General features: G+C 66.1%; 51 protein-coding genes (2 of these 51 cut by a window edge). 34 read left to right on the top strand and 17 right to left on the bottom strand.

The window, feature by feature from the left end:
* On the top strand, positions 1–753 hold the 3' portion of the coding sequence (gene lpdA / locus ACIPY8_RS14725) for a dihydrolipoyl dehydrogenase (RefSeq protein WP_400819597.1). The gene continues 645 nt to the left of window position 1, outside the view; only the last 753 of its 1,398 coding nucleotides appear in the window; its start codon lies off the left edge, out of view; it ends in the stop codon at positions 751–753.
* An 88-nt stretch (positions 754–841) separates the two neighbouring features.
* Here lpdA and ACIPY8_RS14720 read toward each other — a convergent pair whose 3' ends face one another.
* Positions 842–1,198, bottom strand: coding sequence for an ArsR/SmtB family transcription factor (locus ACIPY8_RS14720; RefSeq protein WP_400819594.1), 357 nt, complete (start codon positions 1,196–1,198; stop codon positions 842–844).
* Between the two features lie 122 nt (positions 1,199–1,320).
* Between ACIPY8_RS14720 and ACIPY8_RS14715 the strand changes: the two genes are divergently transcribed.
* A complete protein-coding gene (locus ACIPY8_RS14715) occupies positions 1,321–2,427 on the top strand; it encodes an alkene reductase (RefSeq protein WP_400819593.1) in 1,107 nt (368 codons plus the stop codon).
* A gap of 108 nt (positions 2,428–2,535) precedes the next feature.
* Here ACIPY8_RS14715 and ACIPY8_RS14710 read toward each other — a convergent pair whose 3' ends face one another.
* From ACIPY8_RS14710 to ACIPY8_RS14700, 3 genes are read right to left on the bottom strand one after another with little or no spacing between them, the layout of a single operon-like run.
* Positions 2,536–3,912 carry an NADP-dependent succinic semialdehyde dehydrogenase gene (locus tag ACIPY8_RS14710; protein WP_400819590.1) on the bottom strand — a complete coding sequence of 459 codons (1,377 nt, stop codon included), beginning with the start codon at positions 3,910–3,912 and terminating at the stop codon, positions 2,536–2,538.
* Positions 3,913–3,960: 48 nt separating this feature from the next.
* Positions 3,961–4,644 carry a GntR family transcriptional regulator gene (locus ACIPY8_RS14705; protein ID WP_400819587.1) on the bottom strand — a complete coding sequence of 228 codons (684 nt, stop codon included), beginning with the start codon at positions 4,642–4,644 and terminating at the stop codon, positions 3,961–3,963.
* Between the two features lie 5 nt (positions 4,645–4,649).
* Positions 4,650–5,210, bottom strand: coding sequence for a VOC family protein (locus ACIPY8_RS14700; protein ID WP_400819585.1), 561 nt, complete (start codon positions 5,208–5,210; stop codon positions 4,650–4,652).
* A 172-nt stretch (positions 5,211–5,382) separates the two neighbouring features.
* Between ACIPY8_RS14700 and ACIPY8_RS14695 the strand changes: the two genes are divergently transcribed.
* From ACIPY8_RS14695 to ACIPY8_RS14670, 6 genes are all read left to right on the top strand, one after another.
* A complete protein-coding gene (locus ACIPY8_RS14695; RefSeq protein WP_400819582.1) occupies positions 5,383–7,578 on the top strand; it encodes a thiamine pyrophosphate-dependent enzyme in 2,196 nt (731 codons plus the stop codon).
* A complete protein-coding gene (locus ACIPY8_RS14690; RefSeq protein ID WP_400819579.1) occupies positions 7,578–8,876 on the top strand; it encodes a dihydrolipoamide acetyltransferase family protein in 1,299 nt (432 codons plus the stop codon). Before ACIPY8_RS14695 ends, ACIPY8_RS14690 begins: the two co-directional genes overlap by 1 nt.
* A 355-nt stretch (positions 8,877–9,231) precedes the next feature.
* Positions 9,232–10,404 carry a nitrate/nitrite transporter gene (locus ACIPY8_RS14685; protein WP_400819577.1) on the top strand — a complete coding sequence of 391 codons (1,173 nt, stop codon included), beginning with the start codon at positions 9,232–9,234 and terminating at the stop codon, positions 10,402–10,404.
* 70 nt (positions 10,405–10,474) lie between these two features.
* The gene (locus ACIPY8_RS14680; RefSeq protein WP_400819574.1) at positions 10,475–11,734 is read left to right on the top strand and encodes a multidrug effflux MFS transporter; all 1,260 of its coding nucleotides are present in this window, start codon (positions 10,475–10,477) and stop codon (positions 11,732–11,734) included.
* A 309-nt stretch (positions 11,735–12,043) separates the two neighbouring features.
* Positions 12,044–13,279: an acyl-CoA dehydrogenase family protein gene (locus ACIPY8_RS14675; RefSeq protein ID WP_400819571.1), complete on the top strand. Its 1,236-nt coding sequence runs from the start codon at positions 12,044–12,046 to the stop codon at positions 13,277–13,279.
* A gap of 37 nt (positions 13,280–13,316) precedes the next feature.
* Positions 13,317–14,357: a helix-turn-helix transcriptional regulator gene (locus tag ACIPY8_RS14670; protein WP_400819569.1), complete on the top strand. Its 1,041-nt coding sequence runs from the start codon at positions 13,317–13,319 to the stop codon at positions 14,355–14,357.
* A 266-nt stretch (positions 14,358–14,623) separates the two neighbouring features.
* Here the strand turns inward: ACIPY8_RS14670 and ACIPY8_RS14665 are convergent, their stop codons facing one another.
* Positions 14,624–14,944, bottom strand: coding sequence for a hypothetical protein (locus ACIPY8_RS14665; protein ID WP_400819566.1), 321 nt, complete (start codon positions 14,942–14,944; stop codon positions 14,624–14,626).
* Between the two features lie 423 nt (positions 14,945–15,367).
* On the opposite strand from ACIPY8_RS14665, the gene ACIPY8_RS14660 reads away from it, so the two are divergent.
* The 7 genes from ACIPY8_RS14660 (at position 15,368) to ACIPY8_RS14630 (ending at position 24,621) form a co-directional block, all read left to right on the top strand.
* Entirely contained in the window at positions 15,368–16,753 is a 1,386-nt protein-coding gene (locus tag ACIPY8_RS14660; RefSeq protein ID WP_400819564.1) for a hypothetical protein, read from the top strand.
* Between the two features lie 17 nt (positions 16,754–16,770).
* The gene (purU, locus tag ACIPY8_RS14655; RefSeq protein WP_400819561.1) at positions 16,771–17,688 is read left to right on the top strand and encodes a formyltetrahydrofolate deformylase; all 918 of its coding nucleotides are present in this window, start codon (positions 16,771–16,773) and stop codon (positions 17,686–17,688) included.
* On the top strand, positions 17,685–18,572 hold the full coding sequence (locus ACIPY8_RS14650) for a bifunctional 5,10-methylenetetrahydrofolate dehydrogenase/5,10-methenyltetrahydrofolate cyclohydrolase (RefSeq protein ID WP_400819559.1): 888 nt from the start codon (positions 17,685–17,687) through the stop codon (positions 18,570–18,572). Before purU ends, ACIPY8_RS14650 begins: the two co-directional genes overlap by 4 nt.
* A 54-nt stretch (positions 18,573–18,626) precedes the next feature.
* Entirely contained in the window at positions 18,627–19,940 is a 1,314-nt protein-coding gene (locus ACIPY8_RS14645; RefSeq protein WP_400819558.1) for a PucR family transcriptional regulator, read from the top strand.
* Between the two features lie 261 nt (positions 19,941–20,201).
* Positions 20,202–20,981, top strand: coding sequence for an NAD(P)-dependent oxidoreductase (locus tag ACIPY8_RS14640; RefSeq protein WP_400819556.1), 780 nt, complete (start codon positions 20,202–20,204; stop codon positions 20,979–20,981).
* A 146-nt stretch (positions 20,982–21,127) separates the two neighbouring features.
* Positions 21,128–22,099: an AAA family ATPase gene (locus tag ACIPY8_RS14635; protein WP_400819554.1), complete on the top strand. Its 972-nt coding sequence runs from the start codon at positions 21,128–21,130 to the stop codon at positions 22,097–22,099.
* Between the two features lie 170 nt (positions 22,100–22,269).
* Positions 22,270–24,621: a S8 family peptidase gene (locus ACIPY8_RS14630; RefSeq protein ID WP_400819551.1), complete on the top strand. Its 2,352-nt coding sequence runs from the start codon at positions 22,270–22,272 to the stop codon at positions 24,619–24,621.
* Between the two features lie 451 nt (positions 24,622–25,072).
* Here the strand turns inward: ACIPY8_RS14630 and ACIPY8_RS14625 are convergent, their stop codons facing one another.
* Complete coding sequence (locus tag ACIPY8_RS14625) at positions 25,073–25,834, bottom strand: GntR family transcriptional regulator (RefSeq protein ID WP_400819548.1); 762 nt, start codon at positions 25,832–25,834, stop codon at positions 25,073–25,075.
* A 131-nt stretch (positions 25,835–25,965) separates the two neighbouring features.
* Between ACIPY8_RS14625 and ACIPY8_RS14620 the strand changes: the two genes are divergently transcribed.
* Together ACIPY8_RS14620 and ACIPY8_RS14615 are read left to right on the top strand one after the other, a co-directional pair.
* Positions 25,966–27,057: a transaldolase family protein gene (locus tag ACIPY8_RS14620; protein ID WP_400819545.1), complete on the top strand. Its 1,092-nt coding sequence runs from the start codon at positions 25,966–25,968 to the stop codon at positions 27,055–27,057.
* A gap of 8 nt (positions 27,058–27,065) precedes the next feature.
* Positions 27,066–27,500 (top strand): acyl-CoA thioesterase, encoded by a 435-nt coding sequence (locus ACIPY8_RS14615; RefSeq protein ID WP_400819543.1) that lies wholly within the window; start codon positions 27,066–27,068, stop codon positions 27,498–27,500.
* A gap of 93 nt (positions 27,501–27,593) precedes the next feature.
* Here the strand turns inward: ACIPY8_RS14615 and ACIPY8_RS14610 are convergent, their stop codons facing one another.
* Both ACIPY8_RS14610 and ACIPY8_RS14605 read right to left on the bottom strand, forming a co-directional pair.
* The gene (locus ACIPY8_RS14610) at positions 27,594–28,610 is read right to left on the bottom strand and encodes a sugar phosphate isomerase/epimerase family protein (protein WP_400819541.1); all 1,017 of its coding nucleotides are present in this window, start codon (positions 28,608–28,610) and stop codon (positions 27,594–27,596) included.
* Between the two features lie 2 nt (positions 28,611–28,612).
* Positions 28,613–29,803, bottom strand: a complete 1,191-nt coding sequence (locus tag ACIPY8_RS14605; RefSeq protein WP_400819539.1) for a Gfo/Idh/MocA family protein — start codon at positions 29,801–29,803, stop codon at positions 28,613–28,615.
* Positions 29,804–29,958: 155 nt separating this feature from the next.
* Between ACIPY8_RS14605 and ACIPY8_RS14600 the strand changes: the two genes are divergently transcribed.
* Positions 29,959–30,951 (top strand): LacI family DNA-binding transcriptional regulator, encoded by a 993-nt coding sequence (locus ACIPY8_RS14600; protein ID WP_400819537.1) that lies wholly within the window; start codon positions 29,959–29,961, stop codon positions 30,949–30,951.
* Between the two features lie 7 nt (positions 30,952–30,958).
* On the opposite strand, the gene ACIPY8_RS14595 is transcribed toward ACIPY8_RS14600, so the two are convergent.
* Positions 30,959–31,984 carry a Gfo/Idh/MocA family protein gene (locus tag ACIPY8_RS14595; RefSeq protein WP_400819534.1) on the bottom strand — a complete coding sequence of 342 codons (1,026 nt, stop codon included), beginning with the start codon at positions 31,982–31,984 and terminating at the stop codon, positions 30,959–30,961.
* Positions 31,985–32,167: 183 nt separating this feature from the next.
* Here ACIPY8_RS14595 and ACIPY8_RS14590 point away from each other — a divergent pair, with 183 nt between their 5' ends.
* From ACIPY8_RS14590 to ACIPY8_RS14545, 10 genes are all read left to right on the top strand, one after another.
* Positions 32,168–33,229 carry a substrate-binding domain-containing protein gene (locus tag ACIPY8_RS14590; protein ID WP_400819532.1) on the top strand — a complete coding sequence of 354 codons (1,062 nt, stop codon included), beginning with the start codon at positions 32,168–32,170 and terminating at the stop codon, positions 33,227–33,229.
* Between the two features lie 67 nt (positions 33,230–33,296).
* Positions 33,297–34,391, top strand: a complete 1,095-nt coding sequence (locus tag ACIPY8_RS14585; protein ID WP_400819531.1) for an ABC transporter permease — start codon at positions 33,297–33,299, stop codon at positions 34,389–34,391.
* A gap of 1 nt (position 34,392) precedes the next feature.
* The gene (locus tag ACIPY8_RS14580; RefSeq protein ID WP_400819528.1) at positions 34,393–35,193 is read left to right on the top strand and encodes an ATP-binding cassette domain-containing protein; all 801 of its coding nucleotides are present in this window, start codon (positions 34,393–34,395) and stop codon (positions 35,191–35,193) included.
* A 129-nt stretch (positions 35,194–35,322) separates the two neighbouring features.
* Complete coding sequence (iolC, locus tag ACIPY8_RS14575; protein ID WP_400819526.1) at positions 35,323–36,294, top strand: 5-dehydro-2-deoxygluconokinase; 972 nt, start codon at positions 35,323–35,325, stop codon at positions 36,292–36,294.
* On the top strand, positions 36,281–37,201 hold the full coding sequence (locus tag ACIPY8_RS14570) for a class I fructose-bisphosphate aldolase (RefSeq protein WP_400819524.1): 921 nt from the start codon (positions 36,281–36,283) through the stop codon (positions 37,199–37,201). Before iolC ends, ACIPY8_RS14570 begins: the two co-directional genes overlap by 14 nt.
* A gap of 23 nt (positions 37,202–37,224) precedes the next feature.
* On the top strand, positions 37,225–38,739 hold the full coding sequence (locus tag ACIPY8_RS14565) for a CoA-acylating methylmalonate-semialdehyde dehydrogenase (RefSeq protein WP_400819522.1): 1,515 nt from the start codon (positions 37,225–37,227) through the stop codon (positions 38,737–38,739).
* Between the two features lie 81 nt (positions 38,740–38,820).
* Positions 38,821–39,759 (top strand): 5-deoxy-glucuronate isomerase, encoded by a 939-nt coding sequence (gene iolB / locus ACIPY8_RS14560; RefSeq protein WP_400819519.1) that lies wholly within the window; start codon positions 38,821–38,823, stop codon positions 39,757–39,759.
* Positions 39,759–41,672 (top strand): 3D-(3,5/4)-trihydroxycyclohexane-1,2-dione acylhydrolase (decyclizing), encoded by a 1,914-nt coding sequence (gene iolD / locus ACIPY8_RS14555; protein ID WP_400819517.1) that lies wholly within the window; start codon positions 39,759–39,761, stop codon positions 41,670–41,672. Before iolB ends, iolD begins: the two co-directional genes overlap by 1 nt.
* Before the next feature lie 31 nt (positions 41,673–41,703).
* The gene (locus tag ACIPY8_RS14550) at positions 41,704–42,717 is read left to right on the top strand and encodes a Gfo/Idh/MocA family protein (protein ID WP_400819515.1); all 1,014 of its coding nucleotides are present in this window, start codon (positions 41,704–41,706) and stop codon (positions 42,715–42,717) included.
* Positions 42,718–42,733: 16 nt separating this feature from the next.
* A complete protein-coding gene (locus ACIPY8_RS14545) occupies positions 42,734–43,600 on the top strand; it encodes a sugar phosphate isomerase/epimerase family protein (RefSeq protein ID WP_400819512.1) in 867 nt (288 codons plus the stop codon).
* A gap of 73 nt (positions 43,601–43,673) precedes the next feature.
* Here ACIPY8_RS14545 and ACIPY8_RS14540 read toward each other — a convergent pair whose 3' ends face one another.
* From ACIPY8_RS14540 to ACIPY8_RS14505, 8 genes are all read right to left on the bottom strand, one after another.
* Positions 43,674–45,122 carry a sugar porter family MFS transporter gene (locus ACIPY8_RS14540; RefSeq protein WP_400819510.1) on the bottom strand — a complete coding sequence of 483 codons (1,449 nt, stop codon included), beginning with the start codon at positions 45,120–45,122 and terminating at the stop codon, positions 43,674–43,676.
* A gap of 133 nt (positions 45,123–45,255) precedes the next feature.
* Complete coding sequence (locus ACIPY8_RS14535) at positions 45,256–46,470, bottom strand: MFS transporter (RefSeq protein WP_400819508.1); 1,215 nt, start codon at positions 46,468–46,470, stop codon at positions 45,256–45,258.
* An 80-nt stretch (positions 46,471–46,550) separates the two neighbouring features.
* Complete coding sequence (locus ACIPY8_RS14530; RefSeq protein WP_400819505.1) at positions 46,551–47,528, bottom strand: DUF4862 family protein; 978 nt, start codon at positions 47,526–47,528, stop codon at positions 46,551–46,553.
* Positions 47,525–48,556 carry a 2-hydroxyacid dehydrogenase gene (locus tag ACIPY8_RS14525; RefSeq protein ID WP_400819502.1) on the bottom strand — a complete coding sequence of 344 codons (1,032 nt, stop codon included), beginning with the start codon at positions 48,554–48,556 and terminating at the stop codon, positions 47,525–47,527. The genes ACIPY8_RS14530 and ACIPY8_RS14525 overlap by 4 nt, the downstream gene beginning before the upstream one ends.
* 22 nt (positions 48,557–48,578) lie before the next feature.
* Positions 48,579–49,886 (bottom strand): TRAP transporter large permease, encoded by a 1,308-nt coding sequence (locus ACIPY8_RS14520; protein WP_400819500.1) that lies wholly within the window; start codon positions 49,884–49,886, stop codon positions 48,579–48,581.
* Positions 49,883–50,395: a TRAP transporter small permease gene (locus tag ACIPY8_RS14515; RefSeq protein ID WP_400819498.1), complete on the bottom strand. Its 513-nt coding sequence runs from the start codon at positions 50,393–50,395 to the stop codon at positions 49,883–49,885. The genes ACIPY8_RS14520 and ACIPY8_RS14515 overlap by 4 nt, the downstream gene beginning before the upstream one ends.
* A gap of 22 nt (positions 50,396–50,417) precedes the next feature.
* On the bottom strand, positions 50,418–51,431 hold the full coding sequence (dctP, locus tag ACIPY8_RS14510) for a TRAP transporter substrate-binding protein DctP (protein ID WP_400819496.1): 1,014 nt from the start codon (positions 51,429–51,431) through the stop codon (positions 50,418–50,420).
* A gap of 233 nt (positions 51,432–51,664) precedes the next feature.
* The gene (locus ACIPY8_RS14505) at positions 51,665–52,324 is read right to left on the bottom strand and encodes a GntR family transcriptional regulator (RefSeq protein ID WP_400819494.1); all 660 of its coding nucleotides are present in this window, start codon (positions 52,322–52,324) and stop codon (positions 51,665–51,667) included.
* 92 nt (positions 52,325–52,416) lie between these two features.
* Here ACIPY8_RS14505 and ACIPY8_RS14500 point away from each other — a divergent pair, with 92 nt between their 5' ends.
* The 6 genes in view from ACIPY8_RS14500 to ACIPY8_RS14475 are tightly spaced (at most 60 nt apart) and all read left to right on the top strand, a layout consistent with a single transcriptional unit that may run on beyond the window.
* The gene (locus ACIPY8_RS14500) at positions 52,417–53,448 is read left to right on the top strand and encodes a zinc-binding dehydrogenase (RefSeq protein WP_400819492.1); all 1,032 of its coding nucleotides are present in this window, start codon (positions 52,417–52,419) and stop codon (positions 53,446–53,448) included.
* A gap of 60 nt (positions 53,449–53,508) precedes the next feature.
* The gene (locus tag ACIPY8_RS14495; RefSeq protein ID WP_400819489.1) at positions 53,509–54,852 is read left to right on the top strand and encodes an MFS transporter; all 1,344 of its coding nucleotides are present in this window, start codon (positions 53,509–53,511) and stop codon (positions 54,850–54,852) included.
* A gap of 12 nt (positions 54,853–54,864) precedes the next feature.
* Positions 54,865–55,647, top strand: coding sequence for an SDR family oxidoreductase (locus ACIPY8_RS14490; RefSeq protein WP_400819487.1), 783 nt, complete (start codon positions 54,865–54,867; stop codon positions 55,645–55,647).
* Between the two features lie 26 nt (positions 55,648–55,673).
* Positions 55,674–56,318, top strand: a complete 645-nt coding sequence (gene eda / locus ACIPY8_RS14485) for a bifunctional 4-hydroxy-2-oxoglutarate aldolase/2-dehydro-3-deoxy-phosphogluconate aldolase (protein WP_400819485.1) — start codon at positions 55,674–55,676, stop codon at positions 56,316–56,318.
* Positions 56,315–57,391, top strand: a complete 1,077-nt coding sequence (locus ACIPY8_RS14480; protein WP_400819482.1) for a sugar kinase — start codon at positions 56,315–56,317, stop codon at positions 57,389–57,391. Before eda ends, ACIPY8_RS14480 begins: the two co-directional genes overlap by 4 nt.
* A 43-nt stretch (positions 57,392–57,434) precedes the next feature.
* Positions 57,435–57,671, top strand: the beginning of a protein-coding gene (locus ACIPY8_RS14475) for a mandelate racemase/muconate lactonizing enzyme family protein (protein WP_400819480.1). It continues 897 nt past the right edge of the window; only the first 237 of its 1,134 coding nucleotides appear in the window; its start codon is at positions 57,435–57,437; its stop codon lies beyond the right edge, outside the window.

The following is a 57,671-nucleotide window of genomic DNA, read 5'->3' as shown; positions in this document are numbered from 1 at the left end:
AAGGAGATCCAGAAGCAGTACGAGAAGTACGGCATCGACATCCTCACGTCGACCGCCGTCAAGACCGTCACCGACAACGGATCGTCCGTGCACGTCACGTACGAGTCGCACGACGGCGTGCCCGGCGAGCTCACCGCGGGCAAGGTGCTCATGTCGGTCGGCTTCGCGCCGAACATCTCGGGCTTCGGCCTCGAGAACACGGGCGTGCAGCTCACGGAGCGCGGCGCCATCGCGATCGACGACTTCATGCGCACGAACGTCGAGGGCATCTACGCCATCGGCGACGTCACGGCGAAGCTGCAGCTCGCGCACGTGGCGGAGGCGCAGGCCGTCGTCGCGGCCGAGACGGTTGGCAAGGCCGAGACGATGCCGCTCGGCGACTACCGGATGATGCCGCGCGCGACGTTCTGCTCGCCGCAGGTCGCGAGCTTCGGCCTCACCGAGGAGCAGGCGCGCGCCGAGGGCCGCGAGATGAAGGTCGCGAAGTTCCCGTTCAGCGCCAACGGCAAGGCCAACGGCCTCGGCGAGCCCGTCGGCTTCGTCAAGCTCATCGCCGACGCCGAGCACCTCGAGCTCCTCGGCGCCCACCTCATCGGCCCCGACGTATCGGAGCTCCTGCCCGAGCTGACGCTCGCGCAGAAGTGGGACATCACGGCCCTCGAGGCGGCCCGCAACGTGCACACGCACCCGACGCTCTCGGAGACGCTGCAGGACGGCTTCCACGGCCTCCAGGGTTACTTCATCAACACGTAGATGCCGCGAAGCTCACAGAGATCGGGCGCTCGTTCTCACAGCCCGCGGAGTGGCGCGCTGATCCGAAGCGTGTGACGGGCTCAATCGTTCATGCCCGCGCCTTCTTGGCGTCGACGGGCTGCGCGTACTCGGCGCTCTCGCGGATGACGAGATCCATGAGGCCCGGGAATCGTGCGTCAAGGTCGTCTTTCCGCAGCACGTTGTAGCGGGTCACCCCGACATCCCGTTGGCGGATCAGGCCCACCTCCCGCAGAAGGCGGAAGTGACGTGTGAGGACAGAAGGTGTCACGTCTCGATAGATGCCGCCGCAGGACAGGTCGGGGCTCGAGGCGAGGGTCGCGACGATGCCACGACGCACAGGGTCCGCTAGTGCCCCCATGATGCGAAACAGATCGAAGTCCTCGAGCAGGGGATGCGCCAGGGGCATGGACGTGCGGCTTGCCATCTCACCATGCTACTCGAGTATTGTACGCGTCGACGCGTAGATCATGTACGCTTGAACACGTACAAACGCGCGGGTCGACATGGCCCTCATCGCGTACTCGGGAAACCATTGAAAGGACGCTGATGTCATCCACCGCCACCCATGCCACGACGTCTGAGCTGTTCGAGCCGCTCCGTCTCGGAGCGATCACGCTCCCCAACCGTGTCGTGATGGCACCGTTGACCCGCACGCGCGCTGAACAGGGCGGTGTACCCGGAGCGCTGATGGCGGAGTATTACACGCAGCGGGCGGGATTCGGACTGGTCGTCACGGAAGGCACATACCCGAGCCACGAATCGCAGGCGTATGTCGGTCAACCCGGCATCGCGAACAACGCGCAGGCTCAGGGATGGCAGAAAGTCGCGGAGTCTGTGCACCGCAACGGCGGCCGCATCGTGATGCAGCTCATGCACGGCGGTCGCACCGCGCACCCGAACATCAACGGTGGGCGACGGGTGCTGGGCCCCAGTCCGCTCGCCGCCGAAGGTGAGGCCTTCACTGAGAAGGGCAGGGAGGGTTACCTCATCCCCCAGGAGATGAGTCTCGAGGACATCGACGCCGTCATTGCCGAGTTCGCTGCATCCGCACGGCGAGCAATCGACGTGGGCCTGGACGGCGTCGAGGTACACGCCGCCAACGGCTATCTCCTGCATCAGTTCCTCGCCCCCGGGTCCAACCAACGAGCGGACGAGTACGGTGGCGGGCCTGAAAATCGTGCCCGGTTCGTGGTCGAGGTCGTCGAGGCGGTCGCCGCGGCTGTTGGCGCCGAACGGGTGGGCGTGCGGGTTTCTCCAGAGCACAACATTCAGGGCGCGACGGAGACCGATCACGCGGACGTCCTGGCGACCTACAGCAGCGTTCTGGATCACATTCGCCCGCTCGGTCTCGCCTACCTCTCCGTCGTGCATGCTGACCCCCTCGGGGACACCGTCCAGACGCTGCGGGAGCAGTTCGGGAAGCCGCTGCTCGTGAACACGGGGTTCGCCTCGCAAACCACGTATCACGATGCCACACGGCTCATTCAGTCGCCCCTCGTGGATGCCGTCGTTGTGGGACGCGCCGCTATCGCGAACCCTGATCTCGTCGAGAGATGGAGCGCAGGGCACGCGGAGAATACCCCTCGCCCCGAGTTGTTCTACGCCTTCACACCTGAGGGATACACCGACTACCCCGTCATCGAGCGAGGCTAAGTGATCCGGCTGGCGGTCCGGGCTCCGACGCCTCGGGCCGCCAGGTGCACCCATCGACGGCTGACGTGATTCCGGGGAGCCGACACGTTGACTGTCTCCGGGTACGGTTCATGCCTTCCAAATTGTCTTGAGGTTGGTGAACTCGCGGATACCCACTGCGGCGAGCTCTCGGCCGAACCCGGAATCTTTGATGCCGCCGAACGGCAGCTCGGGATACGAGACGGTCATACCGTTGATAAACACGGCGCCTGCGTCGAGAGCGTTCACGAACCACGCTTCCTCTTGGCTGTCGTTCGTCCAGACAGCACTGGAGAGCCCGAACGTAGTCTGATTTGCGATGCGTGCCGCGTCCTCCCGGTCAGCGGCGCGGTAAACCGACGCAACGGGACCGAACGCCTCCTCGAGCACGAGGCGGGCGTCGTCGGGCAGGTCGGCGATGACGGTGGGCTCGTAGTACCAGCCGGGAAGGTCGGGGGCCTTGCCGCCGGTGAGCACGGTCGCGCCACGGGCGACCGCGTCGTCGACGAGCTCGGCGAGTTCATCTCGCCCGCTCTGTGTGGCGAGCGGCCCGACGTCGGTTCTTTCGTCGAACGGGTCGCCCACCGCCAGCGTGGCCATCTTTTCGGCGAACAGGCGTGCGAACTCCTCGTAGATGTCGGTGTGCGCGATGAAGCGCTTGCCGGCGATGCAGGACTGGCCGTTGTTCGAGATCCGCGCTGTGACGGCCACGGTTGCCGCCGCTTCGAGGTCGGCGCTGGGCATGACGATGAAGGGGTCGGATCCGCCGAGCTCGAGCACGGCCTTCTTGATTTCGCGTCCCGCGGTCGCAGCGACGGCGCGCCCTGCCGGTTCTGATCCGGTGAGCGTGACGGCCTTGACACGCTTGTCGACGATGACGGCGTCGACCTCGCGCGCTCCGATCAGCAGCGTGCGGAAGGATCCGGCCGGGAAGCCGCCTTTCTCGAATAGTGTGTCGAGGTACAGAGCCGACTGTGGCACGTTCGACGCGTGCTTGAGCAGCCCGGCGTTGCCGGCCATGAGCGCGGGGGCGGCGAAGCGGATGACCTGCCAGAACGGGTAGTTCCACGGCATCACGGCCAGGACGATGCCCAGCGGCTGGTAGCGGGTGTATGCGTGCGAGGCGCCGACCACGGAGGCGTCGGGCAACGGGTCGTCGGCGAGGAACTGTTCGGCGTGGTCGGCGTAGTAGCGCATGCCCTTGACGCTCTTGAGCACCTCCGCGCGCGCTTGCGCGAGCGGCTTGCCCATTTCGAGTGTGAGGATGCGGGCGCCGTTCTCGACGTCGGCCTCGAGCGCGTCGGCCGCGGCGTGCATCCACGCGGCGCGTTGTCCGTACGTCGTGGAGCGCAGGTCCCGCGCCGCGGTGTCGGCCTCGGCAATGCGCCGTTCGACCTCGGCCGCGTCGTGCGGCTCGAACTCTCGCACGGTTTCGCCGGTGCTCGGATTGATGGTCGCGATCGCCATCGATGCCTCCTGGTGTCTCAGTGGGTCCCGGCTACGCCGGGGTGGTGGTCAGTCGTCGAAGATCTCCGGGTGGCGCTCCAGCTCGACTCTGGTGCGTCGGACATGCCGGTGTACCACGTCCTCGGCCTCGTCGGCATCGCCGCGGCGGATCGCGTCGACGAGTAGACGATGGTCTAGGTGCACGGCGGCGTCCTCGCCCTGGGCGCGCGCCACACGGGTGAATGCTCGGCGATAGTGATGTGTGCGGTTCCACAGTCGGACGACGGTCTCGCGCAGCATCGTTGTGTCCGCCGCGGCGTAGGTGGCCAGGTGGAATGCCCGGTCGAGCGCGAGGAAGTCCTCGGCGGTCGCGGCCGACTCCATCCGTTCGGCGAGTTCGGCGAGGGTATCGATATCTGTGGGGGAGAGCAAGGGCACGTTCATTGCGATCAGCAGCGGCTCGAGCCGCTCACGCACGCGGTACAGCTCGGCGCACTCGGCGAGGTTGAGCTGGGTGACCCATGCGCCGGCGTTCGCGACGCGCGTGATGAGTCCTTCGGCCTCAAGGATGCGCAGGGCCTCCCGCACCGGTACGCGGCTCGCCGAGAACTGTTCTGCGAGGTCCTCCTGTCGGATGCGGGTGCCGGGTGGGTGGGCGCCGCTCATGATGGCGTCTCGGAGGCCGTCAGCGATACGCGCTCCGGCTGCGCCGTGGCCCGAGGTGCTTGTGGCCTCAGTGGTGTCGATTGTCATGTCGCTCACTGTGCAAGAAGGTCCGGTTGCGGGGATGGTGCGGGGTTCCAGAGCAGCGTGCCGGGTGTGTCTTGCAGCGCCGTGTCAGTCTCGTAGGCTTTGCCAGCCGGAAAGCTCACCAGTTCGAACTGCATTCCCCACGGCGCGCGGAAGTACAGCCAGCGCTGTCCCGCTGACGCACCGGCCGACCGCACGGGTTCGCCCATCACGTCCACGCCGTGCGTGCGCAGGTACGCGGCCGCGGCGTCCATGTCATCGACATAGAATGCGAGGTGGTGGCCGCCGATGTCGCTGTTGCGTGGCTGCGGGGCCTGACCGTCGGCCGCGTCGTACTGGAAGACCTCGAAGTTCGAGCCGTTCGCTAACCGGTAGAAGCGGATCTCCCGGATGACGGTGCGCGGATGTACGCCGATCTGGCGGCTCATCCAGTCGTCGTCTGCACGTTTGGCCCCCAACGTGTACACACGGACGGCGCCGAGGACGCCAACAAGGAAACTCTCGGCCTCATCGAGATCCGGGACGGTGAAGCCGATGTGATCGGTGCCGTGGACTCCAGGGATGGGCACTCCGACCTCCTCATCGCGGTGAGCCCCTCGATCGGGGCGAATTGGATCCAGTCTGCCGCAATTTATCGGCAAAGTCCAGATAGATCGGGTTTTGAGCCTTGCTTTGGATCCAATAGCGGTCTACGGTGATGCCTGGCGCTAGCGACGGCGCGGATCACGAAGGGTGGCGATGATGCCGAGACGGAAGCGACTGCAGACCGGGGTGGATTGGGTCCAGCTCGAGACCACTGCAGCTGACTGGAAGGCAGCCGACCCGACACTGCTTCGCACGATGCTCGGCCAACTACACCTCATCCGTGCGTTCGAGGAGAGCGTGCTCGAGCTCGCCGGCGAAGGTCTCCTGCACGGTCCCGCACATTCGAGTATCGGCCAGGAAGGCGGCGCTGTCGGCTCGATCGTCGCGCTACGATCCAGCGACGCCGTCAACGGTTCACACCGCGGCCATCACCAGTTCCTCGCGAAGGTCATCGGCCATGTCTCGGCCGGAACGCTCGACCTCGACGCGCTCGTCTCGCCCGACCTACAGGCCGTCCTGCAGCGCACACTCGCCGAAATCCTCGGGCTCGCCCAGGGCTTCTCGGGAGGGCGCGGGGGCTCGATGCACCTGCAGTGGCTCGAAGCCGGTGCGCTCGGCACCAACGCCATCGTCGGCGGTGGCGCGCCCTTCGCAGCGGGCAACGCGTGGGCGCAGAAATTCGGCGGCACCGACGACCTCACGATCAACTATTTCGGCGATGGATCCGCGCAGATCGGCTCCGTGCTCGAGTCCTTCAACCTCGCCGCAGCGTGGAAACTGCCGGTGGCCTACTTCATCGAGAACAACCTGTACGCCGTCTCGACCCACGCGGACGAGGTCACGGCCGACCCGCGCTTCTCGGTGCGCGGCCAGGGATTCGGGATCCCGTCGTGGCGCGTTGACGGCATGGACCCGCTCGCCGTGCACCTTGCCACCCAGGAGGCAGCAGAACGAATGCGCGCCGGGGAGGGGCCTGCCATCATCGAGGCGGAGGTGTACCGGTTCTTCCACCAGAACGGCCCGTTCCCGGGCAGCGCGTTCGGTTACCGCTCCAAGAACGAGGAGGGCGAATGGCGCGCGCGCGACCCGCTCGACCGGCTCGCGGCCGAACTCGGGAAGCTGGGGCTCATCGCCGCTGACACCGTGCAGTCGGTGCGCGCGCAAGCGCAAGCCGCGCTCGCAGACGCCGTGACGCAGCTCCTCGAGTCGAACCCAGACGACCCGGGGAAGCGCCGCATCAGGCCAGAGCTGTGGCCCGACCCAGCCGTCGTCGACCGCGGCATCCGCTCGGACGGACACGAGCTCGACGGATGGAAGCGTCTGGAACCCGTGGACCTTGCCGGGCCCTGGGAGGACACCAAGTTCGTCGACGCGATCGCCGCGACGCTCGACCGCCGCATGGGCGAGGACGACCGCATCGTCGTGCTCGGTGAAGACGTGCACCATCTCAACGGGGGCACCAACGGAGCAACCAAAGGCCTCGTGAAAAAGTACGGCGAGACCAGAGTGGTCGGCACGCCGATCAGCGAGAACGCATTCTTCGGCTTCGCCGGAGGCGCGGCTTTGGACGGGCGCATCCGGCCCGTTGTCGAGTTCATGTACCCGGACTTCATGTGGGTCGCTGCCGACCAGGTATTCAACCAAGTGGCGAAAGTGCGCCACATGTTCGGCGACAACAACACGGTGCCGCTCGTGCTGCGCACCAAGGTCGCGATGGGATCGGGTTACGGCTCGCAGCACCTGATGGACCCGGCAGGGATCTTCGCCACGTCGGCAGGATGGCGCATCGTCGCCGCGTCGAACGCCGCCGACTACCGCGGTCTCCTTAACGCGGCGCTCGCACTCGATGACCCCGTCCTGGTCATCGAGCACGTCGACCTGTACGGGCAGCCCGATCGTGTGCCCGACGGCGACCCGGACTACATCATCGCGCCGGGGGCCGGGGCGGCGGCGATCCGTCGACCCGGATCGGACGTCACGGTGCTCACCTACCTGTCGATGGTGCAGCACTCGCTCGAAGCCATCGAGCAGACCGGGATCGACGCCGAGCTGATCGACCTGCGCTGGCTGGACCGTGCCTCACTGGACTGGGACACCATCGGTGCGTCGATCCGCAAGACCAACCGTGTCCTCATCGTCGAGCAGGGTGCCCGCGGAACTTCCTATGGTGGCTGGCTTGCCGACGAGCTCCACCGGCGATTCTTCGACTGGTTGGACCAGCCGATCGAGCGCGTGACCGGCGGCGAGGCGTCACCGTCGATCTCGAAAGTGCTGGAGCGCGCTGCAATCGCGAAGACCGACGAAGTCGCCGCCGGCCTGGAGCGCGTACGCGCGGGATGGGGAGCAGCCTGATGGCCACCGTGATCCGGATGCCGCAGCTCGCGGCAGGCGGCGCCGAAGCCGCCGTACAGGCATGGCTCGTCGAGCCGGGCCAGGCCGTCGCGGCCGGCCAATCGATCGCCGAGATCGAGACCGAGAAGGCCGTCGTCGAGTACGAGACCGAAGTCGCCGGGATCTTCGCGGGCTTCCTCGTCGCCGCCGGCGAGCAGATCGCCGTGGGGTCCCCCATCGCCGTCATCGCCGCAGAGGGGGAGCCCCTCGACACCGCCCTCGCGGCGCCTGAGGCGGTGCCCACGCTCGAAAAGCCGGCCTCGCCCGAACACTCCGGGGTGCCACGCCCTACAGATGTCCCCGCCGCGCCCGAGCCCGGGGCCGCGCCGCAGCCCGCCGCGGCCCCGGCCGCGGACGCCTCGTCGATGGCTGGGGGACGGGTCTTTGCCACACCGCTCGTGCGCCGCCTCGCGGCCGAACAGGGCATCGATATCCGCGCCATCCCGGGCACCGGCCCAAACGACCGCGTCACGCGCCGTGACTTCGACGCCTACACCGCCGCGCCCCCTGCGCCAGCGGCCGCCGCGCAAGCGGATCCGGTGGCCAGAACCGAACCGCGCACCTCCGCGCCAGAGGGTGATTTCAAGGACATCCCGCACACCGGGATGCGCCGCGCGATTGCGCGCCGGCTCGCCGAGAGCAAGGCAACAGTGCCGCATTTCTACTTGAAGGCGGACACCCGAGTTGACGAGCTGCTCGCGTTGCGCGCCCGGGTCAACGAGCAGGCTGAGACGAAGATTTCGGTAAACGACTTCGTGCTCAAGGCCGTTGCGGGCGCTTTGCGAGAGGTACCCGACGCAAACGCGATCTGGACCGACACCGCCATTCGTCGCTTCGACACTGTCGACCTTGCCGTTGCCGTGTCCGTGCCCAACGGTCTGCTCACACCGGTCGTGCGCGGTGCACACAGCCTTTCGCTCGGTGCGCTCAGTGCGACGGTGAGGGATCTCGCCGGCCGTGCCCGTGAGGGGCGGCTCAAGCAGCGAGAACTGGAGGGCGGGTCGTTCTCGGTGTCGAACCTCGGCATGTACGGCACGACCGAGTTTGCGGCGATCATCAACCCTCCACACGCGGGGATCCTCGCTGTCGGCGCCGCGTCAAAGCGGGTCGTTGTCACCGACGACGGAGAGCTGGAGGCCGCGACCGTGATGACGGTGACACTCTCCGCAGACCACCGCGTGCTCGACGGTGCGCTTGCCGCCGAGTGGCTCGCGGCGTTCGTCAGGCGGATCGAGAACCCATTCCAGATCCTGCTGTGATCGGAGCGTCTGGGTTGACTGCTCGAACCGGGCTTGGGGTTGGCTACTGCCACCACCGCAGTTCTTGCGCGGACGGGACCTAGCGCAACCAGAACCGGATAGAGCGTGCACGGAGACACTGCTAGTTTCTCCCCGCGGTCCCCGCAGCCGGGAGTGGAATCGCTCCAGGATCGCCGGGCATCGATGTCGATGCTGCGTCGCGGTCAGAGAAGACCGCCCTCCGATGAGTTGAGGAGGTCGATTCGGCTGCTCTTTCGAAAGGCAACCCATGGCTATCCATGCTCCAACTCCGAACGCCGAGGACGGCCTGCGCACGCCGAGGCGTCTGTCGCTCATCGCGAGCGTCCTGCTGTTCATGAACATGTCCGTCACCGTCGCGTTCGGCTTCCTTGTCGTGCCCGGCAGCGCGAAGTTCCAGATGAGTGCCGCACAGTTCCTGGTCTTCTTCACCATCTTCGGGGTGGTGCTGTTCGTCGCCTCACCTCTCGCGGGTCGCCTGATGGTGGCCTATGGAGTCCGGAGGGTCGTACTGATCTCCGGAGTGATCATGACGGCTAGCCTCGTCCTCGCCGCCTTTGCACCGAATGGCATCGTCCTCCTGATCTCCGCCGTGCCGTTCGGCATCGGGATGGCCGGTTCGACGCTCCTCGCAGGCAGCACGACCGTAACTGGTTGGTTCCCGGGCCGCCGCCGCGGCACCATGCTCGGCGTCGCCGCCATGGGCACCTCGCTCGGCTCGATCTTCTGGGGCTTGCTCTACCCGCCCGTCATCACCGTCGGGGGGTTCACCGGCGGCATGCTCCTGAGCGCGGTGATCGTGTTCGCATGCGCGGTCATCGGCGCCGGACTGCTCCTGCGCAATCCGCCGGCGGTCGTCAACGAACCCGGCGTCGACGCACCCGACCGGCGCCGACTCATGACCGGGTACTGGGGTGTGCTCATTCTGATGGTCATCGCCGCGCTGTTCTTCGCGTTCGAAGCCGCATACTCGAATGTTCAAGCGGCCATCTACGCATCGTTCGGTTTCGACCCCGCACTCGCGGGCCTCCTGCTCTCCTATTACGCTATTTGGGCGCTCATCGCCAAGCCGGTGCTCGGATTCATCCATGACAAGCTCGGCGTGGTTCCCCTCTTCGTCGTCTTCGGCGTGCTCTATCTCGCTGGCCTGCCACTGCTGGCCATCGTAGGGGGGACGGGCCCCGTGGCCTTCTTTCTGGTGCTACCCATCGCCGCGCTGTCCCTCTCGGCGCCCACGGTTCTCCTTCCGCTGATCATCGTTCGCAGCGTCGGACAGGAGCGCTTCCCTGTCATCTACGGCGCCGTCTATGGCGCATTCTCTCTCGGGATCGGACTGATGCTCCCGCTGTGGGGTCTCTTCTTCGACCGAACCGGCTCCTACACGGGCGCGATGGTCCTTGCCGGCGGACTCGGGCTCGTCGGGCTCCTCGTGGTGATCGCGGGATTCCTCGTCGGGCGCCGCAAACTTCAGGCCGTGGCGTCAGACGCTGTGCCGTCACCGGCGGCATAAGCGCACCAACTCGCGCGTCACCCGCAACAGCGGCACGACCGATCTCGTCACCGTCACCAAGACAGGAAGCATGACTTCATCCTCGGCCTATCCCGGTGACAGGCTCTCCCGGGGATCACGCGTACTCTACGTGATGATCCTCGGGGGGCTCGTCGCGCTGGGGCCGCTCACCATCGATCTCTACCTTCCCGCCCTCCCCGCGGTCGCCGCCGCGCTCGATGCGGACGATGCCGCCATCCAGCTGACACTGACCGCGACGATGGCAGGGTTCGCGCTGGGTCAGCTGCTCGTCGGACCATGGAGTGACGCCGTCGGTCGCCGCCTTCCGCTCCTTATCGCAACAAGCATCCACGTCTCCGCGAGTGTGGGGATCGCCTTGGCGCCGGACCTCACGTGGGTGCTCTGCCTCCGCATCCTGCAAGGCGTCGGCGCGGCCGGCGGCAGCGTCGTCGCGATGGCCACGGTGCGGGACCTGTTTGCAGGCCAGCGGCTCGTACGCGTGCTTTCGAGGCTCGCCCTGGTGACCGGCCTCGCTCCGATTCTCGCTCCCGTCGTGGGCTCGCAACTTCTGCGCTTGTTGGACTGGCAAGGCCTTTTCATCGCTCTCGCCGTCTACGGCGTCGTGATCGTTCTGCTTGCGGCGGTACTCATCGCCGAGACGCTCCCGGAGCCGCGTCGACGCGTCAAGGGGGGCAACAAGGTGATTCGAAGGTATCGTGCACTCTTCTCGGACCGTCAGTTCGTGGGCGTCGCACTGATCGGCGGCTTGGTATTCTCGGGCATGTTTGTCTATCTGTCGTCATCACCGTTCCTCTTCCAGGACGTCTACGGGCTTGACGCGCAGCAGTATGGACTGCTCTTCGCCGGGACCTCTCTCGGGTTCGTCGTCGGATCGCAGGTGGCCTCACGGCTGATGCGGACCTCCGCTGCACCCAGGGTTCTGACCGTGTCGCTTCCCACCATGGCCCTGGCAGGTGTGGCACTTGCCGTGTGCGCGTCCGCGCGCCTGGGCATGATCCCGGTCGCGGTCGCAGCCGGTGTCTACATGCTGGGGGCAGGCCTCAGCCTGCCGTGCATTCAAGTGACCGCGCTGGCCCCTCATGGCACCGAAGCAGGGACGGCCGCGGCGCTCCTTGGTGCGATCAACTTCGGTTCGGCAAGCCTCATCGTGCCGGTACTTGCGCTCTTTGGCACGTCAACGGCCGTTCCGGTCGGCGCCGCGATGGGCGGCGCGCTCACTATCGCTGTGATATTGCTCTGGCTCGTCGTGCGACCGTTGCGGGCCACAGTCATCGGAGATGAAGACGGGCTCGCCCTTCCCAGAAAATGAGACTCGCCTCTCTCTCCCCCGCGGGGGCATCCCGACAAGTCCGCACACCAGCCTCCGAAACACTTTTGCCGTTCGCGGACGACTCGCACGGGGCTCGACGTGCTCCGCAAGCGAACGATGCCCGGGAAAATCTCGCAGTTCACGAGGTGATGTTCTCAGCCGCTCGCGTTGGACCAATGGTCCAAACCCACCGCGCGGGATTAGACGCAGGGAGCGAGCGGTTCCACAGGCCCCGAACTTGACTGGTACCCGGCATTGGCGACAGGCCCCGAGAGTCCGACGTCGAACGAAGTCTGAAGGGATACGACGATGGCGTCACAACAGACCACTGAGTTGCGCAAGGGAGCGCAGGTTCCCGAGCCTGGCCTGACGGAGGAAGAGGTCGTCGTGCGCGCCGTGGCGCTTCGCCCCCTCCTCAGGGCCAACCGGATCAAGGCCGCAGAGGACGGCTCTTACTCCACCGAGATCCACGAGACCTTCGATAAGGCGGGCTTCTACCGGCTGGTACAGCCGCGGAAGTACGGCGGATACGAGTTCAGTCTCGAGACTCAGTATCGCGTCATGGTGGAGATCTCGCGCGGCGACCCGGGGATCGGGTGGTGCCTCACCCTCGGAACCGCGCACACCATCCCATTAGTCTCCTATTTCCCCGAGGCCGTCGTCAGTGATGCTTTTGGTGACGATGGCCTGTTCATCGCCTCCCATTCCGCCAGCTCGCGAGGTGTGGCGGTTCCCACCGAAGGCGGCTACCTGCTCTCCGGAAGTTGGGGATATTCATCCGGAGTAGCCCACTCCACGCACGCCATGGTCACCGCCGCCGTACAGAGCCAAGGCGAGGTCCCTGAACTGATCGTCGCCCTTCTCCCGCGGGAGGACTACACCGTCCTCGATGACTGGAACTCCTCGCTCACCATGGCCCTGGGCGCCAGCGGCTCCCAGACCGTGAAGATCGAAGGGGCATTCGTGCCGGCCGACCGCACGGTGCCGTTTGACTGGCAGGCCACAACTTTCCCCGAGGAGACGATCGGGGTGCGTTCCACTGGAAATCCCCTTTACCTTGCACACATCGGACCGCTCTACGCGGGCACGCTTGCCTGCATCCAGGTGGGAGCGGCGAAGGCCGCGCTCGACGAGTACACCCAGATCATCACCACGAAAAAGCGGACCTTCGCGCCGCAGGTCGAGCGTTACAAGCATCCGGACGCACAGCTGGTGTACGCGGAGGCACGGGCCATGATCGAAGCGGCCGAAGCCGTTGTCTACGCCGGTGCCCGCGACTTCCGGTCACTGGGGGAGCGGTGGCTCAACGACGACCACCCCGCGCTCGAAGAATGGCTCGCGGTCGGCAACATGCTGTACACGGCGATTCAGCTCGCTCACGAGGCCACCGAGCTTCTGTTCCGCTCCGTCGGTTCCTCGGTCGCTCGTAAGGGGGTGCCGCTGCAAGATTACTTCCTCGCCACCCAGATGCAGAAGACACAGCTTGAGGAGAACAAGCCCCACTTCTACACCTCGCTTGCGAAAGCGCATTTCGGTCTCGAGTGACGGCGGACTTCGCAGCAGGCCAGAAAGGCGGTGCCACATGTCTGATGAAATGCATACCGAACGCGAGCTCCTCAATCGGAGCCTGCTGGCCTCACGGGAGCTCTATCGCGGCCCGGACGTGGAGGTCGCTGGAAAAGCACTCGCGCAGATTCTGGGAGTGACAGCGACAGCCCGAGCGACGGGGGACCGCAGAGTCATCGGCAACTCCGGTATCCGAGGCGCGCGCATGAGTCACCTCACTTTCGGGATCGTTGAGTTCGGCGCCGACTGCGAGGTGTCCATCGTTCCGCAGAACGCCTATCACCTCATTCTCGCGTGCAACGCCGAAACGACCTCCTTCTGCGGCGCCCGACGTGTGAGCGTGACGACCGACAAGGTCATCCTCATTCACCCGCGCGAGTCGATCCTGATCCCACGGTGGCCCGCGGGTATGCGCGCCCTCTGTGTCCAGGTACATCCAGGATCGTTGGAGAGCGAACTGTCCACGCAACTCGGTAGACCGATCGGGCTGCCCAGCCTCGAATTGGTCCTGGAGCTTGCCACTGCTGGCGGCCAGAGTTTCGCGTCCACGCTGGACCTTCTCATCCGGGAGCTCGACGAGGAGGACAGTCTTGCCAATCGTTCTCGTTCCTATTCTGCACAGTTAGAGCGTCTCGTGCTGTCCTCGATCCTCCGCGCGGTGCAGCACGAATATTCTGACGAACTGGTCGGGGACACCGCACCTGCCCGATGGAGCGCGGTAAAGAGAGCCATCGAGGCGCTCGAGGAGGCACCCGAACATCAGTGGACGCTTGCCGAGATAGCGCAGGTCGCCGGGGTGGGCAGCCGACGGTTGCAACAAGGCTTCAGGCAGCAAGTGGGGGTGTCGCCCATGACGTTTCTGCGTGCAGTGCGTCTGTATCGCGTACACCGGGAGTTGCTCGACGGGGTGGAGAGCATCGGGGAAACCGCTGCCCGGTGGGGCTTCACGCATGCCGGACGCTTCGCCGCCGCCTACCGGAGGCGTTATGGAGAGACACCCCGGCAAACACAGCGCCGCAGCGCCCCCTTCACCTTCTCTCTGGGACGTACCGCCTGAACGAGTGGCTGTTCAGTTCGCGCGTAAGCCGTTCAAGCGGTGGGGCTCCTCACGTGTGGTCAGCGAGGAGCCCCGAACCTCAGGTTGTGGTGCCGATACTCGCACTCAGGGACGATGGGGTTGCCGTGTCACTTCTCGGTTCTCGGCGTTTGCCGAGCGTGAAGGCGCCGTTCACTGCAGCGAGGCTGACTAGCCCAATCGCTCGTCCAGGATCATCGCGCCGACGGAAGAGGCGGTTTCATCGAAGAACAGTCCCTACACCGGGATCATCGCGCCGATGGCCAACGCGTAGCACCCGAACATGATGCCGTAGATCGCCGAGCACCGCCAATGTGGCCGATGATGAGTGGCAGGACCACGGTGGGTGTGCTGAGCGACAAGGCGGCCACCGGCAGCACCACGAAGTACAGCACGGGGCCCGCGCCGCCGAAAACTGCGAGCATCGGCAGTCCGAGCACGTAGAGGATCACTGGCGAAGCCAAGAACATGCCCACACCGAAGACGGTGAAGAACGTCAGGAATTGTCCCGCCCTGGCACCGAACCGTTCGGTGCCAGGGGCAACCAGAAAGCCGGAGCCGACAGTCACTTACACGGACGCGAAAATATAGCCGGCGGCGATCGTGGAGGAGTCGGAGGGGTTTCTGAGGCTCGTTCGTACCCATGTGTGGCCTTTCGGTTGGGCTGGCGGAGGCTCACGAGGTGAGGTGTCATCACCGCCGCATCCACGATGATGCGGACCCCTCGGTTTCATGGCGGTTGCCGGCATCGTTGCTGAAACGCTCGAAACTATGCCCGGAGCTCCGTCGCATATCCCCTGAGCGCAGCCTCCATGACCGAAAAGCGATCCAAACACCGACGATGGGGCCGACGCCGGAGTCGACGAACAGCCCGCGAATCAACCGTGTTGCGCAAACCGGAGCCTGCGGTTCTGAAGTCGGATAGGCCCAGGAGGCCCCCGACCTTAGCTTGAGTTTCGTCTGACAAAGAAGACAGATCAGGAGACACGAACATGAGCGCCAATGATGGAGCCCTGAAGCTCACCGTGCGAGACGTTCCCGTATACCCGGACATCCACACCTACGCGGAGGTTCTGGGGGAACTGCACATCTGGGAGGGCGATGGCTGGAAGGCCGAATCGATGTCATGGAAGAACGCTGCGTACATCGCCTCAAACCTCAGCGCGATGCCCGAGATCACCTTCCGTGGCCCTGACGCGCAGGAACTGCTCTCGCGAATCAGCATCAACAACGTCTACAAGTGGCCCATCGGGAAGTCCAAGCACCTAGTCATGCCTGACGAGCACGGACTCATCGCGAATCACGGCCTCGCCATCCGCGACGCCGAGGACACCTTCCGCCAGATGGCTGCCGGGTCCTGGCCCGCCTACCAGGCGAAAGCGCTGGGGCTAGATGTGGAGGTCTCCTTCCGTGATGTGTTCATTTACCAGGTAGCCGGCCCCGCCTCGCTTCAGATCCTGGAACGCGTCATCGGCAAGGACCTCCGCGACCTGCCCTTCCTCGGCATTGCCAGCGTGGAGATCCCGGGGGCAGACACCGCCGTGGAGATCGAGCTCTCCCGTATCGGCATGGCCCAGACGCTTGCTTATGAATTGCGCGGCCCCCTGGAGTTCGGGCCCGCGGTATATGACATCGTCTATCGCGCCGGGAAGGAGTTCGGGATTAAGCGGCTCGGATGGCGGACGTATGTCGTGAATCACACCGAGGGCGGGTTCCCGCAGATGGGGTGCAACTTCCTCCCCTCATCCAACGGCGACCCGGGATTCGCTGCTGACAGTGAGTACGGAGCTGGCGCCGGTGAACCGATTGATCCGTCGGTGGCCGCAGGCCTCTTCACGGGAAGCATCGATCCTCAGAACGTGCTTGCCCGTCTGCGCACGCCGCAGGACGTGAACTGGAGTTGGATGGCTGATTACGAGCACGACTTCATCGGAAGGGACGCGGTCCTCGCTGCGTCTCAGAACCCGACGCGCAAGACCGTCACGCTGGTGTGGGATTCAGACGATGTGCTTGACGTGTTCCGTTCCCAGTTCGAACCTGGCGAGGAGTACCGCCACTTCGAATTCCCCACCACGCCGGCCTCACCCGCGGGCGGTCACGCGGACCTCGTGACGGTCAACGGGGAGTCCGTGGGCATTTCCTCTGTCGCCGTCTATTCGTACTACTACCGCCGAATGATCTCGCACGCCACCATCGACCTCGCCCACGTCGAACCCGGCACCGAGGTGGAGATCCATTGGGGCAACTTCGGCGGTCGCATCAAGCACATCCGCGCGACCGTGGAGCGCTTCCCCTACCTCGACCTCCCGTCCAATAAGGACTACGACCTCAGCTCCGTCCCTTCCGGAGTCACCGATTCCCCAGCCGTAGCTATCTGAAAGGAGGGAACGCCACGATGAGCAATACTGTCGCGACACCCACCCTCACTCCCACAGAGAGCGCCACGGAACACACCGGACAGCAAGGCCGGCTTCTTGTACAGGGGGAAGACCGCCCAGGAGTCGTTGCCGCCGTGGCGCGTGTCCTTACGGAGGCGGGTGCGAACATCGTCGCTCTTGACCAGTACTCCACCGGAGTGCGCGGCGGCCGCTTCTTTCAACGCACAGTGTTCGAACTTCCAGGCCTCAATGCGGTGCGACCGCAACTCGAGGAGCGCTTGGATCGAGAGGTCCGCGACGCGTTCGGGCAGGACTGGCAGCTGACGGAGGCAGCTACGCGTAAGCGCGTGGCGATCCTCGCGTCAAAGACGGATCACTGCCTCCTCGACCTGCTGTGGCGCCGCCAACGCGGTGAACTGAACGTCGATATCGAGATGGTGATCTCCAATCACCCAGACCTCGCCGATCGGGTTCGCGCGTTCGGAGTGCCGTACTTCTACGTGCCAGTCCAGAACGGAGACAAGGACGCAGCGGAACAAGAGCACCTACGGCTCCTCCACGGGAACGTGGACTTCGTCGTTCTCGCCCGCTATATGCAGATCATCTCCAGCGACTTCATCACCTCAGTGGACGTGCCCATCATCAACATCCACCACTCGTTCTTGCCCGCCTTCATCGGCGCCGGGCCCTACCGCAAGGCCAAGGAGCGAGGAGTGAAGCTGATCGGAGCGACCGCGCATTACGTCACCGAGGATCTCGACGAAGGACCGATCATCGAACAGGACGTCGCGCGCGTTACACACGCCGACACCGCGACGGACCTCCAGCGCCGCGGGGCCGACGTCGAGCGGGCCGTTCTCTCCCGTGCCGTCGCCTGGCATGCCGATGATCGGGTGATCCGAGACGGCAACTCAACCATCGTCTTCGCATCGTGAGTGCGCGGCTGATCGACGGAACCGCCGTCGCCGAACGTCTACGCCAGGAGGCCGCCCGACGGGTCGCCGCCTTCACGACTCTCACTGGACTGGCGCCGGGGTTGGCCACCGTGTTGGTGGGTGACAATCCCGCCAGCGAGGTCTACGTGCGACGGAAGCGCCGGGCAGCCAGCGAAGCTGGCTTCATAGACTTCCATCACCACCTCAGCGCGAGTTCGTCCCCGGGCGACGTCGCCGCGGTCCTGGACGACCTTGCCCAGGATGAACGAGTCTCAGGAATTCTCCTGCAACTCCCGCTCCCGGCAGGGTTCGATCGGCACGGCCTCGTCGACCACATACCCGTGGCCAAAGACGTGGACGGACTCACCACCGGCAGCCAAGGGCTTCTCGCACGAGGTCGACCTGGTCTGCGGCCATGCACCGCTGCCGGAGTGATCGACCTCCTCGACGAGACGGGCATCAACCTCGAAGGTGCAGCTGCGGTCATCGTGGGTCGGTCAGAACTCGTTGGACATCCCGCCGCGGAGTTGCTCCTGGCACGTAACGCCACCGTCACCATCGCTCACTCCCGAACACGTGACCTCGCCGAGGTGACCGCCCGAGCCGACGTGCTGATCGCTGCAGCGGGCATCCCCCGCCTCATCACCGCCGCGCACATCAAACCCGGCGCCGCCGTCATCGACGTGGGCATCCACCGCACCGACACGGGCCTCGTGGGTGATGTCCGATTCGAAGAGGTAGCCGAAGTCGCCGGGTGGGTCACACCGGTCCCAGGGGGAGTGGGACCCATGACCATCGCCCGGCTGCTGGCCAACACCATACAAGCTGCCGAAGCCGCTCACGCAAGAACCGTCCAACCGGACGCCCCCAGTAGCGGGCAGTAGACTGGGTCAGGTCGTGCTGGACCCTATCAAGCGCGCACAGTCGAAGGGACGCCGATGACCGGCTCCTGGGTCAACGAACTCCGCCCGACGCAGCCGCGGGAAACCTTGACGCCGACCTGCCTCCCGGAGACCTGGAACCGGACCGTCGCGGCCATCGGGATCGAACCCGCCTTCTGGGCCGTCGAACTGTCGCAACGACACGCCATCGCCGCAGTTCGCCCCGACGTGCCCGACGCTCAGCGCGCAGAAGCCGCGCGCCGCATTCAACCCGCGACAGAATCGGTCAACATGCGATCGCTCATCGCGCTCGCCGAAGGCCTACCGGCCCCGACGACAACCACCCCCGAGATGACGCGACAGATGGCGGCGGCGGTACGTCGCGGCACGCCCCTCAAGGACGTGCTCGCCATGGCCCACGCATCGCACGCGCAGTTCGGTGACGCGCTGATCGAGCAGTTCCAGCAGCTCGTTGCACCCGCGGACCAGGCGCAAGGGATGTCCGAGCTCACTCGGTTCCTCATGGACCATGTCGGCGCATTCTCGCTCGCATGCAACGCTGCCTACACTGCCGAGGAACAAGCCTGGTTCACGAGCCTCGATGGCACGAGGGCGGAGATCGTCGCGCAGGTGCTGCGCGGTGCGACCCCCGACCGCGACCCGACAGGTGCACTGCGCTATCAACTGCCTAGCAGAGAACACCTCGGCGTGATCCTGTTTGACGAGACGCGACACACAGACTCGACCGCCCGGCTCAGTCGCATCGCCGCTGAGATCATGGCGCGCGTCGGCGCATCCGGCACGCTGGTCATCCCCGCTGACGATCACATCGTGTGGGCGTGGGGGCAATCTCACGGACGGCGCCTCGACGTGCGTGCCCACGGTCCCGGTGCAGCCGGCGTCCTCATCGCGATCGGGCACCCGGCCAACGGAACCGAAGGCTTCCGCAGGACCCACCAGGACGCCGCAAGCGCCGCAGGAATCGTGCTCGCCTCCACAAGCGCGGGACCGGGGCATCGAGTCGTCGTCTACGACGACCTCAGGCTAGCGGTACCACTCATGGCAGACCCAGCCGCCGCCGAGCGGTTCATGCGAGACGAACTCGGACCGCTGGGCGGAGAGTCGGAGGCCACATTGCGTGAAACAGTGCGCGTGTACCTCGAATGCAATGGCAGTCCAGCACGCGCCGCCGAGAAGCTGCACGTTGCGAAGAACACGGTGATCTACCGTGTTCAGCGCGCGGAGGAGCTCCTGGGGCGAAGCGTGAAGGACGACCAGAATGTCCTGTGGGCAGCCCTACACCTCGCCAACGTGGTGGGTCTGGGGGTGGTGCGATCCGACCTGGACATCACCGGGAGTGCGGAGAGTTAACCCTCCCTCCCGTGCTTGCTGCGCGCGACTCACCCGTTCCGCCCTGTGGAACATTCACGGGCCTGCCCGACTTCTTGCGTGCGCGCTCTGCTCAGTCGGGTGACGTCCCCGCTTTTCGTCAGCGTCGTAAACGTTGGTGAGCCATCGTGCGATGGCCGATGAGTACCGAGTAATGTTCACGAACGAGCGTAGGATGCTTGAGTGCGATTGGCCCCGCGTCTCCTCGTCCCCGCGCCGGACGGAGTCCCGTTCCTCGGCCTCATGTCGGATGACGTCACTGTCGACTCGTGGGCTCCTGGCGATGAGCCAGGTGCCTGGGAATCCGTCGAGTTCTGGGTGATGCCTTATGTCCCGTTCGACTTCGACGCGGCGATCTCGCGGATGGAAGGCCTCCGCGTAATCCAACTGATGACCTCCGGCTACGAGCGTCTGCTGTCTCACGCTGATCGGATTCCCCCGGACGTCACCGTGTGCACGGCGCGGGGGATTCCGGATGCTGCGGTGTCAGAGTGGGTTCTCACCGCGATGGTCGCGATGCAGCGCGGCTTGCTCTCGTTCATCGATGACGCGCGTCAGGGCGTTGTCCACAGAGCGGAGACCCACGGCCTGGACGGAACACGCATCCTCGTGGTGGGGTACGGCTCGGTCGGGCGCGCACTGCAGGAGCGGTTGCGCGGCTTCGACGTCGAGTTGATCAAGGTGGGGCGTCACGCCCGCGACGACGTTCATGGCACGGAGGATCTCGCTGCACTTTTGCCTACAGCGGACATCCTCGTTCTCCTAATGCCGCTTACCGCCCAGACTCGCGGAATGATCGACCGTGAAGCGCTGGCGCTCTTGCCGGACGGCGCCCTCGTCGTGAACGCCGCTCGTGGCGAGGTACTCGATCAGGAGGCGCTCGTCCAAGAGGTCGCGAGTGGTCGGCTGCGAGCCGCCCTTGACGTGGCTGTGTCCGACCCGCCGTTGCCCGATAACAGTCCGCTCTTGGGATTGCCAAACTTGGCGTTGCATGTGGGGCGGACCAGTGCGCTCAGGGATTGAGCATCTTGAGCTCCATTTCGGAGCGTACTCAACGATGGCCGTTCGCCGCGCGCGTCTACATCGCAACGTCGGAGGTAGTCGATAACCTCGGTCTACGTCCAGGTAGCATGAAGCGACGTACATCGTATGAGGGAGGTGGTGTCGCCATGGCGCGCTCGGACCTTCTTCTCGCGATCGTGCGATCAGGTGCCCAAGGCGATGATCTTGCGTTTCGTCGTGCCGCCGAGGCTTTGATCGCCGAGGAGGAGAGCAAGCGCCACGGAATCCTGGCTTCTCAGCTTGCGGAGGCACTTACTTCCCGACGCCCTGTCTCTAACGTCACGCAGATTGCAAGGACGGAGGCGGTCGCAGGTCTAATCCACGAGCGGGTCCCGGAGCGGCGTCTCATGGATCTGGTGCTGACTGCAGGAGTTCGCGCGGGCGTCAACGAGCTGATCGAGGAGCACCATCGGCGTGATTTACTACGAAGCCATGGCCTCGAGCCGCGCCATCGGCTGATGCTCGTTGGCCCTCCTGGTGGAGGGAAGACGTCGTTAGCTGAGGCTGTCGCGACTGAGCTCGCGGTTCCGTTGCTCACCGTGCGGTACGAGGGCCTAATTGGGAGTTTTCTGGGCGAAACGGCGTCTCGAATGGAGGCGTTGTTCGATGCTGTGAGGGTTCGGCCGTGCGTGCTGTTCTTCGATGAGTTCGACACTGTCGCAAAAGAACGCGGCGACACCCACGAGACCGGAGAGATCAAACGGGTGGTGAGCTCTCTCCTGCTGCAGGTTGACCGGCTGCCCAGTCACGTCGTAGTGGTCGCCGCCACGAATCATCCGGAGTTGTTAGACAGAGCTGCCTGGCGACGGATGCAACTCAGGCTAGAGCTTCCTCAGCCGACTCGGGCCGCGAAGGTCGAGTGGCTCAACGCATGGTCAGAGAGGAATCGTGTCGACTTTGGACTGTCGTCGCGGACCGTATCAGATCGACTCGGTAACGTGAGCTTCGCTGAACTGGAAGAGTTTGCAAGAGATGTACAACGGCGTCTAATCCTGAGCGGACCAGAGCCGGACGCGAGGAAGGTATCGCAGCACGTGCTTGAGCAATGGTCGCATCAGGTTGAACCTCACGTGTCGTGACCCCCGAGAGCCCTGAACCGTCTCGCGATCGCCCGGTGCTGTTTGGCCGGGTGAGTCAGCCTCGTTCCATCCCTGGTCCGACTGGTCGATCGAATCAACGAGTTGCTTACGGAAACGTAGGCGGGCGCGTCTCTCGCGTTGATGATCGGCTTGATGAAGCTCTTGTCGAGATGCAGAATCAGGTGAATCTGGCGACTTCGATTAACGCAGCGGATCCCCAGTTGGTGCTGGTCATGGAAGCTGTCGAAGATCGTATTGATCTCGTAGCTGCGGCTCGTCGTCTCGGGCTCGAAGTTCTCGTCGAAGCCGACTCGGCGATGGAGCCGGACGACGAGTACTCACTTCGATCGGATCGCGCGACCGACCCAGTCGTGCACACGTCACTGCACGCCGTGTGCGCCGATCAAGCAGCTTTCGATAAGTTGAGGCGCGCATGGAGTACTTGGAAGGCGACGCAGCAGGTGCCGGGAAATGCGCCGCTTCGCGATTTCTTTTCGCATCTTCGAGACATCCGACCCTGGGGACCGCAAGATCGGCTGCGAATGATCCGGTCGAGCGAGTATCTCGAACAGCTCTTAACGGATCAGCAACATCCGGTTGAACTCGAGCTCTGGTTTCGAGTCTCCGCCGCCTCCCGTCAAAAGGCTCAGGACGAAGTGTCGCGCCTTGTCGCCGCAGAGGGCGGTGTGGTGCTTTCGTCCGTAGTCATCGCAGAGGCTGGGTATCACGGAATCAGTTGCACGGTGTCGACGGCGCTTCTCCGACGGTTGGCATCTGGTGACGCGTCGCAGGTGCAACTGCTTAAGTCCTCAAACATTATGTTCTTCCGGGTCACAGGTCAACTGTCTACCCCTGACGTGGTGGCGGCAGCGAGTGTCACCGGACCAGCTGGTCCACCGCCTAGCGGTGCGCCAATTCTTGCGTTCTTGGATGGCGTGCCCCTTGCCAATCATCCAGCGCTGGAAGGACGCGTCCAGATACTGGATCCTGACGATCTGGAGTCTAGGTATGGCGCCGAGGAGCGGCGCCACGGAACACACATGGTGTCCGCGGCCATCTGGGGAGACCTGTCCGCGGCATCGGAGCCGCTGACTAAGCCCGTTCTCGTGCGTCCTGTGATGGCGCCGGCAGATGACACCTTGACCCGGACCGAAGAGTTGCCGCGAGAGTGGCTGACGCCGGACTTGATGTGGCGTGCCTTCCGGGACTTCTACGAGGCGTCCGACGGTGCCGATCCCGGTGCACCGAGCATCGTGATCGTTAACCTCTCGATGGGTGATCCGGCGACACCTTTCGACACCTTGCTTTCGTCGTGGGCGCGAGTAATAGATTGGCTTAGCTACCACTACGGAGTGCTTGTAGTGATTTCGGCCGGCAATCACCTTCATCTCCCGTTAGCATCGGGGGACTCGCAGTCCGTGACCGCCCTCACTGGCGACGAGCGTCGCGAAGCCATCCTCGACGCCCAGCATGAAGATCTGCTTGGGCGGCGACTTCTGGCGCCGGCCGAGGCGATCAACGCGATTACGGTCGGGGCGACGCATGAAGATCAAAGTGGTCAGGGCGAACTTCGCGGGTACCGTGTCGATCCCGCTGACGGACTCTGGTCGATTAGTCCAATCTCGGCGATGGGTGGTGGGTATCGGCGGAGCATCAAGCCCGAGTTGGCGGCACCCGGTGGCCGAGTCACGTACCCATCTCCGCTGTTCGCCGAGCCACACCTCAACTTTCGAGAGGGTGGTTCTCTCGGCCCGGGGGTAAAGGTCGCTCACTCCGCCGCGCCGCAAGAGACCTTCGTCGCTGGGACTAGCGTGGCGGCCGCGCTGGTGTCACGGCAGGCGGCACGACTGCACGACGAGCTCGATCGCATTACCGATGGCGCAGCGCTTACCCGTCGACAGCGCGCCGTCGCGATCAAAGCGCTTCTGGCGCACGGTGCCGCGCAACTCGACGACCCAAACCTTACCCACCCGACGATTCGTTCTGGCTCGGGACACGGCGCGATCACGCGCGATTACGCGAATGGCTGCTCATCGAATGAAGCAGTAATTCTTTACCTTGGAGCGCTGCAGCCTAAGACCTCACAAGATCTGCTGCTGCCCCTCCCGGACGGCCTGAGCCCGCGGGAGATCAAGCGAATAAGCGCGACATTGGCGTGGTTGTCGCCTGTGAACTGGCGCCATCGACAGTATCGTCAGGCTCGGCTGGAATTCGCCAAGCCGGGGGGAGACATCCCAGACCTCGGCACACCGATGAACTTCCCCGCAGATGAAGCCAAGCGTGGTGCAACCACTCTTCAACATCTCGTATGGGAGACGCGAAAGTCGTTCGGTGCTGGACGTGGGTCGTCAATCGCTCTGACAGTCAAGTGCTTCGGCCAAGCTGGGTTGCAGGACGATACCGTGGCTATCGATTATGCGGTCGCACTTAGCCTGTGGGTTTCACCCACTATCGATGTAGATGTCTACACAGAAGTGCGCGATCAGGTCAACGTCCGAGTTCGCCCACGCCCAGGCACGTAACCTCGCCTGGTGCGGCGTTCTTCACGCGGCTTAGTTCCTGAGTGACGCGTGCGTGACTTCCAAGAGACCGCTCTAGCTGCAACGCCCAGCCATCGCCAGGATGTGACTCTTCAGCGGTAACACAGCAGTAACGGACTGCCGGTACGGCCTAGCGAGCACATGTGCGCAGTTGTATGTGGCTTCCGCGTCGTTCCGGCGGGTTCGGACTTCCCAGCCGTGCTCATCGGAAGTCGAGATGGGTTCCAATCTCACCGTCACCGCCACCACGAAGGCCCCGACTCCCGTTGATATGACTGGGATGCGGGGCCTTCGTCGTATCTGGACCACGGCTCGCGGTACACGGCGACAACGGTATGCCGGGCGAGGGTGCCGTCCGCGATGACCACTCATGTTGCGTCGCTAGATCAGCCGGCCGCAGACTGCTTCCTCGCCGGTGCAACCCGTCGACCGCTTACTTGTCGACGAGCGTGATCTCGAACGAGTAGAGGTCGGGTGCATAGGCGTGGTGGCCGTACTCGACAGCTCGTCCCGAATTGTCGAATGCTGTGCGCGACATCGTCAGCAGAGCGGCGTGCTTGGGGAGGCTGAGCAGCTCGCTCTCCCGCGCAGTCGCGGCGCGGGCACCGATGCGCTGCTTCGCGACGCGCATCGTCACGCCTCGCATGCGCATGAGCTGGTACAGGCCCTGCTTCTCGAAGTCCTCGACGGTGAGGTCGGTGAACTCTGCGGGCAGGGTGTTCTCCAGAATCGAGAGTGGGACGCCATCGGCGAGACGCAGGCGGACGAGGTTGAGGACGGGCTCACCGACCGGCACGCCGAGGATCTCCGCGATAGCCGCGTCCGCCGCCCCGACCTCGAGAGAGATGACCTTCGTAGTCGGTTTCTGGCCGGTTCGCGCCAAGTCCTCGTACAGGCTGGTGAGTTCGACGCTGCGGGTGACCTGTCCGTGCAGCACCTGGGTCCCGATGCCGCGCCGGCGGACGACGAGGCCCTTCTCCACGAGTTGCTGGATGGCGTTCCGCACGGTCGGCCGGGAGAATCCGAAACGCTGCGCGAGGGACACCTCGTTTTCGAGACGTGCGCCGGGTGGGAGGTCGTTCTCCCGAATGGCCCGCTCGAGCCGCTGCGAGATCTGGAAGTAGAGCGGTACCGGACTCGAACGGTCGAGATCGACGAAGAAATCGTTCGGGAGGAGGTTGTCGTCCTGCGCCATGGTGCTCCAAACGCCATAGATCGTCACATTGTTCTGACAATCCTACACGGCGGGCGCTTTGTCTTCTATTGTTTGTTGTAAGTTTGGGCTAACCTTGGTATGTCAGAACATAAAGACAAGGAAGTTGACTGATGACTCATACCGTCGCCGCCTCGGACACGAGCACCCTTCGGGAAGCCTCCGAGCGATTCTCCACAGTGCTGTGGAACGACTCCGCCGACCCGATGCAACTAGCACGGTCGATCGATGAGTTCGGAGCCGTCGGTGCCACGTGCAACCCCGTCATCGCACTCGACGCGGTGACGCGCAATCTAGACGTCTGGGCGCCGCGCATCGCCGAGATCGCGAAGGAGCGCCCGACAGCCTCGGAGTCTGAGATCGGGTGGGCCGTCGTGGAGGAGCTCTCCGTGCAAGCGGCCGCCCTGCTCGAGCCGGCGTTCCGCGCATCCGGCGGTCGCAACGGACGCCTGTCGGTACAGACCGATCCGAGGCTGCACCGCGATGCCGATGCCCTCGTCGCGCAGGCGGTCCGCTTCAGCGAGCTGGCAGAGAACATCATCGTCAAAATCCCCGCGACGTCGGTGGGCATCGTCGCGATCGAGGAGGCCACCTACCGCGGCGTCAGCATCAACGTGACCGTGTCGTTCACCGTCGCGCAGGCCGTCGAGTCGGCCAAGGCGATCGAGCGCGGTCTGGATCGGCGCGACGCTGAGGGACTGCCGTCGTGGGAGTTCGGATCCGTCGTCACTCTCATGGGCGGGCGCCTTGACGACTGGCTGAAGGCGTCCGCGGCGAAGGGGCGCGTGCTCATCGAGCCGGGATACTTCGAGTGGGCCGGTGTCGCCGCACTCAAGAAGGCGCACCGCATCTTCACAGAACGGGGGTACCGCTCGCGGGTTCTGTCCGCCGCCTTCCGCAACCACCTGCAGTGGTCCGAGCTGCAGGGCGGCGATCTCGTGGTCTCCCCGCCCTTCGACTGGCAGCTACGCATCGACGAGAACCGCATCCCGGCTGAAGACCGCATCGATGTGCCGGTCGACCCGCACATCATCGACGTTCTGCTCGCGCGGGTCCCGGAGTTCTCACGTGCGTACGACGAAGACGGTCTGACGATCGCCGAGTTCGACACCTTCGGTGCCACCGTGCGCACACTGCGTCAGTTCCTCGAAGCCGATGAGAAGCTCGACCAGGTCGTGCGCGACGTCCTCGTGCCGGCAGTCTGAGAATGGCCGTGGAGTCTTCGGGTCCTCGGGCCGGTGGGGATCTGGCGTTCAGGTCGAGGCGCTGGGTCAAGCCTGAGGATCTCAACGCGCACGGGACCCTGTTCGGCGGCAGCCTGTTGCGGTGGATCGACGAGGAGGCCGCGATCTACGCGATCCTCCAGCTCGGCAACCCGCGGGCCGTGACCAAGTTCATGTCGGAGATCGAGTTCGTCAGCTCGGCGCGCCAGGGCGACCTCATTGAGCTCGGCATCCTGGCGACGGGCTTCGGCCGCACCTCGCTCACGATGCGCGCCGAGGTTCGGAACATGGTCACGCGTCGACGGATCCTCGCCATCGAGCGCATCGTCTTTGTGGGGGTCGACGGTCGGGGCGCGCCTCTTCCACACGGGTACACCGAGATCACCTACAACCGCGACCGATTGCCGGAATCGCCTGGGGTGTGATCGCGAAGCGGTCGGATGCGGGGAGCCGACGAAGAGGGGCGCGGAAGGGCCCCGCACCGGGATGGTGCGGGGCCCTTCTGTGTCGCTCTCGGGTCAGCTACTCTGCAGCGAAGCCTGGAGCGCCGCGTCGGCCTCCTTCAGGACGCCGGCCGCGACCTGGAGCCCCTCGATGCGGCCGAGCTCCACATCCTCGTGCTCGATGTTGACGTAGATGTCCGGATCGACCTCGTGCAGAGCGCGCAGGAACTCCGTCCAGAACGCGACGTCGTGGCCCTTGCCGAGCGCCACAAAGTCCCATGCGGACTCCTTCGGCCACTCGTTCGCCCACTCATCGCCTCCGAGATTCGTCCGCGGCTCGTCGGCGCGGAGGCGACGGAAGCTGTTGTCGAGGACGCCGTTCAGCGCCGCGACCTCGGTGTTGACGCGCACGTCCTTCGCTGCGGCCTGGAAGACCAATGGGCCGAGATGGCGGACGACGGCCACCGGTTCCATCTGCTGCCAGAAGAGGTGGGAGGCGTCGAGCTCCACGCCGACGTGGGTCGCCTTCGTCAGGTCGATGAGCTTGTGCACGTCCGCAGAGTTGAAGACGATGTTCTGCGGGTGCAGCTCGAGTGCCACCTTGACGTCGTGATCGGCAGCGAAACGGTCCATCTCGCGCCAGAAGGTCGCCGCGACGTCCCACTGGTAGTCGAGGACGTCGAGAGCCGCGGAGTTCCACGCGTTGACGATCCAGTTCGGCCGCGTCGCACCGCGCTCACCGCCGGGCAGCCCCGACATCGTTACCAGCCGATGCTGGCCGATGCGCTCGGCGAAGCGGATCGAACGGCGCAGGTCCTCGGCGTGCGCGTCGCCGATGGCCGGGTTCGGGTGAAGGGGATTGCCGTTCGCATTAAGACCGGCAGGTGCGACTCCCGTGCCCTCGAAGATCCCGAGGAAGTCGTCGCGTGCCGCGTCGCTGACGAGGATGTCGTCGAATGTCGGGATGTGGGTGGAGGGCAGGAAGCCTCCGGTGTTGAGCTCGATGCCGGTGAGGCCGAGGTCGGCGATGACGGACAGCGCCTCAGGGAGGCTGCGGTCGTGGAGGATCGCGTTGTAGACGCCGAGACGCATAATCAGGAACCAACTTTCACGGTGATGCCGCTCTGGGCGGCGGACTGGGCGACGGCGTCGAGGATGAGCATGTTGTGAACACCCTCGTCGAACGTCGCGTTTCGGGGGAGGGATTCCTCCTCGGGGATACCGGCGACCTCTTCGAGGAACGCGCGAGCCTGAAAGAGGAAGCCCTCGTTCTGGCCGAACCCGACTCCGGAGACGTCGATCGGCATGCCTCCGGCGATGTACGGATGCGGGTTGCCGAGGGCGACGGTGCGATAGCCCCGTTGCTCGACGGGCCCTTCGGACAGGTACAACTGGATCTCCGACGGGCGTGCCTGGTCCCAGCGGGCCGCTCCCTTGGACCCGAAGACCTCGATGGTGAGGCCGTTGGCGTGGCCTGCAGCGACGCGCGAGACCTCCACTGTGCCTGCTGCGCCACTCTCGAAACCGATGTTGAATGTTGCGTAGTCGTCGTTTTCGACGTCGTCGAGCTCGTCGGACACCGCCAGGTTGCCGTGCCCCGCGACCGCGCCCAGCGGCTTGGGCCGCTGTGGGATGACGGTGCTGAACCGCCCTCCGCCGACCTCCGCCACGGGGCCGCCGAAGAACTCGGCGAGGTAGGAGACATGGCTGCCGACGTCGGCGAGCGCGCCGGAGCCGGCAGGCCCCTTGAAGCGCCAACTGATCCCGACCTTCGAGTCTGCGGCGTAGTCAGTCCAGTAGCGGGAGCTGAAGTGCAGCACGTCACCGAGCGCGCCGTCGTCGAGGAGGCGGCGGATGTACGCAAGACCGGGAGCGCGGCGGAAGGTGAGGCCGATCCGCGCGAGCGACGAGGCGTCGTCCGCGGCACCCGCCATCGCTCGAGCGTCGGCGATCGAGTCGGACAGTGGCTTCTCGCACAGCACATGCTTCCCTGCGGCGAGCAGTCCCTCGACGATCTCGCGGTGCAAGTGGTTGGCCACGACCACGGACACAACGTCGATGTCGTCGGCGGCCGCGACGGCCTGCCAGGAGGTGTCGTGGCGCTGATAGCCGAAGCGTCGGGCGCTCGCCTCCGCGAGTGGCTCGTAAGCATCGGCGATCGAGACGAGACGGACGTTCGGGAGTGTGCTCTGGTAGATCGAGGGTGCGTTGCGGTAGGCGGCTGCATGGGCTTTGCCGGCCATGCCGGCCCCGATCACTGCGACGCCGATGTCGGTCGTGCTCAACTGATCCTCCGAAGGCCAGGGGCCGCCCTGACGACGGCTCCAGTATGGTGAGAGCGTCCGACAGTGGAGCGCTCCAACGGCGACTCTAATCTTGTGTGTATGTCCTGTCAAATGTTTTCTGAGATCTGCGTCTAAGCGCAGAGAGGAGCGTCGCGATGAGGGAAAGACGCCCGACGATCTATGACGTCGCGCAGCGCGCAGGCGTATCGAAATCCTTGGTGTCACTGGTCCTCCAAGGGTCTCCCCGGGTCAGTGACGCGTCGCGGGCGGCGATCGAGACGGCAATCGCGGAGCTGGACTATCGGCCGAGCAGCGCCGCGGCGCAACTTGCGGCGGGCGCGACGAGACTCGTCGGCGTGCTCATCGACGACTACACGAACCTCTGGTTCGTCGACCTCGTGCGCGGGCTCCAGGACGTTCTCGCACCCGAGGGCTATCGGCTGACCGTGATCGACGTCGCCACCGCGCGTGGTGACCACCCCGTCGACGAGCTGCTGTCGATGCGCGTCGACGGACTCGTCGTCGCGATGGATGTGCCGGACGCGCTCCGGGATGTCGTGGCGACGCCGATGGTGATCGCCGGCACGCGCGAACAGATCCCTCGACACGCGGGCTCCGTGGCCAACGACGATGAGGCGGGGGCGCGCCTCGCGGCCGCGCATCTGCTCGATCTCGGTCACCGGAGCATCGGTCATGTGTCCGCCGCGGGCGGAGCAGCCCTGGCACGTCGGGCCGGGTTCCGCGACGCGCTCCGCGATGCCGAGATCACCGAGGTCCCCGAGATCGCCGCGGGGACCGGGAGTGAGGGTGACGGCTATGAGGCTGCGCTCGCGCTGCTCCGTGCCGAACCGGGGCTCACTGCGATCTTCGCCGCCAACGACCTCGTCGCGCTCGGTGTCCTGGGTGCGGCTCGCACTCTGGGCCGCGACGTGCCAGCAGACCTCTCGGTGATCGGCTACGACGACACCCCTGTCGCTGCGACGCACCTGATCGACCTGACTACGATCGACGACTCGAGCGCGGCCGTCGGCCGGGCTGCGGGCCGACTCCTCCTGCGCGCGATGAGCGGTCAGGCCGATGCCGAGCATGTCTCGATCGAGCCGACGCTGGTCGTGCGAGGGACCACCGCACCGTCTGAGGTGCGGTGATCGCTCCTCAGAGAGCGACGACGCAGCGCTCCCTGTCGCTCTGCCGTGCCGCTTCCAGTACGCGGGATACGGCCGCGCCCTCCCGCGCGGGGACGGGGCCCGCCGATCCGGTGCGCACGGCCTCGGCGAACTTCTCGTAGAACAGGGCGTAGTCGCCCCGACCGGACGGCACGGTTCGCGAGCCCTGGGGCGTGTGGAGCACGCCCCAGCGTGCACGCTCCTCCACGCCCCAGTCCGATCGGTCCGCGCCGGGGCGCTCGCCGCGGGTGATCGCCTCGAACTGCACGTCCGTGAAGTCGGACCAGTAGCTCCCGCTCGTGCCGAGCACCCTGAGTTCGCGGGAGGTGAGCCCGTGGATTTTCGAGGAGGAGATGTGCGAGTGCGCACCGCTCTCATGATCGAGACGCAACGCGAAGGCGACGTCCGTGCGTCCCTCGGGGTCGTCGACCGTGTCGATGCGGGCAGTCACGGACACCGCTGGGCCGAGAAGATGCAGGGCCTGGTCGACGACGTGGCTGCCGAGATCTCGGAGGAGTCCACCACCGGGGCCGCGCTCCAGGGTGGACGGGTCGTCCTGGTCGAGGCGCAGGTCGAGACGCTGGATCAGCCCCAGGGTCCCGGACTCGATCACCTGTCGCGCGGTGACGATGTCGGTGTCTAGCCGGCGGTTGTGGAAGACGTTCAAGAGGACGCCGGCGTGGTCGGCTGCGGCGACGAGCTCTTGCGCGGCGCGGTGGTCCGGCGCGAACGGTTTGTCTGCGACGACATGCACTCCCGCGGCGATTGCCTCGAGGACGAGGGCCTGCCTCGTCTCGGGTGGGGTCGTCACCACGACGGCATCGACACCGAGCGCGATGAGGTCGGCGAGCGAGTCGACGAGCGGGACCCCCGGTGCATCGCTGACCGCTTGTTCGCGCCGGGACGGCGACGTCGTGACGATGCCGGCGAGGTCGACGCCTCGCGCTGCGAGGAGGTATGGGGCGTGGAAGAGGCGTCCGCCCACCCCATAGCCGACGAGTCCGATTCTGGTCATGATCTGGTCCAATCTGTGTGCGCCGTTGCGTAGTCCGAACCGACTCGAACAGATGACGGTAACGATAAGGTAACAGTCAGGTGAAACGGTTGTCGGTATGTTCGGACATACTTCAGTATGAACCACAGATCAAAGCAGATCTGCCGCCTGATCCGCGGCTCGACAATGAAGGGAGTCGCGCGGATGTTCTCCACGTTGCTCAAGTCCTCCGGTGCTCGCCCGACGCGCCGTATCCTGATCTCCGCTCTTGCCACCGTCTCCGTCGCCGCGATCGCTCTCTCGGGGTGCACGAGTACCCCCGCAGCGTCCTCTGGTGATGGCGGCGAGTCGACTGCCGCCGGTGGAGACGGCATCGAGATCGTCGTCATGGGCGGCGCGACTGACGACCCGTTCTGGTCCACCGTGAAGCGCGGTGGTGAAGCGGCAGGTGAATTCGTGAGCGCCGCCGGCGGCAAGGTCACTTTCCTCGCGATGCCGAACTACGACAACTTCAACGCGGATGCCGCCAAGCTCGTCGCGAACATCGACGCACTGGACCCCGACGCCGCCGTCATCCCGGACTGGGCCCCTGAGGCGCAGAACGAGGCGATCAAGGCCCTCACCGACCGAGGTATCCCGGTTTTCCTCTACAACACTGGCGTCGACGAGGTCGAGAAGGTTGGGGCGGAGGGCTACATCGGCTCCGACGACTACGCCTCCGGCAACCTCGCCGGTGAGACCTTCGCGGACGCAGGTGCCAAGCATGCCGTGTGCGTCAACACGCTCCCGGGAACGACCAACGCCGACGCCCGCTGCAAAGGTGTCAAGGACGGCGCGGAAGGCAAGGGGATCAGCTACACCGAACTCGCCCTCCCGACATCGCAGTTCGGAGATCCGACCGCGGTCGCACAGGCCATCAAGGGTGCGCTGATCCAGGACCCTACGATCGACGGGATCTTCACGCCCGGCCAGTCCGACACCAACGCGGCCGCGAGCGGCATCGACCAGGCCGGCCTCACAGGCAAGGTGTTCCTTGGCGGACAGAACTTCGACAAGGAGTCGCTGGACCGGATCCAGAAGGGCACGCAGCTGTTCGCGATCGATCAGCAGGGCTTCTCGCAGGGGTACTACGCCGTGTCAGCGGCCTTCCAGCTCGCCGCCTACGGTATCCAGCTCTCGCAGACCACGCTGTTGACCGGCCCTGCCGTCATCGACGCCGACAACGTCGAGTCCGCGCTCAGCGGGACAGAGCTCGGCGTGCGCTGAGTCTCCCCAGGGGCGGCCTTCTCAGAGGGCCGCCCCTCCCGACTCTCATCATCAACGGAGAAACATCATGACCACGCACACCCCCCGCGACACGGCGCCGGCGAAGAGCTCGCCCGCTCCGTTCTCACTCGTCACCACCTCGCTCCCCGCGTTCACGAAGAAGCGCTCTGTGGGCGACCTCTTCCGTCGGCCGGAGACGGGGGCCTTGTTCGGAACCGTCCTGGTCTTCGTGTTCTTCGCGGTCTTCGGCGGACAGCAGTTCGTCTCCTCCGGCGGCGTGGCTAGTTGGCTGAACATCGCGGCGGAGCTCGCCATCATCGCCCTGCCCGTCGCGCTCCTCATGATCGCCGGCGAGTTCGACCTCTCCGTCGGCTCGGTTGTCGCCAGCAGCTCGGTCGTCCTCGCGGTCGTCTCCGGCACGTGGGGACTTCCGATGATCGTCGGAGTGATCGCCGCGCTGGCACTCGGAGTCGTCACCGGTCTGATCAACGGGCTCATGGTGTCCCGCACGAACGTCCCGTCCTTCATCGTCACGCTGGCGATGCAGTTCGCACTGGCCGGCCTCACGCTCGGTCTCGCCCGCGTCCTCACCGGGAGCACCAGCATTCCGATCCCCGCAGACCCGTTCTTCAAGGCGATCTTCGGCACCCTGATCAACGGCCAATTCGAGGTCGCGATCTTCTGGGCGATCGGCATCGCCGTCGTGATCGCGTGGATCCTCCAGATGACCAAGTACGGCAACTGGATCTTCGCGATCGGCGGAGACGCCGTCAGCGCCCGGGCCTCAGGCATCCCCGTCGCGGGCACGAAGATCGCCCTCTTCGTCTCCACGGGGCTCGGTGCCTCGCTCGTCGGCATCATCCAGACGCTGCTCTACAACGGAGCGCAGACGGGCACCGGACAGTCGTTCGTGTTCAACTCGATCATCGCGGTCGTCGTCGGCGGCGTGCTCCTGACGGGCGGCTACGGCTCGGTCGTCGGCGTGATGCTCGGCTGCCTCACCTTCGCGATCGTCAACCAGGGCATCTACTACACGGGCTGGAACTCCGACTGGGCGGCGCTCATCCTCGGCATCCTGCTCCTGGCCGCGGTGCTCATGAACAACACGTTCCGCAAGCTGGCGCTGAGTTCCGGCGTCGCCAAGAACCGAAAGGCGGCCTGACATGACCACGCCCCTGCTCACGCTCGAGAACGTCTCCAAGTCGTTCGCCGGCAACAACGCCCTCACCGACATCTCGCTCGAGGTCAACGCCGGAGAGGTCCTGTGCCTCCTCGGGGACAACGGCGCGGGCAAGTCGACCCTCATCAAAGTCCTCTCCGGCGTGCACAAGCCGACCTCCGGTTCGCTCACGGTCAACGGTGAGACGGTGGTGTTCGACAGCCCGAAGGCCGCTGGCGACGTCGGCATCGCGACTGTCCATCAGTACGGCGGAACCTTCCCGCTCATGTCTGTGGCTCGGAACTTCTTCGTCGGACAGGAGCCGACGAAGGGTGTCTGGCCGTTCCGCTACTTCGACCAGAAGACCGCGGGTGACATCACGGTGCGTGAGATGCAGAAGCTCGGAATCACCCGCGTGACCGACGGTTCCCGGCTGGCCGGCGCGCTGTCCGGTGGCGAGCGCCAGTCGCTCGCCATCGCCCGCGCGGTGTACTTCGGCGCCAAAGTGCTCATCCTCGACGAGCCGACCTCGGCGCTGGGCGTCAAGCAGGCGACCCACGTGCTGCGGCTGATCATGCAGGCCCGAGCTCAGGGGATCGCAGTGATCTTCGTCACGCATAATGTCACGCACGCGATGGCGGTCGGCGATCAATTCGCTGTGCTGATCCACGGGCGCAAGGCCGACGGATTCCGCAAGGGCGAGCGCACCCGCGAACAGATCACCGACCTCATGGCCGGTGGCGAGGCAATGGCCGAGCTGGAAGCCGACCTCGCGAAGCTCACTGGCACGATCAAGGTGCCCTGACCTTCGCCCGCAAGACCGCACGCCCGGGGAGCGACACCGATCCGCGAACCGGGCGTGCATCTTCGACAATCTTCATGTATGTTTGACTTAACAAAGTCCGATACATGCCTACAGAAAGAAGGGCACACGATGGCAACGGAGCCCCGCCCCCGGTACGACCTGGTCACCATCGGCCGCATCGGCATCGACATCTACCCGCTGCAGGACGGCGTCGGACTCGAAGACGTCGAGACGTTCGGCAAGTACCTCGGCGGCAGCGCGACCAACGTCGCGATCGCCGGCGCAAAGCATGGCCTCGTCAGCGCGGTGATCACCGCCACGGGGAACGACCCGTTCGGCCGATACGCCCACCGCGAGCTTCAGCGTCTCGGAGTGGACGACCGCTTCGTCGCCACCAAGGCCCAGAGTAAGACTCCGGTGACCTTCTGCGAGATCTTCCCGCCGGACGACTTTCCCCTGTACTTCTACCGCGATCCGATCGCGCCCGATCTCCAACTGACGAACCACGACCTCGACCTCGACGCCATCCACCGCGCGCGGATTTACTGGTCCACAGTCACCGGTCTGTCGCAGCAGCCGTCTCGCGCGACGCACTACGCGGCGTGGCAGGCGCGTGAGCGACAGCCCCTCACCATCCTCGATCTGGACTACCGGCCGATGTTCTGGTCCTCGCCCGAGGCGGCCAGCCGCGAGGTGGGGAAAGCCCTCGAACACGTCACAGTCGCGGTCGGCAATCGGGAGGAGTGCGAGATCGCGGTCGGAGAGACCCACCCGCACCGCGCCGCGGACGCGCTTCTCGAACGAGGTGTCGAACTCGCCGTGGTGAAGCAGGGCCCGCGCGGGGTCCTCGCGAAGACTCGGGAGGAGACCGTCGAGGTCGAGCCGTACGTCGTCGACGTGATCAACGGACTCGGGGCCGGAGACGGCTTCGGGGGGGCGCTCAGCTACGGACTCCTGCAGGACTGGAGTCTCAAGCGCGCCATCCAGTTCGCGAACGTCGCCGGCGCCATCGTCGCGACCCGTCGCGAGTGCTCCACCGCCATGCCGAGCACCGGCGAGGTGGAGACCATCCTCCAGGAGGCCTACGGTGTCAACGCCTGACGTCCGCACACTCGCTCCGGTTCTGACCGAAGAAGCGTTCGCCCGCCTGCGCTCGCTGCGCCACTCCGACCCGGCATCCGTTCACCGCATCCTCGAGTCGCGCACGCGCAGGCCCCTGGTGCAGGGCGACGGCCGGCTGTTCATCGTCGCGGCAGACCATCCTGCCCGAGGTGCTCTGGGCGTCGGCAGCGACCCCATGGCCATGGCGAACCGCTACGAGCTCCTCCAGAGGATGGCGCTCGCGCTCTCCCGCCCCGGGGTGGACGGTGTGCTCGGCACGCCCGACATCATCGAGGACCTCGCACTCCTCGGAGCCCTCGAAGGCAAGATCGCGGTCGGCTCCATGAACCGCGGCGGTCTGCGTGGTGCGGTATTCGAGATGGATGACCGGTACACCGGGTACGACGTGGACGCGCTGGCGGCCTCCCGCCTCGACGCGGCGAAACTGCTCGTACGGATCAACCTGAAGGATGCGGGCACCGTCCGCACCCTCGAGGAGACCGCACGCGCCGTCACCGATGCCGCGCGCGCCAGGGTGCCTATCATGCTGGAGCCCTTCATGAGCGAGTGGCGCGACGGCCGAGTCGTGAACGACCTCAGCACCGAGGCGGTCGTTACCTCGGTCGCCATCGCCGCAGGCCTCGGCGCGAGCAGCGCCTACTCCTGGCTGAAACTCCCCGTGGTCGCCGAGATGGAGCGAGTGATGGAGGCGGCGACGCTTCCCACGCTGCTGCTGGGCGGCGACTCCGGCGAATCGCCCGACGAGACGTTCGCCTCCTGGGACAACGCTCTGCGGCTCCCCGGCGTCCACGGCCTCGTCGTGGGTCGCACACTCCTCTACCCACCGGACGGCGACGTGGTGGCAGCGGTCGACACCGCCGCACGCCTCGTCCACGCCGGACTCTGATCACCACGCACGTTAGGAAGAACATGAGCACCACCCCCGTGATCCCGCACTGGATCGACGGCGCCGAGAGCCCGTCGAACAGCGGACGCACCGCCCCCGTCTTCAACCCCGCGACCGGCGCCGTCTCGGCTCACGTCGCCCTCGCCGACCAGGCGGAGATCAACTCGGCCATCGCGTCGGCCGACCGTGGCTTCCAGGTGTGGAAGGGCTACTCGGTCGCGAAGCGCCAGAGCGTGCTGTTCGCGTTCCGGGAACTGCTGAACTCACGCAAGACCGAGCTGGCGCAGATCGTCACGGCCGAGCACGGCAAGGTCGTCTCTGACGCCATGGGCGAGATCCTGCGCGGCCAGGAGGTCGTGGAGCTCGCCACCGGGTTCCCGCACCTCGTCAAGGGCGCGTTCAGCGAGAACGCCTCGACGGGCATCGACGTGTACTCCCTCAAGCAGCCCCTCGGCGTCGTCGGCGTGATCTCGCCGTTCAACTTCCCCGTCATGGTGCCGCTGTGGTTCGTGCCGATCGCGATCGCCGCCGGCAACGCCGTCGTGCTCAAGCCCAGCGAGAAGGACCCGTCGGCCGCTCTCTGGCTCGCGCAGATCTGGAAGGAGGCCGGTCTTCCGGACGGCGTCTTCACCGTGCTCCAGGGCGACAAGCTGGCCGTCGACGGTCTGCTCGAGTCGCCCGTCGTGCAGTCGATCTCGTTCGTCGGATCCACGCCGATCGCGCAGTACATCTACGAGACCGCATCCAAGAACGGCAAGCGCGTCCAGGCGCTCGGCGGCGCGAAGAACCACATGCTCGTCCTCCCGGACGCGGACCTCGACCTCGTCGCCGACCAGGCGATCAACGCCGGCTACGGCGCGGCCGGCGAGCGCTGCATGGCGATCTCGGTCGTGCTGGCCGTCGAGCCCGTCGCGGACGAGCTGATCGGCAAGATCACCGACCGCATCGCGAAGCTGAAGATCGGCAACGGCGCGGGCAAGGACGGCGTCGAGCCCGACATGGGCCCGCTGATCAGCGAGATCCACCGCGACAAGGTGTCGTCCTACGTCGACATTGCGGAAGCGGACGGCGCGAAGATCGTCGTCGACGGACGCGGGTTCACGGTCGACGGTCACGAGGACGGATTCTTCTTCGGCCCGACGCTGATCGATGACATCCCCACGACGTCTCGTGCCTACACCGAGGAGATCTTCGGCCCGGTGCTGTCGGTCGTCCGCGTCGCCTCGTACGAGGAAGGGCTGAATCTCATCAACTCGGGCGAGTTCGGCAACGGCACCGCGATCTTCACGAACGACGGCGGGGCGGCCCGTCGCTTCCAGAGCGAGGTTGAGGTCGGCATGATCGGTATCAACGTGCCGATCCCCGTCCCCGTCGCCTACCACTCCTTCGGCGGGTGGAAGAAGTCCTTGTTCGGCGACGCCAAGGCGTACGGTGTGCACGGGTTCGACTTCTTCACGCGCGAGAAGGCCGTCACCAGCCGCTGGCTCGACCCCGCCACCCACGGCGGTATCAACCTGGGCTTCCCCCAGAACGACTGACGGACAAGACCGAGGGCCGCCCCGCCAGGGAAGGGGCGGCCCTCACCCTCCGAGCGCACGAGAGACTCCGAGAGCACCATAATGAGCACCATCGAAGACCGCTGGTTCCATCGCCGAGGCGCGCTGGCCCGAGAAGGCTGGGAGAGCGTCGTCGATTCGTCCCTGCCTGGATGGGAGCACACCGGCATCCGCGTCGCCTCGCTCGCCGACGGTGACGCCGTCGAACTTGCCGGGCCCGGAGTGGAGCGGATCATCGTCCCGCTGGCGGGAACGTTCGACGTGACGCATGCTGACCATCCAGGCGCGGGCGAGACGAGGCTGCACGGCCGTGCCTCGGTGTTTGACGGACCGACGGACGTGCTCTATCTGCCGTCTGGAGCGACAGCGGTCATCCGCGGTGCAGGCCGGGTCGCGGTCGCCGAAGCGCCGACCGCGGACCGGCGCGAGTGGGCGTACATCCCCGTTGCCGAGACTCCCGTCGAATTGCGTGGCGCGGGGAGATCGAGTCGTCAGGTTCACAACTTCGGCACACCTCAGGCGCTCGATGCCGCTCGACTGATCGTGTGCGAGGTCATCACACCTGCCGAGAACTGGTCGTCGTACCCGCCGCACAAGCACGACGAGTATCACCCAGGCCACGAGTCGCGCCTCGAGGAGATCTACTACTTCGAGTCGGCGCCGTCTCGGGTCGGCGGGAACGCGGATGCCGGGGATGGTGCCTTCGGCATGTTCAGCACGTACTCCTCGCCTGCGGGAGAGATCGACATCAACGCGATGGTCGGCACGGGCGACATCGCCCTCGTGCCGTTCGGTTACCACGGACCCGCCGTCGCGGCCCCGGGCTACGACCTCTACTATCTGAACGTCATGGCCGGGCCCGACCCCGAACGGACCTGGCTGATCAGCGACGATCCGGCGCACGCCTGGGTCCGCGACACTTGGGAGGGGCAGCAATTCGACTCCCGTCTCCCGTACACGAACGACACGGCTTCTATTACCGACGAAGAAGGGCAGCGCTGATGGCACGCACGAAGACGATGACGGTCAGCCAGGCGCTGGTCGAGTTCCTCGCCCACCAGTGGACGGTCGACGGGGAGATCCGCGAGCGCACCGTCGCCGGGATGTTCGGCATCTTCGGCCACGGCAACGTGGCCGGCATCGGACAGGCGCTCAAGCAGGCCAACGTCGAGCAGCCCGACCTCATGCCTTACTACCAGGCCCGCAACGAGCAGGCGATGGTCCACCAGTCCGTTGGTTACGCTCGCATGCACCGTCGCCGGGGGACGCTCGCTTCGGCGGCATCTGTGGGCCCAGGAGCGGCCAACATGCTCACTGCCGCGGCCCTCGCGACCTCGAACCGTCTTCCCGCGTTGCTCCTGCCCAGCGACACCTTCGCGACCCGCGTCGCCGACCCGGTGCTGCAGCAGCTCGAGCACCCGCACGATCCCGGCATCCAGGTCACCGACGCCTTCCGCCCGCTCTCGGTGTTCTTCGATCGGGTGCAGCGTCCCGAGCAGCTCTACTCCGTCGCGCTGGGCGCGATGCGCGCGCTCACCGACCCCGTGCAGACCGGCGCGGTGACCATCGCGTTGCCGGAGGACGTGCAGGCCGAGCGCATCGACGTGCCGCTCGAGTTCCTGCAGGACCGCGAGTGGCACGTGCGCCGCCCGCTGCCCGAGCGCGCGGCGCTCGCTCGCGCGGTCGCCGCGATCCGCGGTGCGAAGCGACCCGTCATCGTCGCCGGGGGTGGCGTGCTCTACTCCTCAGCCGAGGAGCACCTGCGTACGCTCGTCGAGGCCACCGGCATCCCCGTCGGCACCTCGCAGGCCGGGGGTGGAGTGCTCACTTGGGACCACCCGCAGAACCTCGGCGGTGTCGGTGCGACCGGCACGCTCGCGGCCAACCGCATCGCCGCCGAGGCGGACGTCGTGATCGGCATCGGCACCCGCTACAGCGACTTCACGACGGCGTCGCGTACGGCGTTCCAGGACCCGGACGTCGTCTTCGTGAACATCAACATCGCCTCCTTTGACGCGTACAAGCACGGCTCGCAGTTGCCGGTGATCGCGGATGCGCGCGAAGCGCTCGCGGAGCTGGCGATCGAGCTCGAGGGCTGGGAGATCTCCGCCGAGTATGCCGAGCGCATCGCCCGCGAGAAGGCGGCGTGGGATGCGAGCGTCGACGAGGTGTTCGCGCCGTCGGGTCTCGCGCTCCCCGGGCAGCCCGAGATCATCGGCGCGGTGCAGTCGGCCTCGGCGCCTGAGGACGTCGTCATCCAGGCGGCCGGATCCCTGCCCGGTGACCTGCACAAGCTGTGGCGTGTCCGCGATCCCCTCGGATATCACGTCGAGTACGCGTTCTCGTGCATGGGCTACGAGATCGCCGGTGGCATCGGTGCCAAGCGCGGCCTCGTCGCGGACGGCGACGACCGCGACGTGATCGTGATGGTGGGGGACGGCTCCTACCTCATGCTCAACACCGAGCTCGTGACCGCGGTCGCCGAGGGCATCAAGGTGATCTTCGTGCTCATCCAGAACCACGGCTACGCGTCGATCGGGCATCTCTCCGAGACGGTCGGATCCGAGCGCTTCGGGACCTGGTACCGCGAGTACGACCCGCAGGCTCGGAACTTCCAGGGCGAGCAGGTGCTGCCGGTCGACCTCGCCGCCAACGCCCGCAGCTACGGCCTCGACGTGATCGAGATCGAACCCGCTGCGTCGGCCATCGACGAGCTCTCGGCCGCGATCACGACCGCGAAGGCGTCGAGCACCTCGACCTTCATCCACATCAACAGCGACCCGCTGATCTACGCGCCCGACGGCGACGGCTGGTGGGACGTGCCGGTGCCCGAGGTCTCGACCCTCGAGAGCACGCAGCAGGCCCGCACCGAATACCTCGAGCAGCAGGCGCACCAGCGTCCGCTCCTCGGCTGACCCCCCTCTCATTCCCTGGAGAACCGAACTCATGACCACTGACATCCGCATCGGCGTCGTCGGCGCCGGGCTCATGGGCGCCGACCACATCGCGCGCATCACCCACCGCATCTCGGGGGCCGTCGTCTCAGCGATCGTCGAGCCCGATGCAGGTCGTGCCGCTGCTGCCGCCGCGAACGCCCCGGGAGCGGCGACGTTCGCGAGCGTGGAGGAGGCCATCGACGCGGACGCTCTCGACGCGGTGCTCATCGCGACTCCCGGTCAGTTCCACAAGCCGGTGCTGATCCCGGCGCTCGCGGCGGGACTGCCGATCCTCTGCGAGAAGCCGCTCACGCCTGACTCGGCGACGTCGCGGGAGATCCTCGAGGCCGAGCAGAGGCTCGACCGCCCGCACATCCAGCTCGGCTTCATGCGTCGATTCGACGCACAGTACATCGAGCTGCGTGAGCTGATCGCCTCGGGCGATGCCGGTGAGGTGCTAATGATCCGCGGCGTCCACCGAAACCCCTCCGTTCCCGACAGCTACACGCAGAAGATGCTCATCAACGACTCCGTCGTGCACGAGTTCGATGTCGTGCCGTGGCTGGTCGGTTCGCCGGTCAAGACCGTCGAGGTCAAGCACCCCCGTCGCAATCCGCTCTCGCCCGAGCACCTGCGCGAGCCCATCCTCGTGCTCATGGAGCTCGAGAACGGCGTGCTCGTCGACGTAGAGATGAACGTCAGCGTGCAGTTCGGCTACCAGGTCGGCACCGAGGCCGTGTTCTCGAAGGGCATTGCCCGCATCGGCCAGCCCTCGGGTCTCCAGCGATGGGACGAGGGCCGGTTCAGCATCAAGGAACACGAGAGTTTCGCGACTCGTTTCGCTGACGCGTACGACCGACAGATCCAGCGGTGGGTGGATGCCGTGCGGGACGGCCGCCTCGTCGACGGCCCCAACGCCTGGGATGGCTATCTCGTCGCCCTCGCCTGCGAGGCCGGTGTGAAGGCTCTCGACGGTGGCATCATCGACGTCGAGCGCGCCGAGCGCCCCGCTTTCTACGCCTGACCCGAAGGGAACCGACATGGTCCGCATCGCGCTCGATCCGACACCGTACCACCACGACCACGCGCTGCTCGATTTCCCCGACGTCGCCGCGCGACTCGGGTACGAGTATCTGCAGCTCACGCCGCACGCCGACTTCTCACCGTTCTTCCGTCACCCGAAGGCCGACGACGAACTGGCCGCCGCACTCAAGAAGCGCGCAGCGGACGCCGGCGTCACGATCCCGGCCCTGCTGCCCGTGCAGCGGATCTCGTCTCCCGACGACGTGCAGCGGGTCGCCGCGGTGCGCAACATGCGACGCGTCATCGAACTGGCCGTGGCACTGGATGCGCCCGTGCTCAACACCGAGTTCTCGGGGCGTCCCGAGCGCCAGGAAGACAGCGAGGACGCCTTCTACCGGTCGATGGAGGAGCTGCTGCCGATCCTCGAACGCGAGGGCGTGCGCATGAACATCGACCCGCACCCCGACGACTTCGTCGAGGACGGTCTCGAGGCGTGGCGCGTCATCCGCGGCCTCAACTCCCGGTCTGTCGGGTTCGTCTACGTCGCGTCGCACACGTTCCATTACGGCGATCGCGCCGCGACGCTGATTCCCGAGCTCGGCGACCGCCTCGGAGCGGTGTACACGGCGGACACCTTCGACCACCATCGTTCGCACGGGCTGCGCTACATCTCCAACCCGCCGGGGAACGCCGCGCGCGTGCACCAGCACTTGCGCATCGGCGACGGGGATGTGGACTGGTTCGAGTTGTTCTCCGCTCTGCGCGCGACCGGCTACCTTGATCGGCCGGGTGCTCTCCTCGTCTCGAACGTGTTCGCCGAAGACGAGCGGGCGGATGAGGTGTCACGGTTCCAGTTGCAGAAGCTCCGCGAGCTCATCGGCTGACCCCTCACGATCGTGCGAGACACGAGGAAGCCCCGGCAGTGATCTGATCTGCCGGGGCTTCCTCGTCCGTGGCTCAGCGAGCGGACAGGCGCTGGCTCCGGGGGACCGTGCGGATGGCCTGCGTGCGGAAGTCGTTCTCCAGTGTCTCCAGCGAGCGTCCCTTGGTCTCGGGAACGTAGCGGAGGACGAACCAGAGGGAGAACGTGTTGATCGCTGCGAACAGAGAGAACGTCCAGGTGGAGCCGATGAGCTCCACGATCTGCGGGAACACGAACGACACGAGAGCGTTCACCGTCCAGAGCACGAAGATCGACAGGCCCATCGCGAGTCCTCGGATGGCGAGCGGGAAGATCTCACTGAGCACCAGCCAGACCACTGTCCCGATGAATCCTTGTACGAAGGCCACGAACAGCATCATCGCCGCGAGGATCACGTAACTGACGACGTCGGAGTGCGGGGCGAGGAAGACCAGCGCGAGGATGACCTGCGCGCCCACCACGCCGGCGAAGCCGATGGACAGCATCGTGCGTCGACCGAGGTGGCCGATGAGCCAGATCCCCACGATCGTCATGACAACACTGGTGATCCCCACTCCGATGGTCGCGATCAGCGCGGCTTGAGCGCCGAGACCGGTCTGGGTCAGGATGCTCGGGGCGTAGTAGTTCACAGTGTTGATGCCGGTCGCCTGCATGACGGCGGCGAGGCCGCAGCCGATGTAGAGAAGACGTCGCATCCAACGGTTGTCCCGAAGTGACTGCAGGGCGTGTCGCCGCTGCTCGCCCTCAGCGGCGGCGTTCTGCGTGATCTCGGACAGCTCGGCATCGACCTCGGCGGCGGTTCGGCTGCGGCTCAGCACCGCGCGGGCATCCTCGATACGTCCGCGTGCGCCGAACCAGCGCGGAGACTCCGGCAGCACCAGCATCCCGGCCAAGAGAATGATCGCGGGGATCGAGGCGACGGCCAGCATGATGCGCCAGACGTGCGTCTCCGAGATGAGAACGGCGAGCAGAGCGTTCATCGCGAACGCCAAAAGTTGCCCGGTCACGATCATCAGTTCGTTGATCGTGACCATGCGTCCGCGCTTGTCGGCGGGTGCCATCTCGGCCAGGTACAGCGGACATGCGACCGCCGCGGCGCCCACGCCGAAACCGAGGAGGATGCGCGCGAGGACCATGAGCGTCACGGTCGGTGCGACGGCGCAGGCGACGGCGCCGACGAGGAAGATGACGGCGCAGATGAGCAAGCTGCGCTTGCGCCCCAGGGCGTCGGCGATGCGGCCCCCGAGGAGCGCGCCGAAGGCTGCGCCGGGGAACAGCAGCGCGCTGACGACCCACGCTTCTTCGCCCGTGGACATGGCGAGGTCGTCGCGCATGTAGAGCAGCGCGCCGGAGATCACGCCGGTGTCGTACCCGAAGAGCAGACCTCCGAGCGTCGAGATGACCGTGAGTCGTGCAAGGAATCCGCGAGAGCGCGACGATGCCGCGGCGACGGGGGAGGGTCTGGTGATGCGGGCGTTCGACACGAAAGCGCTCCTTTGCGTGCTTCGCCGGCGACCGTGCGTCACGGCGAGTGTGGTGACGGGTGGCGCGCAAACGATGCGGCCATGTAAAGACATTCTTGCATAGGCTTTCCGGGGGGACAACGCGACGGTCTCGTCAGCGTCCGCGGACACGCGTGGCGAGTTCGACGCCGGATCGCGCGAGGATAACCGCGCCGACGAGCCCCGCTCCCATGAGCCCGAGCCCGATCCAGATGGCGGCGGCTGCCCCGGACTGCCCGACCGCGAACCCGGCGCACGCGCCGCCGACCACGCTACCGAGGTTGGCGCAGAGCGAGTTCATCGAGGAGCCCACGCCGGGATCGTGGGGTGTCGAGCGCATCAGAAGGGTCTGCGTGAATGGCGCGAGCTCGCTCAACGCGAAGCCCACCAGCGCGAAGCCGATGATCGTCAGGATCGGCGATCGTGGCGCGAGGAGAGCAACGAAACCCATGGTCGCCGCACAGGCTCCGAGCGCCATGGCAGCACGCCTGTTGCGATCCGCGACGACGCCGCCGACGTAGTTCCCCACCGTCATCCCGATCCCGGACGCGGCGACGACGAACGCGATGGTCATGCCGGGCATCTGAGCGTGAACGGTGGTGATCACCGAGATGAACGTCAGGACGGCGAAGACGCCGCCGTTCACGAACGCATACACGCCGATGATCGTCCACATCCGGACGTTGCGCAGGCCTCTCCAGGGTGACCCGTGCCGTCGAACTGCGGCGACGCTGTCGGGGGTAGTCGCGAAGACGCCGAGGGTCGCGGCGATGAACAAGAGTGCGATTCCCGCGTAGCACCATCGCCAGCCGAGAGTCTGTCCGACCCAGGTTCCCAGAGGGGCGCCGACCATGTTGGCGATCGTCAGTCCGCCGATCACGACGGCTACGCCCCGCGCCGCGTGACGACTCCCCATCACGCGTGCGGCAGCGATGGCAGCGATCCCGAGGAATGCGGCGTGCGGGACGCCGGAGAGGACGCGCAGTGTGGTGACCAGAGCCATGTCGGGCGCGAGGGCGACAGCCGCAGTGAAAGCCGACATGGTGACCAGCGAGGCGGCGAGGAACCAGCGGACGTCGTAGCGCGAAGCGAGTGCACCGAGGATAGGTGCTCCGATCACGACGCCCAGAGCGTAGGCCCAGACGAAGATCGACACGTCCGCAGCCGCCCGGTCGGGGTCACCGGTTGCAGCGACGGGCGAGAACTCCGCGGCGACTTGCGGGAGTACGCCCACCGAGGCGAATTCGTTGCAGCCGATCGCGAAGCCGGCGAGCGTGAACACGGCGAGAGTGACCGGAACTCGCGCGGTTCTCGCGGTGGATGCCTGCATGCGCGATCTCCCTTGACTGCGATCCCCTCCGTTATGAGCGGACAAACACACAATAGGGCATTACGAGGGCGAGTCTGGAGTCAGCCGGGAGAGATCTGCAGCCGGATCAGACCGTCGCGCAGGGTTCTCAGCCGTGCGTGCAGGTCCAAGCCCGAAAGGACTCCGAGCTTCATGCCCTGATAGATCAGGGGCTTTCGTGCGCCCGCGGTGGCGAGCCAGGTGCGCGCGATGGCGGTCGTGAGAAGGCTCGAACCGGCATGAGCCCACGCGTCGCCGAGGATGGAGCTCTCTCGTAGTGGATTGTGCACGTCCGCCCACGCCTCTCCGAGATCGGTGGTCGTCGGCGACGCTCCTGAGATCATCGCGGCGCCGAGGACACCTGCATCCGCTGCCATCGCGAGATGATCGCTGGGCTTCGACGCGGATCTTCCTTCGATGGCGGAGCGACCCCAGTTGAGCGCGATTCTCGCGCCACTCCGACCTGCCGCGTCGATCTCTTCCGCGAGCGGCAGGTAGCCCTTGGCAGCGGGCTGGCCGGGGATCATCGCGTCGCAGTGCTCGATGAGTACGGGAAGGGCGCCGTCATCCTGGGTGAGCGCGTGCAGCGACTCTGCGAGCGCGTCCCGGTCGACCGGTCCTTGCGTCGAAGACGGGCCGGAGATGGCGGTGATCGCCGTCACCGTTCCGGGCGCCTTGTCGTTCAGCCCCGCCGCGAAGACCTGCGCTCTGCGAACCATCTGGACTCCGCGCTCTCGCTGGGCAGGGTCGACTGCAGCGAGTCCGGCGCCTTCGGCGGCGATCCCATAGAGGGCGGGGACGAGAGTGATGACGCTTCCGAGGGCGTCCAAGGACAGGAGGAAGCCCGGGTCGGACCAGCGAGGGAACGCCGAGAACATCGGGATCTCGAAGCCGACGCCCGATGAGCTGACATCCTGCAGACCTCGAAGCCCGGCAACCGCGTTCGAGTCGGCAATGTGATCGCCAAGCGCAGCATACGCACCGACGACGAATGGGTGTTCGCTAGGCACCGGACTGGGGTTTGCGCTTTCGCGGCTCACTCGGAGACCTCGGAGCGCGCCGTGTCGCCGCGCCAGGCCTCGAAGACGCCGGGGTTCACCGCATACCTCGGGCGCTCGCCGCGTGATCCTCGAAGAAGGTCCTCGATGAGGTCGTCTGACACGGCGTCGACGAAGTCCTCGGTGACGCACAGCGCATGCGGGGTCACGATGGCGTTCGGCATGTGGAGCAGCGGTTCATCGGCGGCGGGCGGTTCGACCTCGAGGACGTCGAGTCCGGCGCCCGCGAGGAGGCCGTCGCGGAGGGCGGATGTGAGGGCGGCCTGGTCGATCAGCGGACCTCGTCCGATGTTCACGATGAAGGCGGTCGGCTTCATGAGCTGGAGGAACGCCGCGTCCACGAGGTGATGAGAGGACGGAGTGAGTGCGGCGGCGAGGACCACGTAGTCGGCGCTCGCCGCGAGCTCTTCTCGGGAGACCAGTTCGATGCCGAGCTCCTCCGCGACCCGGATCGCCGACGGGCGATGCTCCGAGATGATCCGTGCACCCAGCGGGAGCGCGAGGCGCACGAACTCGCTGCCGACGCTGCCGAGTCCGATCACGCCGATGGTCTTGCCGACGAACCCGCGTCCGCGCATCGTCCCGCGTTCGGTCCATCGCCCCTCCCGGGCGGCGCGTGCATTCTCCTCGAACCGATGACCGAGGTTCAACATCAGGGTGAGGCCGGCGAGCGCCAGCGGTCTGCGCACGGCAGCGGGTGTGTTGGTCAACACGATCCCCGATTCCGCGAGGCCCGCGACATCGATCCCGTCGTACCCCGCGCCATACCGTGCGACGTGACGCAGACGCGGCTCGAGGGAACCGAGGTCGGCGTCGATCCGCGAGTGGGTGAACGCGATGACCGCGTCGTACCCCACGACGTCCTCCGGGCGCAGGTGATGCTCGGTGCCGCGAGGAAGGATCTCCCAGTCGATGCCGGCGTCACGCAATCGCGCCAAGCCGATGTCCCCGTACATCGTCGAACCGTCGGGGGCGACGCCTTCGGGGGTGATTCCGACGCGGTAGGTCATGCGGCTCCTTGAGGTCACGGGGTCAGACGAGTCCCGCGAGATGCGGGAGGAAGAGAGAGATCTCCGGCACGAACGTGATCACGAGAAGCATCACGATCAGGACGAGGAAGAACGGCATCAGGTGACGCGTCACGCTCTCCAACCGTGCACCGGCCACCTGCGCCCCCACGAACAGCACTGGTGCGGACGGCGGTGAGATGACGGCGATGGAGAGGTTGAACACCATCATGATGCCGAAGTGGATCGGGTCGATGCCGAACTCGAGGGCGACCGGCAGGAAGATCGGCGTGAAGATCAGGACTGCGGGGATCGGATCCAGAGGGATTCCGATGACGAGGAGCACCAGCATCATGATGAGCAGCACGACGATCTTGCTGTCGGTGAAACCGAACAGGGTGTCGGCGAGCAGCTGCGGGATCTTCGCATAGCTCATCACCCAGCTCATGATCGACGAGACGGCGATGAGGAAGATGACGACCGAGCTGGTCCGGGCCGCGGTGTACAGCGTTGCGGGGAGGTCCCGGACCTTGAGTTCGCGGTACGCGAGAGCCAGTGCGAGCGAGGCGACGACTGCGACCACCGATCCTTCGGTGGGGGTGAAGAAGCCCCCGATGATGCCGCCGATGACGACGACGATGAGCAGAAGCGAGGGGATCGCCCGCCAGAACGCGACCGCAAGGACCTTCACGCTGAAGCGGACCTGCGAGCGGAGCTCGGGGTGCTTCCTCGCGTACCAGGCGACGACGACCATGCATGCGACTCCCCACAGGATCCCCGGGATGTAACCCGCGAGGAACAGTGCCCCGATGGAGGTCCCGCCGCTGGCGAGCGCGTAGATGATGAGGATGTTGCTCGGCGGGATGAGCATCCCGCTCGGCGCGGAGGCGACGTTCGTCGCGGCGGCGAAGGAGCGGTCGTACCCGCTCGCGACCTGGCGCGGGGTCATGGTCGCGCCGACGGCCGCGGCGGCGGCGACGGCCGATCCGCTGACGGCGCCGAACAGCATGTTGGCGACGACGTTGGTCTGCGCGAGCGGTGCCGGAACCCGCCCGACGAGTGCGAGCGACAGGTCGATCAAGCGTCTCGCGATCCCGCCCGTGTTCATGATCCCTCCTGCGAGCAGGAAGAACGGCACGGCCAGCAGCGGGAAGGAGTTCATTCCGCCGAACATGCGCTGAGCGGAGGCGAGCGCACCGTTGTCGAACCCGAGGATCAGGCCCATGCAGATCAGCGACGGGAGGCCGATGCTGATGCTGACGGGAGCGCCGAGTGCCAGGAGCACGGCGAGTCCGGCGACGAGGATGACCCCGTACCATGCGACGTCGGTCACAGCTCGACCTCCTCGGCCGGGTCCTGCGGGGCGACGCCGGCGTAGTCGCGGCGCCAGGCACGAAGCAGGTGATACGCGAGATACATCAGGAGGAGCACCCCGGACACCGGCAGCGCGAGGTAGAGCACACCCGCGTTGACCGGGAGGATCGGGTTGCGCTGCGACCAGGTGAGGTGGACGAGGGCGGATCCGCCGACGACCATGACGACCCCGACGAAGATCATGGTCGACACGTAGGCCAGCGACTCGAGGAATCGCTGGGCGAGGAGAGGGGTCTTCTCCACCAGGAAGGTGATGGCGACGTCGGCCTTCTCGCCGGTGGCGATGGCGATGCCGATGAGGCTCAGCCAGATGAACACGTAGCGTGCGGCTTCCTCTGTCCAGGCGCTGGGGTTGTCGAGCACGAGGCGGGTGAAGACCTGCCAGACGACCAGCACGATGAGGAGGACGAAGAGAGCCAGCACGAGTGGTCGGAGGACGAGGTCCAGGCTGCGTTTGAACACGTTCATGGTGAAGAAGACCCCTCAGGGATCAGCGCGCCGCGTCGATGCTGTCGTACAGAGCGCGAGCGCTGTCGGTCGTGACGATCTCGTCGATCAGTGGCCGAACGGCGTCGCGGAACTCATCGAGGTCGGGGGTGACGAAGGTCGCACCTGCTGCTTCAGCGGTCTCGCGCGCTTCGGTCACGGAGTCGTCGAACAGCGAGACCTCCGTCTCGACCGACTGTCCCACGAGGCCGAGGAACGTCTCGCGGTCGGCGTCGCTCATGTCGTCGAGGATGCGCGGGTTGATGACGAGCACGTCGGGGATCATGAGGTGCTCCGTGTAGGAGTAGTACGGGGCGACCTCGGCGTGACCGAGGCCGGCGTAGACGAGTTCGGCGTTTTCGGCGCCGTCGAGCACACCTGACTGGATGGCGGTGTAGACCTCGCCCTGAGCCATCGGAGTGCCGACGCCGCCCATGAGTTCCATCATGCGGACGTGACTCTCGGCGCCGGAGACGCGGATCTTCAGGCCGGCGAGATCCTCGGGCGTCTCCACGGGGCGATCCTTCGTGTACACGTTGCGCACGCCGCCGTGATAGGCGACGAGTACCTGGAGGCTCTGGTCCGCGATGGACGTGAAGAGGTCGCCGGAGATCTCGGGGTCGTTGAGCGCCGCCATCTGGTGCTCTTTGGACTCGTACAGGTACGGGAGGCTGATCACGCCGAAGTCGGGGTTGAAGTTCTCGAGGAGCGATGCGCCGACGAGCGTCATCGCGATGCTGCCGGACTGCACCAACTCGATGGTCTCGGCCTGCGCACCCAGGAGCTCGTCGGTGTACAGATCGATCTCGTAGCGACCGTCGGTTGCCTCGGACAACTTCTCGCCGAGCTCGAGGATTGCCTGCGCTTCGGGATGAGACTCCGGTTGGTTGAAGGCGACCTTCAGGACGACGGTCTCGTCGTTGGACGACGTGCCACCTCCGGAGGCGGCACATCCGGTCAGGGTGAGCGCTGCGGCTGTACCGAGGACGGCGAGTGCGCGGATGCTGTGAGAACTCATGACTCTCCTTTGAGTGCGGGTCGGCGCGCAACAGCGCGCTGCCCTCACGTTAGGCGAGGCATGTGTGATTCGTCAAGATCCTATTGAAAAGTGACTTTTGACATTTGATCTGGACGAAGCGTATTCTCCATTTCAGGCAGGAGATGCCGATCAAGGGAGATGGGAATCTGATGAAGGCACAGCGAAGCGCGTCACGGCGGCACGCAGCCGCAGTGACGTCGCGTCGTGCTGAGTCAGCCCCGCGAGTAGCGCGTGAACGAGTTCTCGAGGTGCGCACGCATCGCTGCCTCGGCCGCCGTCGGATCGCTGACCTCGATCGCCGTAGCGAGGGCCGCGTGCTCTTCCAGCGTCACATCCACGTGGACGTCGTCCGGCTGCAGTCGGTAGATGTGCAGATGGCAGTGAGTGTGCTCGTACGCCTGGGTCATGACGCCGTTGTTCGCGGCCTCGATGATGGCGTTGTGGAACGCGGTGTCGTGCGCGAGCAGCTCTCGCCGGCGATCCCCATTGCCTTCGAGTGCCACCTTGAGGTCGTCGATGAGGCTTCGCAGGTGGCGCGCCGGGTTCGCCAATCGTGCCACTGCCGCGGATCGCGCCGCCCATGGCTCGAGCAGGAGGCGGAACTCGTAGAGATCCCGAAGGCCGCCGGCGTCCAGCAGCGGCGTCGTGCTGTAACCGCGCCCCGGGCTCGAGTCGACGAGGTTGTCACTCTCCAGTCGCTGGAGCGCCTCGCGTACAGGAGTCGGAGAGACTCCGAGATCGCGCGCGATGGCGTCGATCTTGATGCGCGCCCCAGGCTCAATCGCCGCGAACATGATCTGTTCCTTCAAAGCCGCATGAATCTCGGCAACCGTCAGCCTCGACTTCGGTGCGCCGTCACTAATGTCCGCCATGGTGTCGAATCCTATCTGATCGAGTCATCAATCGGCCAAAAATCTCAAATCCTACTTTCGTTCCCGACCTCGCCGAATCGCAAGGAGCAGCAATGAAGTCCGCAGTCACCGTCGCGCCCGGGGTTCTCGAGATCCGCGAGAGCTCGACTCCCTCCCTCGCCCCTGACGAAGTCCTCGTCGACGTCCGGTACGTCGGGCTGTGCGGCTCCGACGTCCACTATCACTCCAGTGGCAGGAACGGTGTCTTCACGATCACGGAGCCGCTGACCCTCGGCCACGAAGCGGTGGGGATCGTCCGTGACGTCGGCACCGACGTCGAGGGCGTGATGCCGGGGGCGCCGGTGGCGATCCACCCCGCGCGGCCCACCCCTCGCCACGACACCGAGGACGAACGGGGACTGAACCTGTTCCGTGGTGGTAGCTACCTCGGCAGCGCGTCCACGACACCTCACACGCAGGGGGCGCTCACCGAGACCCTGAGCGTGCGACCGGAGCAGCTCCGTGCTCTCCCGGACGGGCTGCCCCTCCGCCGTGCTGCGCTCGCCGAACCCTTGGCCATCGCCATCCACGGCGTGGATCGCGCAGGCGATCTCGTGGACGGTGCGAACGTGCTGGTCAGCGGCGCCGGCCCCATCGGCTGCCTCGTCATCGCTGCGCTCCGAGCTCGGGGGGCTCGACGGATCGTTGCCGCCGATGTCCAGGAGCGAGCGCTCGAGGTGGCCCGGGCATGCGGGGCGGATGAGGTGCTCCACCTCGGGAGCTCCTCGCTCCCCGAAGACGAGTTCGACCTTGTCGTCGAAGCCGCCGGGGTCCTTCCCTCGTTCGTCGGCGCGATCCGTACCGTCCGACCCGGAGGCGGTATCATCCAGCTCGGAATCCTCCCCGCGGGTGACCAGCCCATCCCCGTCTCGCAGCTGCTCATGAAAGAGGTCACGCTCTTCGGGTGTCAGCGCTTCGACATCGAGATGACCGAGGCCCTGGAACTCCTGGCGCGATCTCCGCGACTCGACGCCGCAATCACCCACGAGTATCCGCTCGAAGCTGCTGCCGACGCGCTCGCCATGGCGTCCGACTCGTCCCAGTCCACCAAAGTGCTCGTCGCCATCGGCGACACCCGGCCCTAACCGCACCCATTCGCTGCACCCGACCCACGCAGCCCGATCAACGAGGATCCAGGAACAGACATGACATCCAAGACCACGGTGCCCCGCACCGACTACGACCGGCGGGCCGCAGCTCGCGTCACGACGGCCAGCGCCATCGGCACCGTCATGGAGTGGTACGACTTCGGCCTCTACGGCGCGGCCTCCGCGCTCGTCTTCGCCCCGCTCTTCTTCGCCTCGTCCGACCCCGTCATCGGAGTGCTCAGCTCCTTCGCGGTGTTCGCGGTCGGCTTCTTCGTGCGCCCGCTCGGCGGCATCCTCGCCGGCCACTTCGGTGACCGGTATGGCCGCAAGCCGATCCTGATCATGACCATCGTGCTGATGGGAGGAGCGACGGTCGCGATCGGTCTGCTTCCCACGTACGAAAGCGTGGGGATCTTCGCGCCCGTTCTGCTCGTCCTCGTGCGCATGCTGCAGGGCCTCGGCGCCGGAGCAGAGTTCGCCGCCGCCGTCACCGCTGTCGCCGAGTACACCCCTCTGCATCGCCGAGCGTTCTACACCTCGTTCAGCCAGGCCGCAGTCGCCTTCGCTCTCGTTCTCAGCACCGGCACCTTCGCGCTGCTGAGTTCGCTGCCCGAGGAGATCCTGCTCGGCTGGGCATGGCGCATCCCGTTCATCGCGAGCATCGTCATCTTCCTGGTCGCGTTCTTCATCCGCCGTCGTGTCGAGGAGACTCCCGAGTTCACCGAGGCGAGGAAGGAGTCCGCAGAGAAGGGCAAGGCGCAGAAGCTGCCGATCATGCAGGTGCTCCGCGAGCGTCCTCGCGCCCTCCTCGTCGGCATCTTCTGCGGCGCGGCACTGGTCAACACGGGATACGTCGTCAACACCTTCTCGCTGAGCTACATCACGAACACGCTCGAGCTTCCCCGCACCGTCGCCACGGTCGGACTCGTGGCCGCAGCAGTCGTCGCCACCCTCACCATCCCGCTGTTCGGAATGCTCGCCGACCGCATCGGACGTCGTCCCGTGTACATCGGGGGCGCCGTCTTCATGGCGCTGTTCGCGCTCCCGCTCTTCCTGCTGCTCGACACCGGCGTGCCGGTGCTCGTCGGACTGGCGCTGGTGTGCGCGTACGGCATCGGCTTCGCCGCGATGTGCGGTGCGCAGTCCGCATTCCTCGCAGAGCTGTTCCCGACCAGGTACCGGTTCTCCGGCGTTGCCGCGGCCCGGGAGATCAACGCCATGCTCATCGGCGGAACCACGCCGTTCATCGCGGCAGCGCTCGTCGCCGCCGCGGGCGGTGAGCCGACACTCGTCGTCCCCTACATGATCCTGTGCGCCGTCATCACCATCGTCGCCCTCCTCCTCGCCCCGAAGCCGGTCGCCGAGACCGACGTCATCCTCACCGCCCCGAACCAGAAATGAGTGCCACCCCCCATGAACGCCCCTGCAATCGAGAACACCGTCTGGGTCATCGGCGGAGGCTCCGGCATCGGCCGGGCGACCGCGCTCCGGCTGGCCGCCGCCGGGCGCCGGGTCGCCATCTCCGGTCGACGCGCCGACGCGCTCCACGAGACCGTCGCGCTCGCGGCCGGTCACGACATCCGGGCGTATCAGCTCGACGCCACCGACTCCGAGGCGCTGGCCGCCACCCACACGGAGATCCAGTCCGACCTCGGCCCGGTGGGAACTCTCGTCCTCGCCGCGGGCACCAACCTCGGAGCGCAGCGCTGGTGGGAGACGCTCGATGCGTCCGCGTTCCGCGGCATCATGGACGTCAACCTGACCTCCGCGGTCGACGCCGTCGCGACCACGCTGCCGGCCATGCGCGAGAACGGCGGCGGCCGTATCTTCGTCGTCGGATCCTGGGCGGGGTGGCGGTACATGTCCGTCGCCGGTGTCACCTACACCGCGAGCAAGTTGGGACTGGCGGCGCTCGTCGAGAGCCTGAACGACCAGGAGGGTCGCAACGGCATCCGGGCGACCCTCGTCGTCCCCGGCGAGGTGAACACCGAGATCCTCAAGACCCGTCCCGTCCCGCCGTCGGACGAGGAGATCGCCGCACTCATCGACGCCGACGACATCGCCCGGATGATTCAGAACGTCAGCGACATGCCCTTCCACGTGTGTGTCAACGAACTGGTCATCAGCGGCGTGCTCAACGGCATCTACCTTCGCGACACGAAGTACTCCGGTGCCGTCGCGGTCACCCCGCGCTGACTCTCGGACACTCGGAAGGATCGTTCATGGATCACACCGCTGATGCGCTCGACATCGTCGCGAGGTCTCGACTCGTGCCGCTCGCCACGCTGCCGACTGTCGATTCCGCCGCGCCGCTGGGGGAGGCGCTTGAGGCATCCGGGCTGAAGTGCGTCGAGGTGACCCTTCGATCCGAAGCCGGCCTCGAGGGAATCCGCATCCTCGCGAAGCGCGGTGACCTCCTCGTCGGGGCAGGAACGGTCCTGTCCGCATCGGATGTCGAGCGAGTAGTCGACGCGGGAGCGGGCTTCATCGTCAGCCCTGGCATCGATCCGGAGGTCGTCGCCCGAGCGGGGGAGCTCGGCGTCGCCGTTCTGCCGGGCGTCGCCACGGCTTCGGAGGTGCAGCTCGCGTACCGGCTGGGCCTCCAGGCCGTGAAGTTCTTCCCAGCCGAGCAGTCCGGCGGGTTGGCAACGATCGGAGCGCTCGCCGCCCCCTTCGCCGGCATGAGGTTCATGCCCAGCGGCGGGATCACTGCACAGTCCGCGCCGTCGTACCTCGCTCACCCCGCGGTGCTCGCGGTGAGCGGCAGTTGGATGCTGCCCGGTGCGACGGTGGCCGAGGGGGACGTCCCGCGGATGACGCGCACGCTCCGCGCGGCCGTTGACGCGCTCCGGACGGATGCTTCATGAGCCTCGAGATCGCTGCTCGCGGATCGCGACGCTATGACGCAGTGGCGCTCGGCGAGGTCATGCTGCGCCTGGACCCCGGGGAAGGACGCATCCGCACGGCGAACACGTTCACGGTGTGGGAAGGCGGCGGTGAGTACAACGTCATCCGAGGGCTCTCGACCGTATTCGACCTGGACACCTCTCTCCTCTCCGGCATCGTCGACAACGACCTCGGGGATCTGCTGCTCTCGCGTGTCCGGTCGGCCGGTGTGGGCACGGACCACATCCACCACGTCTCGTTCGACGGGATTGGACGTCGCGCGCGGAATGCTCTCAACTTCACCGAGCGCGGGTTCGGCATGCGTGGTGCGCGAGGTGTCTCCGACCGCGGACATAGCGCGGCATCCCAACTGGCGGCCGATGACTTCGACCTCACGCGGCTGTTCGAGCAGGAGGGGGTGCGGTGGTTGCACACCGGAGGCGTTTTCGCCGGCCTGTCCGACTCGGCGGCGGACACGGCCTGCGCAGTGATGGATGCCGCGCAGCGAAGTGGCGCAGTCGTCTCCATCGACTTCAACTATCGACCGAGTCTCTGGCCGGATGCAGCGAAGGCGAGGGCCGTCTACCGTCGGCTCGCGACGTCGAGCACGGTCGTGATCGGCGGGGAGACCGACTTCGTCGACCGCCTCGGGGTCCCCGTGCCCAGTGCAACGGATCCCAGGGAGCGGTTCGCCGAGCTGGCCGCTGCCATCGTCGAGGAGTACCCCGGCGTGGAGGTCGTCGCCACCACCGTGCGCACCGTGCATTCGGCGTCGCGCAACAGCTGGCAGGGGCTCGCCTTCTCGCCACGCGACGGAGTCGTCTCGTCCGCCGAGTATGACGAACTCGAGATCTTCGACCGCGTCGGCGGCGGCGATGGGTTCGCGAGCGGGCTGATCGGCTCACTTCTCGACGGACACACGCTCGGCCGAGCAGTCGAGATCGGGGCAGCGCACGGCGCCCTCGTCATGACAACCCCGGGTGACTCCTCCGCAGCATCCCTCGCCGAAGTCCTCGCCCTCGCCGACGGCGCCTCCGCCGCAACCACACGCTGACCAACAGCCCACGCTGATCCAGAACCACCGAAGAAGGAACCCCATGAAGATCACCGACGTCGCCGTCGAGGCCTACCGTCTTCCGCCGAGCTCGCCGTGGGAAGACGCCACCAACCGCGTCGACTCGCTGGAGTTCGTCATCGTCACCCTCACCACGGACACCGGGCTCACCGGCACCGGCCTCAGCTACTCCGTCGATATCGGCGGGTCCGCGATGAAGGTCCTCATCGAGGACTATCTCGCCGCGCTCGTGCTGGGGCAGGACCCGCTGGACTTCGAG

Source organism: Microbacterium sp. NPDC089696 (assembly GCF_044749125.1).
Taxonomy (GTDB): Bacteria; Actinomycetota; Actinomycetes; order Actinomycetales; family Microbacteriaceae; genus Microbacterium.
Note: the sequence above shows the minus strand (reverse complement) of the source record. Positions and strands in the feature narration are given on the sequence as shown.

Coding starts and splice junctions, on each gene's coding strand:
- ACIPY8_RS14720 (WP_400819594.1), bottom strand. CDS start 1,198: ATGGCAAGCCGCACGTCCATGCCCCTGGCGCATCCCCTGCTCGAGGAC.
- ACIPY8_RS14715 (WP_400819593.1), top strand. CDS start 1,321: ATGTCATCCACCGCCACCCATGCCACGACGTCTGAGCTGTTCGAGCCG.
- ACIPY8_RS14710 (WP_400819590.1), bottom strand. CDS start 3,912: ATGGCGATCGCGACCATCAATCCGAGCACCGGCGAAACCGTGCGAGAG.
- ACIPY8_RS14705 (WP_400819587.1), bottom strand. CDS start 4,644: ATGACAATCGACACCACTGAGGCCACAAGCACCTCGGGCCACGGCGCA.
- ACIPY8_RS14695 (WP_400819582.1), top strand. CDS start 5,383: ATGCCGAGACGGAAGCGACTGCAGACCGGGGTGGATTGGGTCCAGCTC.
- ACIPY8_RS14690 (WP_400819579.1), top strand. CDS start 7,578: ATGGCCACCGTGATCCGGATGCCGCAGCTCGCGGCAGGCGGCGCCGAA.
- ACIPY8_RS14685 (WP_400819577.1), top strand. CDS start 9,232: ATGAACATGTCCGTCACCGTCGCGTTCGGCTTCCTTGTCGTGCCCGGC.
- ACIPY8_RS14680 (WP_400819574.1), top strand. CDS start 10,475: ATGACTTCATCCTCGGCCTATCCCGGTGACAGGCTCTCCCGGGGATCA.
- ACIPY8_RS14675 (WP_400819571.1), top strand. CDS start 12,044: ATGGCGTCACAACAGACCACTGAGTTGCGCAAGGGAGCGCAGGTTCCC.
- ACIPY8_RS14670 (WP_400819569.1), top strand. CDS start 13,317: ATGTCTGATGAAATGCATACCGAACGCGAGCTCCTCAATCGGAGCCTG.
- ACIPY8_RS14660 (WP_400819564.1), top strand. CDS start 15,368: ATGAGCGCCAATGATGGAGCCCTGAAGCTCACCGTGCGAGACGTTCCC.
- purU (WP_400819561.1), top strand. CDS start 16,771: ATGAGCAATACTGTCGCGACACCCACCCTCACTCCCACAGAGAGCGCC.
- ACIPY8_RS14645 (WP_400819558.1), top strand. CDS start 18,627: ATGACCGGCTCCTGGGTCAACGAACTCCGCCCGACGCAGCCGCGGGAA.
- ACIPY8_RS14640 (WP_400819556.1), top strand. CDS start 20,202: ATGTCGGATGACGTCACTGTCGACTCGTGGGCTCCTGGCGATGAGCCA.
- ACIPY8_RS14635 (WP_400819554.1), top strand. CDS start 21,128: ATGGCGCGCTCGGACCTTCTTCTCGCGATCGTGCGATCAGGTGCCCAA.
- ACIPY8_RS14630 (WP_400819551.1), top strand. CDS start 22,270: ATGCAGAATCAGGTGAATCTGGCGACTTCGATTAACGCAGCGGATCCC.
- ACIPY8_RS14625 (WP_400819548.1), bottom strand. CDS start 25,834: ATGGCGCAGGACGACAACCTCCTCCCGAACGATTTCTTCGTCGATCTC.
- ACIPY8_RS14620 (WP_400819545.1), top strand. CDS start 25,966: ATGACTCATACCGTCGCCGCCTCGGACACGAGCACCCTTCGGGAAGCC.
- ACIPY8_RS14610 (WP_400819541.1), bottom strand. CDS start 28,610: ATGCGTCTCGGCGTCTACAACGCGATCCTCCACGACCGCAGCCTCCCT.
- ACIPY8_RS14600 (WP_400819537.1), top strand. CDS start 29,959: ATGAGGGAAAGACGCCCGACGATCTATGACGTCGCGCAGCGCGCAGGC.
- ACIPY8_RS14595 (WP_400819534.1), bottom strand. CDS start 31,984: ATGACCAGAATCGGACTCGTCGGCTATGGGGTGGGCGGACGCCTCTTC.
- ACIPY8_RS14590 (WP_400819532.1), top strand. CDS start 32,168: ATGTTCTCCACGTTGCTCAAGTCCTCCGGTGCTCGCCCGACGCGCCGT.
- ACIPY8_RS14585 (WP_400819531.1), top strand. CDS start 33,297: ATGACCACGCACACCCCCCGCGACACGGCGCCGGCGAAGAGCTCGCCC.
- ACIPY8_RS14580 (WP_400819528.1), top strand. CDS start 34,393: ATGACCACGCCCCTGCTCACGCTCGAGAACGTCTCCAAGTCGTTCGCC.
- iolC (WP_400819526.1), top strand. CDS start 35,323: ATGGCAACGGAGCCCCGCCCCCGGTACGACCTGGTCACCATCGGCCGC.
- ACIPY8_RS14565 (WP_400819522.1), top strand. CDS start 37,225: ATGAGCACCACCCCCGTGATCCCGCACTGGATCGACGGCGCCGAGAGC.
- iolB (WP_400819519.1), top strand. CDS start 38,821: ATGAGCACCATCGAAGACCGCTGGTTCCATCGCCGAGGCGCGCTGGCC.
- iolD (WP_400819517.1), top strand. CDS start 39,759: ATGGCACGCACGAAGACGATGACGGTCAGCCAGGCGCTGGTCGAGTTC.
- ACIPY8_RS14550 (WP_400819515.1), top strand. CDS start 41,704: ATGACCACTGACATCCGCATCGGCGTCGTCGGCGCCGGGCTCATGGGC.
- ACIPY8_RS14545 (WP_400819512.1), top strand. CDS start 42,734: ATGGTCCGCATCGCGCTCGATCCGACACCGTACCACCACGACCACGCG.
- ACIPY8_RS14535 (WP_400819508.1), bottom strand. CDS start 46,470: ATGCAGGCATCCACCGCGAGAACCGCGCGAGTTCCGGTCACTCTCGCC.
- ACIPY8_RS14525 (WP_400819502.1), bottom strand. CDS start 48,556: ATGACCTACCGCGTCGGAATCACCCCCGAAGGCGTCGCCCCCGACGGT.
- ACIPY8_RS14515 (WP_400819498.1), bottom strand. CDS start 50,395: ATGAACGTGTTCAAACGCAGCCTGGACCTCGTCCTCCGACCACTCGTG.
- dctP (WP_400819496.1), bottom strand. CDS start 51,431: ATGAGTTCTCACAGCATCCGCGCACTCGCCGTCCTCGGTACAGCCGCA.
- ACIPY8_RS14505 (WP_400819494.1), bottom strand. CDS start 52,324: ATGGCGGACATTAGTGACGGCGCACCGAAGTCGAGGCTGACGGTTGCC.
- ACIPY8_RS14500 (WP_400819492.1), top strand. CDS start 52,417: ATGAAGTCCGCAGTCACCGTCGCGCCCGGGGTTCTCGAGATCCGCGAG.
- ACIPY8_RS14495 (WP_400819489.1), top strand. CDS start 53,509: ATGACATCCAAGACCACGGTGCCCCGCACCGACTACGACCGGCGGGCC.
- ACIPY8_RS14490 (WP_400819487.1), top strand. CDS start 54,865: ATGAACGCCCCTGCAATCGAGAACACCGTCTGGGTCATCGGCGGAGGC.
- eda (WP_400819485.1), top strand. CDS start 55,674: ATGGATCACACCGCTGATGCGCTCGACATCGTCGCGAGGTCTCGACTC.
- ACIPY8_RS14480 (WP_400819482.1), top strand. CDS start 56,315: ATGAGCCTCGAGATCGCTGCTCGCGGATCGCGACGCTATGACGCAGTG.